49 protein-coding genes and 1 riboswitch (1 of these 50 running past the window's edge) are annotated in these 57047 nt (G+C 74.8%); of the genes, 24 read left to right on the top strand and 25 right to left on the bottom strand.

Features of this window, described 5'->3' with window-relative positions; translation table 11 throughout:
* The 4 genes in view from AB0O09_RS14750 to AB0O09_RS14735 are tightly spaced (at most 14 nt apart) and all read right to left on the bottom strand, a layout consistent with a single transcriptional unit that may run on beyond the window.
* Positions 1-773: the 5' portion of an ABC transporter ATP-binding protein gene (locus AB0O09_RS14750; protein WP_363542018.1), read on the bottom strand. The gene continues 328 nt to the left of window position 1, outside the view; only the first 773 of its 1101 coding nucleotides appear in the window; its start codon is at positions 771-773; the stop codon falls past the left edge of the window.
* A gap of 14 nt (positions 774-787) precedes the next feature.
* Positions 788-1633 carry an ABC transporter permease subunit gene (locus AB0O09_RS14745; protein ID WP_363542017.1) on the bottom strand — a complete coding sequence of 282 codons (846 nt, stop codon included), beginning with the start codon at positions 1631-1633 and terminating at the stop codon, positions 788-790.
* The gene (locus AB0O09_RS14740) at positions 1621-2577 is read right to left on the bottom strand and encodes an ABC transporter permease subunit (protein ID WP_363542016.1); all 957 of its coding nucleotides are present in this window, start codon (positions 2575-2577) and stop codon (positions 1621-1623) included. The genes AB0O09_RS14745 and AB0O09_RS14740 overlap by 13 nt, the downstream gene beginning before the upstream one ends.
* An 8-nt stretch (positions 2578-2585) precedes the next feature.
* Complete coding sequence (locus AB0O09_RS14735) at positions 2586-3761, bottom strand: ABC transporter substrate-binding protein (protein ID WP_363542015.1); 1176 nt, start codon at positions 3759-3761, stop codon at positions 2586-2588.
* Between the two features lie 269 nt (positions 3762-4030).
* On the opposite strand from AB0O09_RS14735, the gene AB0O09_RS14730 reads away from it, so the two are divergent.
* The 11 genes from AB0O09_RS14730 (at position 4031) to AB0O09_RS14680 (ending at position 15022) form a co-directional block, all read left to right on the top strand.
* Positions 4031-4798 carry a GntR family transcriptional regulator gene (locus AB0O09_RS14730; RefSeq protein WP_363542014.1) on the top strand — a complete coding sequence of 256 codons (768 nt, stop codon included), beginning with the start codon at positions 4031-4033 and terminating at the stop codon, positions 4796-4798.
* Positions 4799-5028: 230 nt separating this feature from the next.
* Positions 5029-6240, top strand: coding sequence for a hypothetical protein (locus tag AB0O09_RS14725; protein WP_363542013.1), 1212 nt, complete (start codon positions 5029-5031; stop codon positions 6238-6240).
* A gap of 34 nt (positions 6241-6274) precedes the next feature.
* Complete coding sequence (locus AB0O09_RS14720; protein WP_363542012.1) at positions 6275-6667, top strand: hypothetical protein; 393 nt, start codon at positions 6275-6277, stop codon at positions 6665-6667.
* 50 nt (positions 6668-6717) lie between these two features.
* Positions 6718-7809 carry an amidohydrolase family protein gene (locus AB0O09_RS14715; protein ID WP_363542011.1) on the top strand — a complete coding sequence of 364 codons (1092 nt, stop codon included), beginning with the start codon at positions 6718-6720 and terminating at the stop codon, positions 7807-7809.
* 94 nt (positions 7810-7903) lie between these two features.
* Positions 7904-8581: a uracil-DNA glycosylase gene (locus AB0O09_RS14710; protein WP_363542010.1), complete on the top strand. Its 678-nt coding sequence runs from the start codon at positions 7904-7906 to the stop codon at positions 8579-8581.
* A 292-nt stretch (positions 8582-8873) separates the two neighbouring features.
* Positions 8874-9788, top strand: coding sequence for an SCO1860 family LAETG-anchored protein (locus AB0O09_RS14705; protein WP_363542009.1), 915 nt, complete (start codon positions 8874-8876; stop codon positions 9786-9788).
* A 183-nt stretch (positions 9789-9971) separates the two neighbouring features.
* Positions 9972-10994, top strand: a complete 1023-nt coding sequence (gene glnII / locus AB0O09_RS14700) for a glutamine synthetase GlnII (RefSeq protein ID WP_363542007.1) — start codon at positions 9972-9974, stop codon at positions 10992-10994.
* A 104-nt stretch (positions 10995-11098) separates the two neighbouring features.
* Positions 11099-12250, top strand: coding sequence for a M48 family metalloprotease (locus AB0O09_RS14695; protein ID WP_363542006.1), 1152 nt, complete (start codon positions 11099-11101; stop codon positions 12248-12250).
* Between the two features lie 96 nt (positions 12251-12346).
* Positions 12347-13081: a polyprenol monophosphomannose synthase gene (locus AB0O09_RS14690; RefSeq protein ID WP_359985144.1), complete on the top strand. Its 735-nt coding sequence runs from the start codon at positions 12347-12349 to the stop codon at positions 13079-13081.
* Between the two features lie 562 nt (positions 13082-13643).
* Positions 13644-14207: a hypothetical protein gene (locus AB0O09_RS14685; protein ID WP_363542005.1), complete on the top strand. Its 564-nt coding sequence runs from the start codon at positions 13644-13646 to the stop codon at positions 14205-14207.
* Positions 14208-14218: 11 nt separating this feature from the next.
* Positions 14219-15022, top strand: a complete 804-nt coding sequence (locus AB0O09_RS14680) for an MOSC domain-containing protein (protein WP_363542004.1) — start codon at positions 14219-14221, stop codon at positions 15020-15022.
* Here the strand turns inward: AB0O09_RS14680 and cobC are convergent.
* The gene (gene cobC / locus AB0O09_RS14675; protein WP_363542003.1) at positions 15009-16529 is read right to left on the bottom strand and encodes an Rv2231c family pyridoxal phosphate-dependent protein CobC; all 1521 of its coding nucleotides are present in this window, start codon (positions 16527-16529) and stop codon (positions 15009-15011) included. The genes AB0O09_RS14680 and cobC overlap by 14 nt on opposite strands.
* Positions 16530-16763: 234 nt before the next feature.
* Between cobC and AB0O09_RS14670 the strand changes: the two genes are divergently transcribed.
* The 3 genes from AB0O09_RS14670 (at position 16764) to AB0O09_RS14660 (ending at position 20046) form a co-directional block, all read left to right on the top strand.
* Positions 16764-17660: an alkaline phosphatase family protein gene (locus tag AB0O09_RS14670; protein ID WP_363542002.1), complete on the top strand. Its 897-nt coding sequence runs from the start codon at positions 16764-16766 to the stop codon at positions 17658-17660.
* 128 nt (positions 17661-17788) lie between these two features.
* Positions 17789-19027 (top strand): MFS transporter, encoded by a 1239-nt coding sequence (locus AB0O09_RS14665; RefSeq protein ID WP_363542111.1) that lies wholly within the window; start codon positions 17789-17791, stop codon positions 19025-19027.
* Positions 19024-20046, top strand: coding sequence for a TolB-like translocation protein (locus tag AB0O09_RS14660; RefSeq protein WP_363542001.1), 1023 nt, complete (start codon positions 19024-19026; stop codon positions 20044-20046). Before AB0O09_RS14665 ends, AB0O09_RS14660 begins: the two co-directional genes overlap by 4 nt.
* Here the strand turns inward: AB0O09_RS14660 and AB0O09_RS14655 are convergent.
* Complete coding sequence (locus AB0O09_RS14655) at positions 20034-21230, bottom strand: FAD-dependent monooxygenase (protein WP_363542000.1); 1197 nt, start codon at positions 21228-21230, stop codon at positions 20034-20036. The genes AB0O09_RS14660 and AB0O09_RS14655 overlap by 13 nt on opposite strands.
* Positions 21231-21324: 94 nt before the next feature.
* On the opposite strand from AB0O09_RS14655, the gene AB0O09_RS14650 reads away from it, so the two are divergent.
* Positions 21325-21903 carry a TetR/AcrR family transcriptional regulator gene (locus tag AB0O09_RS14650; protein ID WP_363541999.1) on the top strand — a complete coding sequence of 193 codons (579 nt, stop codon included), beginning with the start codon at positions 21325-21327 and terminating at the stop codon, positions 21901-21903.
* Positions 21904-21910: 7 nt separating this feature from the next.
* Here AB0O09_RS14650 and AB0O09_RS14645 read toward each other — a convergent pair whose 3' ends face one another.
* Positions 21911-22363 carry a MarR family transcriptional regulator gene (locus AB0O09_RS14645; protein ID WP_363542110.1) on the bottom strand — a complete coding sequence of 151 codons (453 nt, stop codon included), beginning with the start codon at positions 22361-22363 and terminating at the stop codon, positions 21911-21913.
* Positions 22364-22536: 173 nt separating this feature from the next.
* Here AB0O09_RS14645 and AB0O09_RS14640 point away from each other — a divergent pair, with 173 nt between their 5' ends.
* From AB0O09_RS14640 to AB0O09_RS14630, 3 genes are all read left to right on the top strand, one after another.
* A complete protein-coding gene (locus AB0O09_RS14640) occupies positions 22537-23460 on the top strand; it encodes an ABC transporter ATP-binding protein (RefSeq protein ID WP_363541998.1) in 924 nt (307 codons plus the stop codon).
* Entirely contained in the window at positions 23457-25046 is a 1590-nt protein-coding gene (locus AB0O09_RS14635; protein WP_363541997.1) for an ABC transporter permease, read from the top strand. Before AB0O09_RS14640 ends, AB0O09_RS14635 begins: the two co-directional genes overlap by 4 nt.
* 159 nt (positions 25047-25205) lie before the next feature.
* Positions 25206-26690, top strand: a complete 1485-nt coding sequence (locus AB0O09_RS14630) for a DUF4190 domain-containing protein (RefSeq protein WP_363541996.1) — start codon at positions 25206-25208, stop codon at positions 26688-26690.
* 28 nt (positions 26691-26718) lie between these two features.
* On the opposite strand, the gene AB0O09_RS14625 is transcribed toward AB0O09_RS14630, so the two are convergent.
* A complete protein-coding gene (locus tag AB0O09_RS14625; RefSeq protein ID WP_363541995.1) occupies positions 26719-27417 on the bottom strand; it encodes a TetR/AcrR family transcriptional regulator in 699 nt (232 codons plus the stop codon).
* Positions 27418-27588: 171 nt separating this feature from the next.
* On the opposite strand from AB0O09_RS14625, the gene AB0O09_RS14620 reads away from it, so the two are divergent.
* Positions 27589-28029 carry a nitroreductase family deazaflavin-dependent oxidoreductase gene (locus tag AB0O09_RS14620; RefSeq protein ID WP_363542109.1) on the top strand — a complete coding sequence of 147 codons (441 nt, stop codon included), beginning with the start codon at positions 27589-27591 and terminating at the stop codon, positions 28027-28029.
* 19 nt (positions 28030-28048) lie between these two features.
* On the opposite strand, the gene AB0O09_RS14615 is transcribed toward AB0O09_RS14620, so the two are convergent.
* From AB0O09_RS14615 to AB0O09_RS14595, 5 genes are read right to left on the bottom strand one after another with little or no spacing between them, the layout of a single operon-like run.
* Positions 28049-29398, bottom strand: coding sequence for a cobyrinate a,c-diamide synthase (locus AB0O09_RS14615; RefSeq protein ID WP_363541994.1), 1350 nt, complete (start codon positions 29396-29398; stop codon positions 28049-28051).
* 4 nt (positions 29399-29402) lie between these two features.
* Positions 29403-29999 carry a cob(I)yrinic acid a,c-diamide adenosyltransferase gene (gene cobO / locus AB0O09_RS14610; RefSeq protein ID WP_030266664.1) on the bottom strand — a complete coding sequence of 199 codons (597 nt, stop codon included), beginning with the start codon at positions 29997-29999 and terminating at the stop codon, positions 29403-29405.
* Positions 30000-30002: 3 nt separating this feature from the next.
* On the bottom strand, positions 30003-32060 hold the full coding sequence (locus AB0O09_RS14605) for a putative cobaltochelatase (protein WP_363541993.1): 2058 nt from the start codon (positions 32058-32060) through the stop codon (positions 30003-30005).
* 26 nt (positions 32061-32086) lie between these two features.
* Positions 32087-33583, bottom strand: coding sequence for a cobyric acid synthase (locus tag AB0O09_RS14600; RefSeq protein WP_363541992.1), 1497 nt, complete (start codon positions 33581-33583; stop codon positions 32087-32089).
* On the bottom strand, positions 33580-34635 hold the full coding sequence (locus tag AB0O09_RS14595) for a cobalamin biosynthesis protein (protein ID WP_363542107.1): 1056 nt from the start codon (positions 34633-34635) through the stop codon (positions 33580-33582). Before AB0O09_RS14595 ends, AB0O09_RS14600 begins: the two co-directional genes overlap by 4 nt.
* Positions 34636-34766: 131 nt before the next feature.
* Positions 34767-34902, bottom strand: a riboswitch (cobalamin riboswitch).
* 206 nt (positions 34903-35108) lie between these two features.
* Between AB0O09_RS14595 and AB0O09_RS14590 the strand changes: the two genes are divergently transcribed.
* The 3 genes from AB0O09_RS14590 (at position 35109) to AB0O09_RS14580 (ending at position 38723) form a co-directional block, all read left to right on the top strand.
* Entirely contained in the window at positions 35109-35798 is a 690-nt protein-coding gene (locus tag AB0O09_RS14590; protein ID WP_363541991.1) for a transcriptional regulator, read from the top strand.
* 118 nt (positions 35799-35916) lie between these two features.
* Positions 35917-37050 carry an alpha/beta fold hydrolase gene (locus AB0O09_RS14585; RefSeq protein WP_363541990.1) on the top strand — a complete coding sequence of 378 codons (1134 nt, stop codon included), beginning with the start codon at positions 35917-35919 and terminating at the stop codon, positions 37048-37050.
* A 167-nt stretch (positions 37051-37217) separates the two neighbouring features.
* Complete coding sequence (locus AB0O09_RS14580; RefSeq protein ID WP_363541989.1) at positions 37218-38723, top strand: hypothetical protein; 1506 nt, start codon at positions 37218-37220, stop codon at positions 38721-38723.
* 93 nt (positions 38724-38816) lie between these two features.
* Here the strand turns inward: AB0O09_RS14580 and AB0O09_RS14575 are convergent, their stop codons facing one another.
* From AB0O09_RS14575 to AB0O09_RS14525, 11 genes are all read right to left on the bottom strand, one after another.
* Positions 38817-39641: a CDP-alcohol phosphatidyltransferase family protein gene (locus tag AB0O09_RS14575; protein ID WP_363542106.1), complete on the bottom strand. Its 825-nt coding sequence runs from the start codon at positions 39639-39641 to the stop codon at positions 38817-38819.
* A gap of 43 nt (positions 39642-39684) precedes the next feature.
* Complete coding sequence (locus AB0O09_RS14570) at positions 39685-40377, bottom strand: phosphatidylserine decarboxylase (protein WP_363541987.1); 693 nt, start codon at positions 40375-40377, stop codon at positions 39685-39687.
* A gap of 463 nt (positions 40378-40840) precedes the next feature.
* The gene (locus tag AB0O09_RS14565) at positions 40841-42043 is read right to left on the bottom strand and encodes an acyl-CoA dehydrogenase family protein (protein ID WP_030266688.1); all 1203 of its coding nucleotides are present in this window, start codon (positions 42041-42043) and stop codon (positions 40841-40843) included.
* Between the two features lie 162 nt (positions 42044-42205).
* Positions 42206-42709, bottom strand: a complete 504-nt coding sequence (locus tag AB0O09_RS14560; RefSeq protein WP_363541986.1) for a MaoC family dehydratase — start codon at positions 42707-42709, stop codon at positions 42206-42208.
* Between the two features lie 38 nt (positions 42710-42747).
* Entirely contained in the window at positions 42748-43722 is a 975-nt protein-coding gene (locus AB0O09_RS14555) for a CoA ester lyase (RefSeq protein ID WP_344622039.1), read from the bottom strand.
* 10 nt (positions 43723-43732) lie between these two features.
* Positions 43733-45772, bottom strand: a complete 2040-nt coding sequence (locus AB0O09_RS14550; RefSeq protein WP_363541984.1) for a protein meaA — start codon at positions 45770-45772, stop codon at positions 43733-43735.
* Positions 45772-47109: a crotonyl-CoA carboxylase/reductase gene (gene ccrA / locus AB0O09_RS14545; protein WP_363541983.1), complete on the bottom strand. Its 1338-nt coding sequence runs from the start codon at positions 47107-47109 to the stop codon at positions 45772-45774. The genes AB0O09_RS14550 and ccrA overlap by 1 nt, the downstream gene beginning before the upstream one ends.
* A 373-nt stretch (positions 47110-47482) precedes the next feature.
* Positions 47483-48388 carry a TetR family transcriptional regulator gene (locus AB0O09_RS14540; protein ID WP_363541981.1) on the bottom strand — a complete coding sequence of 302 codons (906 nt, stop codon included), beginning with the start codon at positions 48386-48388 and terminating at the stop codon, positions 47483-47485.
* A 302-nt stretch (positions 48389-48690) separates the two neighbouring features.
* Positions 48691-50466, bottom strand: a complete 1776-nt coding sequence (locus AB0O09_RS14535; RefSeq protein ID WP_363541980.1) for a 3-hydroxybutyryl-CoA dehydrogenase — start codon at positions 50464-50466, stop codon at positions 48691-48693.
* Between the two features lie 449 nt (positions 50467-50915).
* A complete protein-coding gene (locus AB0O09_RS14530) occupies positions 50916-52415 on the bottom strand; it encodes an MFS transporter (RefSeq protein ID WP_363541979.1) in 1500 nt (499 codons plus the stop codon).
* 40 nt (positions 52416-52455) lie between these two features.
* On the bottom strand, positions 52456-53097 hold the full coding sequence (locus AB0O09_RS14525) for a helix-turn-helix domain-containing protein (RefSeq protein ID WP_363541978.1): 642 nt from the start codon (positions 53095-53097) through the stop codon (positions 52456-52458).
* Positions 53098-53292: 195 nt separating this feature from the next.
* Here AB0O09_RS14525 and AB0O09_RS14520 point away from each other — a divergent pair, with 195 nt between their 5' ends.
* Both AB0O09_RS14520 and AB0O09_RS14515 read left to right on the top strand, forming a co-directional pair.
* The gene (locus AB0O09_RS14520; protein ID WP_363541977.1) at positions 53293-54618 is read left to right on the top strand and encodes a glutamine synthetase family protein; all 1326 of its coding nucleotides are present in this window, start codon (positions 53293-53295) and stop codon (positions 54616-54618) included.
* Between the two features lie 2 nt (positions 54619-54620).
* Positions 54621-55697 (top strand): amidohydrolase family protein, encoded by a 1077-nt coding sequence (locus AB0O09_RS14515; protein ID WP_363541976.1) that lies wholly within the window; start codon positions 54621-54623, stop codon positions 55695-55697.
* Positions 55698-55817: 120 nt separating this feature from the next.
* Here the strand turns inward: AB0O09_RS14515 and AB0O09_RS14510 are convergent.
* The coding region (locus AB0O09_RS14510; RefSeq protein ID WP_363541975.1) for a cellulase family glycosylhydrolase at positions 55818-57047 on the bottom strand (1230 nt) is incomplete at its 5' end.

Raw genomic sequence — 57047 nt, 5'->3', positions numbered from 1 at the left:
CAGGGGATGCGGCTCATGGTGCCGACGAACTCGGCGACGAAGGCGGTGGCCGGACGGGCGTACAGCTCGGCGGGTGCCGCGCACTGCTCCAGGCGGCCGGCCCGCAGCACCGCGACCCGGTCGGCCATGGAGAGGGCCTCCTCCTGGTCGTGGGTCACGAAGAGGGTGGTGATGCCGAGTTCGCGCTGGAGGCGGCGGATCTCCTCGCGCAGGGTGAGCCGGACCTTCGCGTCCAGGGCGGACAGCGGCTCGTCGAGCAGCAGCACGCGCGGGGTGAGGGCGAGGGCGCGGGCGAGGGCGATCCGCTGCTGCTGGCCGCCGGAGAGCTGGTGCGGGTAGCGGGCGGCGTGCTGCGGCAGGCCGACGAGTTCCAGCAGTTCCTGGGCGCGGGCGCGGCGTTCGGCCTTGCCGGTGCCGCGCATCCGCATCCCGAAGGCGACGTTGTCGAGTGCGGTCAGGTGCGGGAAGAGGCTGTACGACTGGAAGACCATGCCGGCGTCGCGGCGGTGCGCGGGGATGCCGGTGACGGGCTCGCCGTCGACGAGGACCTCGCCGGAGTCGTGGGTCTCGAAGCCGGCCAGGATGCGCAGCGCGGTGGTCTTGCCGCAGCCGGACGGGCCGAGCAAGGCGAGGAGTTCGCCGGGGCGGACGTCCAGGTCGAGGCCGTCCAGGGCGGTGGCGGCGCCGAACGCGCGGCGCAGGCCGCGGAACTCGACGGTGGCACCGCCCGCGGCGGTCGCGGTGGGCAGGGTGTGCGGGGCGGCGGTGCTCATGCGGGGTCTCCGGGTCAGGAACGGGCGGGTGCGGGGCGGCGCTCGCGGCCGGCGGCGGCGAGCAGGAGCAGCAGCACCCAGGTGATCAGCAGGCTGAGCACGGACACCGCGACGGACATCTGGCCCTGGCTGTTGCCCACCGAGTACACCCAGACCGCGAAGGGCTGGTAGCCGAGGATGGAGGCGGCGGTGAACTCGCCGAGCACCAGGGCCAGGGTGAGGAAGGCGGCGTTCAGCAGGGCGCCGCGCAGGTTCGGCAGGACGACGGTGACGACGGCGCGCGGCCAGCTCGCGCCGCAGCTGCGGGCCGCCTCGACCAGGGTGCGGACGTCGACGGCGCGCAGGCCCGCGTCCAGGGCGCGGTAGGCGAGCGGCAGCGACATCAGCACGTAGGCGATCACCAGGACGAGCGGGAACTCGGGCTGCTGGACGAACACGATCGTCTGGAAGAAGGGCGTGTCCATCAGGTGGTCGGGGCCCCAGCGCAGCACGCCGATCAGGCCGGCGGTGAAGGCGACCGGCGGCACCACCAGCGGCAGGGTGCAGACCACCTCGAGCACGGCCCGCATCCGGGCGGTGCCGAGCCGGGCGGCGATCAGCGCCGGGACGAGCAGCACCAGCAGCACCACCACGGTGGCGGCCGCGAGTTCGAGGGTGAGCAGCAGGGCGTCGGTGAAGCCGGGGGCGCTCAGCAGGCCGGTGTAGGCGTCGAACTGCACGCCGCCGTTGGGGTCGTCGACCGAGAACCAGACCGAGGCGGCCATCGGGACGAGGAAGTACAGGCCGGCGACGAGCAGCACGGCCCCGCGCCACGGGCGCGGGCGCCGGCCGCCGACGGCCTTCGGGGTCAGCTGAGCCATCGGGCGCTCCGGCGCTGGAGGGGCAGGTAGACGGCCATCACCAGCACGGCGACGACGATCATGTCGAGGCTGAGGGCGAGGGCGAGGTTGCCCTGGCCGACCAGGACGTTGCCGGAGAGCGCGTCGGCGATCGACCGGCTGATCAGGGGCACCGTCGCGCCGACCATCGCGGCGGCGGTGGCGTACGCGGCGAAGGCGCTGCCGAACAGCAGCACGTAGCCGCCGAGCAGCGAGGGCAGCAGGATCGGCAGCGCGACGTGCCGCCAGTACTGCAGGACGGTGGCCCGGTTGTTGGCGGCGGCCTCGCGCCACTGCCGGCGCAGTCCGTCCAGGGCGGGGGTGATGGTGAGCACCATCAGCGGCACCAGGAAGTACAGGTAGGCGACGGTGAGGCCGGTGAAGCCGTACAGCGTCCAGCCGTGCTCGGTGAGGTGGAACAGCTTGGTGACCTCGCCGGCGTTGCCGAGGGTGGCGACGAAGGCGAAGGCCAGCGGCAGGCCGCCGAAGTTGGCGAGCACGCCGGAGGCGGTCAGCACCGCCTCGCGGACGGCGCGGAAGCGCGAGGTCACCACGGCCTGGGCCAGCGGCAGGCCGACCGCGGTGCCGATCAGGGCGGTGAGCGCGGAGAGCTTGACGCTGCTCAGCAGGGCCGTCCAGTAGGCGCCCTGCACCGAGTCGGTGACGTTGGCGGTGGTGAACGAGCCGGCGCCGGTCCCGGCGTCGGAGGAGAGCGTGAACGCGCCGGTGGCGATGGCGATCGCGGGCAGGCCGAAGCCGATCGCGAAGAACGCCAGGAGCGGCAGCGCGGCCGGCCAGGATCCGCCGCGCAGGCGGCGGGCCCGGGGGGCGGGCGGGGGAGTCGCGGGCCCGGCGGCCACGGCACCCGGGCCGCCGCTGGGGTCAGCGGCGGCCGGGGCCGGCACCGGGGTGGGAGCCGTGGTCATGGTGTCGATCAGCCCGCGATCGCCTTGGTCCAGTTCTCGGTCACGACCTTCTTCGCGGCCGTGATCTGGTCCTGGGTCGGGAAGGTGGTGAAGGGCTTCTCGACGGTCGGCAGCTTGGCGGCCGCGGCGGTGTCGAGGGTGCCGTCCTTCTTCATGGCGTCGAACAGCGCCGGGGTGGCGTAGCCGCCCAGGTAGAGGTTCTGGCCCTCGGCGCTGAACAGGTACTCCTGCCACAGGCGGGCGGCCGCCGGGTGCGGCGCGAACTTGTTGACGCCCTGGTTGTAGTACTGGGCGTAGGAGCCGTCCGAGGGGACGGAGACCTGCCAGTCGATGCCCTTGCCCTTGAACTCGTCGGTGTAGCCGGCGTTCAGGTAGGACCAGTCGATCGAGATCGGGGTCTCGCCCTTCTCGACGGTGGCCGGGGTCGACTCGACCGGGTTGAAGTTGCCGGACTGCTTCAGCTTGGCGAAGAAGTCGATGCCGGGCTGGATGTCGTCCAGCGTGCCGCCGTTGGCGAGCGCGGCCGCGTACACGCCGCCGAAGGCCGAACCCGACTTGGTGGGGTTGCCGTTCAGTGCGACCTTGCCCTTGTACTCGGGCTTCAGCAGGTCGGCGAAGGTCTTCGGGCAGGTGCCGACGCGCTTGGCGTCGCAGCCGATCGAGATGTAGCCGCCGTAGTCGTTGACCCGCAGGCCGGCCGGGTCCTTCATGGTGTCGGCGATCTTGTCGAAGCCGGCGACCTTGTACGGGGCGAGCAGCCCGTCCCTGGCGGCCTGCAGCGCGAAGGCGCTGCCCAGGTCGACCACGTCGGGGGCGCGGTCCTGGCCCTTGCGGGAGGTGATCGCGTTGATCTCGTCCTGGCTGGAGCCGTCCGGGTTCTCCTCCTCGACCTCGATGCCGTACTTGGCCTTGAAGCCCTCGAGGATCTTGCCGTAGTTCGCCCAGTCGTGGGGCAGCGTGATGACGTGCAGCTTCCCCTCCTTCTTGGCGGCGGCGACCAGGGCGTCCATGCCGCCGAGGTCGGCGGCGGAGGCGGCGTCCTTGGCGGCCTTGGCACCCGCCGCGGGCTTGCCGGCGTCGCCGGAGGCCGCGGAGGAGCCCGCGGAGCCGCAGGCGGACAGGGAGAGCGCGGCGGCGGTCAGCACGGCCGCGAAGGCGGCGGCACGGGCGCGGTGCACGGTCACGGATGGTTCTCCAGGGTGAGGGGCGCTGCTGCGGGATTCGCTCGGGGAGGCGCCGGCCGGACGGGCCAAGTTGGCCAGCCAACTTTCGGCGACGCCGGTAAGTACGCCGGAGAGCGGTGACGGGAAGGTGAACGGACGCCCCAGGACAGGGGGCGGCTGCGGGAACGGTGGAGACCGGCCCGCCGATCGGTGATCGAAAACGGTTACAGTCGGTGCCGTCCGCCCCGCGCCGAATGCGGCGGACACCTGCCAGGAAGGACCACACCGCCGTGCCAGCAGACCCGGACCGCGCAACCGGCGCCCTCTACCGCACGGTGGCCGCCGACCTCCGCGAGGCGATCACCACCGGCCGCTACGGCGAGGCCGGCCGCCTCCCCGCCGAGGGCGCCCTCGCCGAGCGGTACGGCGTCTCCCGCGGCACCGTCCGGCAGGCCCTCGCCCTGCTGCGCGCCGACGGTCTCGTCACCTCCCGCCGCGGCACCCGCCGCGTCGTGCTCGGCACCGCCCGCGTGCAGAGCTTCTCCGAACTGCTCAGCTTCACCCACTGGGCCCGCTCCATGGGCGAGGAGCCCGGCGGCCGGCTGGAGTCGCTCGTCCGCCGCCCCGCCGACGCCGCCGAGTGCGAGCTGCTCCGTCTGGAGCCCGGCTCGGAGGTGTACGTGACCCTCCGTCTGCGCACCCTCTCCGGGACGCCGGTGATGGTCGAACGGACCGTCTACCCGCCCCGGGTCGGCGAGATCGTCGCCCAACTCCCCGCCGACGCCGTCTCGCACACCGAGCCGCTGCGCGAGCACGGCATCCTCTTCACCGACGCCGACCACACCATCGACGTGGTCGCCGCCAACACCGAGGACGCCCGCCTGCTCGGCTGCCGCCGCGGCAGCCCGCTGCTCCGCGAGAAGCGCCGCACCACCGACCCCACCGGCACGCCCGTCGAGTGGTCCCAGGACCGCTACCTGCCCGGCACGGTCGCCTTCTCCATCCACAACTCCCTGGCCTCCTCGGCCCTCTCGCGCCACGCCCGCGACGGCGACTGACCCGGCCGCACCGTCCGCACCGCACCGCACCGCACCGCACCGCACCGCACCGCACCGCACTGTCCGCGATCGGCCGGGCGTGCGAGAGGCGGGTTGAAACCTCGTCAGGTGTCACCCGATCGGGTCGAGTGTGCGGCGAGTCGGGTGCTGCGGCTCGCCCGGACGGCCGCGGGTTGGTGCACTCGTGCTGCACGGTCCGTCGGGGCCGGTGCGCGAGGGAGGGGAACCCCATGGCACGGACCGGACCGACCGGGCGGGTGGAGCGGCTGCTCCGGCGGGCGGTCACCCTGGCGCTCGCCTGTGCGGCGGCCACCGCGGCGGCCCCGCCCGTCCCGGTCGCCGACCCGGACGGCCCGGCCGACCGCGTCGCCCCCCGGGCCGCCGGCTGGCACGCCGTCCGGCTGCCGCCCGCCCCGCGCAACCAGGAGCTCCGTTCGGTCGCCGCGCTCGGGCCGGACGCGGCGTGGGCGGTCGGCTACGAGGAGAGCCAGGCCGGCGGCGCCCCGCTGGTGGAGCGGTACGACGGGCGGGTCTGGCGCCGGCTGAAGGTGCCCGGCCACCGCGGTGCGGGCAGTCTGGAGGCCGTCCTGCCGTTCGGGCCGGGCGACGTCTGGGCGGTCGGCAGCCGCAGCGACCCGGCGGCCGGCGAGGACCGCGGTCTCGCCCTGCACTGGGACGGCCGCGCCTGGCGCGAGGTCCCGCTGCCCGCCGGGCCGGCCGACCGGTCCGTCCACCCGCTGGCCCTCGCCGCCGCCGGCCCGCGCGACCTGTGGGCGGTCGGCGCCACCGCGCAGGACCGCACCACCGCCCCCCGCCCGCTGGCCCTGCACTGGGACGGTTCGGCCTGGCGCACCGTCCCCACCCCGGGGACGGAGGGCGACGCCGCGCTGCTCGGCGCCGCCGCCGACCGTGCGGGCGGCCTCTGGGCCGTGGGCGTCGCCTACGACCCGGACGGCACCGGCCGGCCGCTGACCGAGCACTGGGACGGCCGGGCCTGGCGCATCGTCGACGCCCCCGGTGAGGACGGCCGCAGCACCACCCTGGAGTCGGTCGCCGTGCTCGCTCCCGACGACGTGTGGGCGGTCGGCTCCAGCACCGACGAGGACGGCCCGGCCCGGCCCCACCTGCTGCACTGGGACGGCGGCGACTGGCGGCCCGCCGACCCGCCCGCCGAGGTGGAGGGCCAGCTCCATGCGGTGGCCGTCGCCCCCGACGGCACCCTCTGGGCGGCCGGCGAGCAGCCCGGCGCCGCCGTCCCGGCCTTCACCCTCCGGTACCGCGACGGCGTCTGGACGCACCACCCGGCCGACCCGGCCGCGGCCGGCGCCTCCTTCTTCTCGGTCGCCCCCGTTCCCGGCACCGGCGCGCTCTGGGCCGTCGGCTCCACCCAGCCGCAGCTCCAGGACGCCTGGCACCCCGTCGTGGAGTCGTACACCCCGTGACGGCCGCGCCGGGCCGCCGTGGCACGGTGACCGGATGCTGCTGCCCCCCGAGAACGCCCGCTTCGTGACGGGTCCGGTGCCCCCGCTGCTGCTGCTCGGTGCGGCGCCCGTCCACAGCGTCCTGCCGGCGCTGGGCGAAGGCCCCGACGGGCGATTGCCCGTCTGCGAGGGGTGGACGCTGATACCGAGTCTGATCATGTGCGTGGTCGACGGACCCGGAGAGGCCGGCTGCGTGATCCCGACGCTCACCTCTCCCGGCGACCCGGAGGAGGCCGCGTACGTCGACGCCTGGTGCGCCGAGGTGGCGGAGGCCGGCGGCGCCGTGGTGGTCTCCCTCGACGCGATGCCCGAGCACGTGGACCGGGCCGAGGTGTTCGGCGGGGACGCCGCCCGGGGCGGGTTCGTCGCGCTCGCGGCGCTCGCCTGACACCTGCTTCGCCGCCCTGCCCGTGGCGGCCCGTGGGTAGAGTGCGGGACATGAGCGATGGCGCGGTGCTGCACATCAAGGGGCGGGTGCTGGTCGGGCCCGAGGACGTCCGGGACGAGCTGTGGGTGGTGGACGGGCGGGTCACCTTCGACCGCCCCGCGCACGCCGCCGACGTCCGCACCGTCGCCGGCTGGGCGATGCCGGGCCTGGTCGACGCGCACTGCCACGTCGGCCTGGACGCGCACGGCGCCGTCGACGAGGCCACCAGCGAGAAGCAGGCGCTCACCGACCGGGACGCGGGCACCCTGCTGATCCGCGACGCCGGTTCGGCCGCCGACACCCGGTGGATCGACGACCGCGAGGACCTGCCGCGGATCGTCCGGGCCGGGCGGCACATCGCCCGGACCCGCCGCTACATCCGCAACTACGCGCACGAGATCGAGCCCGGCGACCTGGCCGCGTTCGTCCGGCACGAGGCCCGCCGCGGCGACGGCTGGGTCAAGCTGGTCGGCGACTGGATCGACCGCGAGGAGGGCGACCTCACGGCCTGCTGGCCCGGGGACGCGCTGCGCGAGGCGATCGCCGCCGCGCACGAGGAGGGCGCCCGGGTCACCGCGCACTGCTTCGCCGCCGCGTCGCTGCCGGACCTGATCGCGGCCGGCATCGACTGCATCGAGCACGCGACGGGGCTCACCGAGGAGTTGATCCCGCAGTTCGCCGAGCGCGGGGTGGCCATCGTGCCGACCCTGGTGAACATCGCCACCTTCCCGAAGCTGGCGGCGGGCGGCGAGGAGAAGTTCCCGGCCTGGTCGGCGCACATGCGGCGGCTGCACGAGCGCCGGTACGACACGGTGGGCGCCGCGCACGACGCGGGCATCCCGGTGTACGTCGGCACCGACGCGGGCGGCTCGCTCGCGCACGGCCTGGTCGCCGAGGAGGTGGCCGAGCTGGTGAAGGCCGGCCTGTCGGCCACCGAGGCGCTGTCGGCGGCGAGTTGGGCGGCCCGCGCGTGGCTGGGCCGGGACGGCCTGACCGAGGGCGCCCCGGCCGACCTGGTGGTGTACGCCGAGGACCCGCGGGCGGACGTCCGGGTGCTGGCCGATCCGCGGGCCGTGGTGCTGCGCGGCCGGGTGGTGGCCTGAGCGGGACGGCGCCGGCGCCGTCCGTGAGTAGGGGCGGGGCGCGGACGTCAAGCTCCTCGATGGCGTGTCGGCGGGGGCCGCTAGGGTGATCACCATGGCACCCCGTCCCCTGCACGAGATCGTCGAACCCGGCTGGGCCCGCGCCCTGGAGCCCGTGGCGCCGCGCGTCGCCGCCATGGGCGACTTCCTGCGCGCCGAAATCGCGGCCGGCCGCACCTACCTGCCCTCCGGCCCGAACGTGCTGCGCGCCTTCCAGCAGCCCTTCGACCAGGTCCGCGTCCTGATCGTCGGTCAGGACCCGTACCCGACCCCGGGCCACGCGGTGGGCCTCAGCTTCTCCGTGGCTCCGGAGGTCCGGCCGATCCCGGCGAGCCTGGTGAACATCTACCGGGAGTACGGGACGGACCTCGGCTTCCCGCCGCCGTCCAACGGCGATCTCACTCCGTGGACGCAGCAGGGCGTGCTGCTGCTCAACCGCGTGCTCACGGTGGCGCCGCGCACGCCCAACGCGCACAAGGGCAGGGGCTGGGAGGAGGTCACCGAGCAGGCGATCCGCTCGCTGGCCGCCCGGGGCGGCCCGCTGGTGGCGATCCTCTGGGGCTCGGCCGCGCGCAACCTCCGTCCGCTGCTGGGCGGGATCCCGTCGATCGAGTCGGCGCACCCCAGCCCGATGTCCGCGGACCGCGGCTTCTTCGGCTCCCGCCCGTTCAGCCGGGCCAACGAGCAGCTCGTGCAGCAGGGCGCGCAGCCGGTGGACTGGCGCCTGGCGTAACGGAGTTGGCGTCAGTCTCGGACGCCGCGGCCGGCGGGTGTCAGGCCGCGGCGTCAACCTCACCCGAAGGAGTGAACTGACGCTCCGTGGTGCTCGGGTGACGCACGGTTCGAGTGAGACTGATTGTCAGTCCAGAGCACGAGCCCCGTCCCCGGACCGGTGCGCGCCCCGTTTTCTCCGCGCCCGCGCCAGGGATGTCTCCGCGCCCCGCGCGGGGTGACGTCCCCGCGCCCGGCGCAGGGCGACGTCGGTGGCGCGCTCCTCCTCGTCCATGTGTGGGGGTCACTCCGTCATGCCGTCCCGTTCTTCCGTCCGCGCCGTCGCCGCCTCGCTCGTCGCCTCCGCGCTCGCCGTCCCGCTGCCGGCCGCCGCCGCGCAGGCCGCCACGCCCAAGGGGTCGGCGGGCAGCGCCCGGGCGGTCACCGCCGAGGTCGACCTGGAGGTGTCGCTGCTCGACAAGGCGGTGCGCGTCCCCGTCGACGCGACCCTCAACAAGGTGCAGACACCCGCCGAGCGGGACGCCTCGATGCTCACCGCGGCGGTGGACGGCGTCGACCGCGGCCGCCCGGTCACCCTGGTCAAGGCGGACGTCGGCCGCTCGGTCACGCACGCCGACGACCGGGGCACCTCGGCCTCCGTGACGCTCGCCGACGCGAACGTGCACGCCCCCGGCCTGCCCGGCACCACCCTGCTCGGCCTGCAGGCGCTCTCCGCCGAGGTCACCTGCCCGGTGGACGGGCGGCCCACCGCCAAGGTGACCTCCCCGCTGAAGCTGACCGTGCTGGGCCGTCCGGTCAGCGTCGGCCTGAACAGCCCGAGCCGGGTCGCCGTGCCCGCCGTCGGCACGGTGGAGGTGGAGTTCTCCAAGAAGACGGTCACCACGACGACCGCCGCGGCCTCCGCCCTGGAGGTGTCGGTCGACCTCAACCCGCTCAACCTCAACGTCGCCCGGGTGACGGGCAAGGTGACGGTCGCCTCCGTTTCGTGCGAGAAGCCCACCGCGGCGCCCGTGGTCCAGACCTCATCGCCCGCGCCGAAGCCCACGAAGGCCAACGCCGCCGCCCCCGCCGAGCAGCCCGCGGCGCTCGCCTCCACCGGCAGCAGCGGCACCGGCACGCTGGTCGGCGGAGCGGCGACGCTGCTGGTCACGGGCGGTGCGGCGCTCTGGGCCACCCGCCGTCGGCGGGCCCACGCACGCCGCCGCTGACCGCCCCGGGTGAACCAGCCGTCCCACCGGTGCGCCCACATCCCGAGACGTGCACTGTCCGAGGGTGAGCGTGCCGCCGCGGACGGTTGGTTCACATGGGCGTTACATAGGAGGAACAACCGGGAAACGGCGGCTTGCAACGCTACGCGGGCACCCACCACCCAAGCAGTGAGGTTCACCGCAATGGCAATCAAGGCCGAGTACATCTGGATCGACGGCACCCAGCCGACCGCCAAGCTCCGTTCCAAGACTCGGGTGCTGCCGAACGCGGACAAGATCCCCACCTGGGGCTTCGACGGCTCGTCGACCAACCAGGCCGAGGGCCACGCCTCGGACCGTGTGCTCGAGCCGGTGAAGGTCGTCAAGGACCCGATCCGCGGCGGTGACAACATCCTGGTGCTGTGCGAGGTCTTCGAGATCGACGGCACGCCGCACGTGTCCAACACCCGTGCGAAGCTCCGCCCGATCGCCGAGCAGTACGCCGCCCAGGAGTCGATCTTCGGCATCGAGCAGGAGTACACCTTCTTCAAGGGCTCCCGCCCGCTCGGCTTCCCCGAGGGCGGCTACCCGGCCCCGCAGGGCGGCTACTACTGCGGCGTGGGTGCCGAGGAGGTCTTCGGCCGCGAGATCGTCGAGCTGCACCTCGACCGCTGCCTGGACGCGGGCCTCGCGATCTGCGGCATCAACGCCGAGGTCATGCCCGGCCAGTGGGAGTTCCAGATCGGCCCGGTCGACGCGCTGACCGTCTCGGACGACATGTGGATCGCCCGCTACCTGCTCTACCGCACCGCCGAGGAGTTCGGCATCGACGCCACCCTGGACGCCAAGCCGGCCCGTGGCGACTGGAACGGCGCGGGTGCGCACACCAACTTCTCCACCAAGGCGATGCGCGAGGGCTACGACGCGATCATCACCGCCTGCGAGTCGCTCGGCGCCTCCCAGGAGAAGGTCATGGAGCACGTCAGCCAGTACGGTGACGACATCCAGTCCCGCCTCACCGGCAAGCACGAGACCGCCCCGTGGAACGTCTACTCCTACGGCGTCTCGAACCGCGGTGCCTCCGTCCGCATCCCGTGGCAGGTCGAGGTGGAGCAGAAGGGCTACATCGAGGACCGCCGCCCGAACGCGAACGTCGACCCCTACGTCGTCACCCGCCTCCTGATCAACACCTGCTGCGAGGCGCTGGAGAAGGCCGGCCAGGTCTGATCCGCGCTCCCCGGAGCCTTCGCCCGCCGCTCCCTCCGCACCGCGGAGGCGAGCGGCGGGCGCTTTCCGTACCCGCCGCGCACGGCCTTCCGTAGGGTGGTTCCATGGCGGACGACCCCGACTCCACGCCCGACTTCACGCCCGAGCAGACGGCCCGCGGCCGGGCCCTGCGGCGCGCCCAGGTGCCGTGGCTGCTCGGCGGTGCGCTCGCCGCGCTCGCCCTCACGCTGGTGCTCGGCCTCACCCCGGCCGGTGCCGGGCTGGTGACGTGGGCGGGCGGCCTGTTCGGCGGCTCGCGGACCGCCGAGGTGCTGGGCGGTGCGGCGGCGCTGGCGGTGCTCGGCCAGGCCGTCCGGATGCCGTTCGGGGCCCGGACCAGGGCCGTCCGCGCCCGCTACGGCCTGGTCACCCAGGGCTGGGGCGGCTGGGCGCTCGACGCGCTGCGCGGCCTCGGCCTCGGGCTGGTGCTGCTCCTGCCCGTCACGCTCGGCCTGTACGCCCTCACCGCACGCTCCCCGGACCGCTGGTGGATCCCCGGCGCGGTGCTCGCCGCGCTGCTGGTGACGGCGCTGTCCTTCCTGCACCCGCTGCTGATCGAACCGGTCTTCAACCGCTTCTCGCCGATGCCGGCCGGCCCACTGCGGGATGCCCTGCTGGGCCTCGCGGACCGGGACGGCGTCCGGGTGCGGGACGTCCTCGTCGCGGACGCCTCGCGCCGCACCACCGCGCTCAACGCCTACGTCTCGGGCCTCGGTTCGACCCGCCGCATCGTGGCCTACGACACCCTGCTGAACACGGCCGAGCCGCGCGAGGTGGAGCTCGTCGTCGCCCACGAACTCGGCCACGTGAAGCACCGGGACGTGCTGACCGGCACCCTGCTCGGCGCGGCCGGGGCCGCCGCGGCCACCGTGCTGATCGGGCTGGCGGCGAACTGGCAGCCGCTGCTGGACGCGGCCGGCGCCGACAGCGCCGCCGACCCCCGCTCGCTGCCGCTGCTGGCCGCCCTGGCCGCGCTGATCGGGTCCGCGACCGGCCCGCTGCAGGCCGCCGCCAGCCGCCGCATCGAGGCCCGCGCGGACCGGCACGCCCTCGAACTCACCGACGACCCGGAGCAGTTCATCGCGATGCAGCGCCGCCTCGCGGTGGCCAACGTGTCCGACGTCGACCCGCCGCGCCTGCTGGTGCTGCTCTTCGGCACCCACCCCAGCGCCACCCGCAGGATCGCCGCCGCCCGCGCCTGGCGCCCGGCCGGCTGAGGCCCGGGCGCCGCCGACCGTCGTGCCGGCGTCCACGGCCGCGGCCGTAGACTCGCGGGAGTCGTCACGGAACGTATCGAACAAGGACTCTGATTCATGGTGGACCCTTCCCCCAAGGTCGTCGTCGTCGTGCCCACGTACAACGAACGGGAGAACCTGCCGGTCATCGTCGGCCTGCTCGCCGACCTGGGGATGCCCGACCTGCACGTGCTGGTCGTCGACGACAACTCGCCGGACGGCACCGGTGAGGTCGCCGACAAGCTGGCCGCCGGGTCGCCGGACACCGTCGGCGTGCTGCACCGCACCGACAAGGACGGTCTCGGCCGTGCCTACGTCGCCGGCATGAGCCGGGCGCTCGACGAGGGCGCCGACGTGGTCGTGCAGATGGACGCCGACCTGTCGCACCCCGCCGCCGTCCTCCCGGTCATGGTCGAGACCCTGCTCTCCGGCGACGCCGCGGTGGTGCTCGGCTCCCGCTACGTGCCGGGCGGCTCGACCGCCGCCGAGTGGCCGTGGCACCGCAAGGCGCTCTCCGCCTGGGCCAACTTCTACGTCAACGCGATCCTGCGGCTGCACGTCAAGGACGCCACCGCCGGCTTCAAGGCGTGGAAGGCGGACACCCTGCGGGCGATCGACCTGCAGTCGGTGCACAGCAACGGCTACTCCTTCCAGGTCGAGATGAACCACCGCACCGTCCGCCGCGGCCTGCGGATCGCGGAGGTGCCGATCCGGTTCGAGGAGCGGGTCAAGGGCGCCTCCAAGATGAGCTTCGGCGTCCAGGTCGAGTCGGCGCTCGCGCCGTGGAAGCTGCTGTTCGCCGGGCGCCGCTGACCGGCTCCCGCAGCGGCGGCCGGCCGGCCCCGTCCGGCCGCCGCGCGGGTGACCTCGGCAGTACACCCGGCTCATCCTCAAGGTCAGCCACGACCTCGGCGCCGACCCGGGGATCTGCCTGATGGCCGTCTCCGCCGGCAGCCACGACTGCCTGGACGGCTTCCCCGTGCTGCGGGCCTTCCTGGAGCGGGCCGGCGTCGACCTCACCCAGGCCAGCTCGCCGACGGCCGCGGCGGCGACCCCGTCGACCGGGTCACGCCCGTCGCGATCAACCCGATCCTCGCGTACCGGCTGCGCACCCCCGAGGCGGGCACCTTCCGCAACGCCCTGCCGATCCTCGGCGTCGACAACACCCGGGCCGCCGACGTCGACGACGTCACGAACGTCGCCGCGCTTCTCCGGCAGCAGGCCGCCCGCCACCCGCACCACTGACGGGCCGCCACCACCGCGGCGCGGACGGCACGGTCGTCCGCGCCCCGCGGCGTGCCCGCCGAAACCCGGTGGCCCGGCGGCACCGCCCCCGACGACAATGCGGCGGACACCGCGGTACGGGGGAGGGGTCGTGGAACGACCGGACGACGACGGGCGGCCGTTGCTGTTGCTGGACGTGGACGGGCCGCTCAACCCGTACCGGGCGAAGCCGCAGCGACGGCCCGAGGGCTACCTCACCCACCGGGTGAAGCCCGCCTCCTGGCTGGAACGGCACCGCGACACACCGCCGGCCCGGGTGAAGCCGCTGCGGTTGTGGCTGCACCCCGGGCACGGACCGGCCCTGCTCGCCCTGCCGTACCGGCTCGTCTGGTGCACCACCTGGCAGGACGAGGCCAACGAGTGGATCGGGCCGCCGATCGGCCTGCCCCGGCTGCCCTTCGTCCGCTGGCCGCGGATGCACCACGGCGATCCCGACGGACTGCACTGGAAGACCCGGCACCTGACCGAGTGGGCCGCCGGCCGCCCGTTCGCCTGGGTGGACGACGAGATCGGACCGCAGGACACCGCCTGGATCGCCGCCCACCACCCCGCCCCGGCGCTGACCCTGCCGATCGACCACCGGCACGGCCTGCGGGCCGCGGACTTCGCGGCCCTCGCCCATTGGGCCGAGCAGCTCCCGGCGGCCGGCCGGTGATCGCCGGGACGGTGCGCAGCCTGCACCGCCACCCCCTGAAGTCCGCGCTCGGCGAGGAGATCGCCCACGCGCGGATCACCGGGCGCGGCCTCGACGGCGACCGGGTCCGCGCCCTGCTCGACACCGCCACCGGCCGCGTGGTCAGCGCCAAGAACCCGCGGCTGTGGCGCGCCCTGCTGACCGTCACCGCCCGCACCACCCCGCACGGGATCCGCCTGCTCACCGTCGACGGAAGGGAGTTGGACGAGGCGGGGCTCACCGCACTGCTCGGCCGGGAGGTACGGGCCGTCGACGTGCCGCCGCCCGGCGCCGAGCTGGAGCGCAGCGTCCCCGAGGAGGTGCTCGACCGCGGCGCGGACGCCGAGGTGCCGTCCACCGTCCACGCCCTCGGCAGTGCGGCGCCGCCCGGGACGTTCTTCGACTTCGCGCCCGTCCACCTGGTCAGCACCGCGGCCCTGGCGGCCCTCGGCGAGGGCACCGGGACGGGTGGGCCCGTCGCGGCGGCCCGCTACCGGCCCAACCTGGTGGTCGACACCCCGGGGCGGAGCGGCTTCCCGGAGAACGGCTGGGTCGGCCGCGAGCTGCGGATCGGCGACGGCGTGCGGCTGGAGGTGCTGGCGGCGACCCCGCGCTGCGCCGTCCCGACCCTGGCGCACGGCGCGCTGCCGCGCGACCTCGGGGCGCTGCGCGCGGCCGCCCGGCTCAACCGGGTGGAGCCGCTGCCCGGCGCGGGCCCGATGCCCTGCGCCGGGGTGTACGCGCGGGTGCTGGCGGGTGGCACCGTCCGCCGCGGGGACGCCGTCAGCCTGCGGTGACCGGGCGGGCGGGCGGGGCGCCGACGGCGGCGGCCAGCGCGGCGAGGAAGCGGTCGCCGGTGGCCGGGTCGCGGACGGCGATCCGCAGCCAGTCCGGCCCCAGACCGGGGAAGGTGTCGCCGCGCCGCACCGCGAACCCGGCCTCCCGCAGCCGCTCCCGCACCGCGGCCGCACCGTCCAGCTCCACCAGCAGGAACGAGGACGCCGGGGTGCCGTGCACCCGCACGCCGGGGACGCCGCGCAGGCCCGCCAGCAGGTGCGCCCGGTGCGCGGCCAGCTCGTGGGCGGCCTCCTCGGCCTCGGCGAGCGCGGCCGGTGCCGAGCAGACCTCGGCGGCCGCCAGCGCCGGGGTGGAGACCGGCCAGAGCGGCTGGGCGGCGGCGAGTTCGGCGATCAGCTCCGCGGGGCCGAGCACGTAGCCGATCCGCAGCCCGGCCAGGCCCCAGGTCTTGGTGAGGCTGCGCAGCACGACCACCCGGCCCGGCAGGCCGCGCACGTCGGCGAGGGCGGCGCTCTCGCCCGGGACGGTGTCCATGAAGGCCTCGTCGACCACCAGGGTGCGGCCGGGGCGGGCGAGCGCGGCGACGTCCGCGGCGGGGTGCAGCACGGAGGTCGGGTTGGTGGGGTTGCCGATCACCACCAGGTCGGCCTCCTCGGGCACCGCGCCGGGCGTCAGCCGGAAGCCGTCCTCGGCGCGCAGCACCGCCCGGTGCACGGTGTGCCCGGCGTCCCGCAGCGCGGCCTCCGGTTCGGTGAACTGCGGGTGCACCACGCAGACGTGACGGGCCGCCACGACCCGGGCGAGCAGCACGAAGGCCTCGGCGGCGCCGGCGGTGAGCAGCACCTCGCCGGCCGGCCGGCCGTGCCGGGCGGCGACGGCGGCGCGGGCGGCGGCCGGGTCCGGGTAGGCGGCGAGGTCGCCGAGGGTGGCGGCGAGCCGGTCGCGCAGCCAGCGGGGCGGGGTTCCGGTGCGGACGTTGACGGCGAGGTCGACCAGACCGGCGGCGCGGACCTCCGCGTCGCCGTGGTGCCGGAGGTCGAAGTCGGTGCTCATCGCGGTGGTCTCCCGAGGGGTCGCGGGGCGGTCGGGGCTGCCCGGGCGCAGCGGCTCGTCCGGGGCGGGGGCGCGGCGGGCGATCGCGACCGTGGCCGTCCGGGAGGCCGTCTTGGGCACCACCAGGCGCCCGCCGGGGGCCTCTGCCAGGGCGGCGGCCTCGGCGACGCCGGGGGTGCCGAGGGCGGCGCGGACGGCCGCGGAGGGGTTCGGTACGGGCACCGCGGCGAGCACGGCCGCCGGGTGTGCGGTCAGCGGGACGCCGAGGATCCGGGCGGCTCCGCGCAGGCCGGGTTCGGCGGCCCTCGCGTCGACGGTGGTGAGCAGCACGAGCTCCGTGCGGTCGAGGCCGGCGGTGGCCAGTACCTCGTCGAGCAGGCGCAGGACCTCGTCCGCGGGGGTGCCGGGGCGGGCGCCGACGCCGGCGACCAGCGGGCCGTGCAGCTCCACCACCGTGCCTCCGCAACCCCCGTGACCTGCCGGAAATCCCACCACGGGCGCGACGGGCGGGTCAATCGTGGCGGGTGTGAGATGGAACGTACCGGCGTCGGGTGCTGTTCTTCCGTTCTTCACTTCCGCGGCGCGGCCCCGGCCACCGGCCCCCGCCTAGGGTTTGGCCGCTCGACCGGTCGCAGCCAGCACTGCCTCGCACCACCCTCAACCGCCGCCCCTCGTACGGAGGACAGCATGACCGCCGCTCGGACCCCGAAGCGCAACCGGCGCACCTTCACCGCCCTCGCCGGAGCCGTCGCGATGGCCGCCGGATCGCTCGGCATCTGGGCCGCCACCGGCGCCACCGCCCAGGCCGCCACCCTCCCGACCCCCGACCACGTCGTGGTCGTGGTGATGGAGAACCACGCCTACTCGCAGGTCATCGGCAGCTCCAGCGCGCCGTACCTGAACAACACGCTGAAGGCGGGCGGGGCCAACCTGACCCAGTCCTACGGCCTCACCCACCCCAGCGAGCCCAACTACTACCAGCTGTTCTCCGGCTCCAACCAGGGCCGCACCGACGACAGCTGCGTCACCGTCGGCTCGATCTCGGCGCCGAACCTCGCCTCCGAGCTGATCGCCGCCGGCAAGACCTGGGCGAGCTACAACGAGGGCCTGCCCAGCCAGGGTTCGACCGTCTGCTCCAGCAGCTCGGGCAAGTACGCCCAGAAGCACAACCCGTGGTTCGGCTTCTCCAACGTGCCGACCTCGACGGCGAAGACGATGACCCAGTTCCCGACCGACTACACCACCCTGCCCAAGGTGTCGTTCGTGGTGCCGAACCTGTGCAACGACATGCACGACTGCTCGGTCTCCACCGGCGACACCTGGATCCAGAACAACCTGAGCGCCTACGCGACCTGGGCGAAGACCCACAACAGCATGCTCGTGGTGACCTTCGACGAGGACAACAAGCTCTCCGGCAACCGCATCCCGACGATCTTCTACGGCGAGCACGTCGCCGCGGGCAGCTCCACCGCCACCACCTACAACCACTACAACACGCTGCGCACCCTGGAGGACCTGGCCGGCCTGACCAGCCACGCGGGCAACGCCGCGACCGCCTCCGACATCACCGGCATCTGGAACTGACGCCCGTGTACCTCGCGGACTCCCGCAGCACCAAGGCCACCGCCACCGGGGCCGGCCGCACCGCGGCCGGCAGCGGCGACGCCGACAGCGCCGCGAGCCGCAGCACCGATCCGGCCGCCGTCCCGGGCATCCGCCCGGGGCGGCGCGCCGCCGCCGTGCCCGGCACCGTCCTGGCCCTCGGCGCGGTCAGCCTGATCACCGACGTCTCCTCGGAGATGGTCAGCGCGGTGCTGCCGCTGTACGTGGTCGCCGGACTCGGGCTCTCCCCGCTCGGCTTCGGCCTGCTCGACGGCATCAACAACGGTGTCGGCGCCCTCGTCCGGCTGGTCGGCGGGCACGCCGCGGACGGCGGCCGGGGCCGGCACAAGGCCGTCGCCGCGATCGGCTACGGCCTGTCCGCGGTCTGCAAGCCGCTGCTGCTGCTCGCCCACACCCTGCCGCTGATCAGCGCGGTGCTGGCGGTCGACCGCACCGGCAAGGGACTGCGCACCGCCCCGCGCGACGCCCTGATCTCGCTGTCCACCGCGCCCGAGCACCGCGGGCGGGCGTTCGGCGTGCACCGCGCCATGGACACCACCGGCGCGCTGCTCGGCCCACTGGTCGCCTTCGCCCTGCTCCGGTTCGCCGCCGACGGCTACGACGCGGTCTTCGCCGTCTCCGCGTGCGTCGCCGCTCTCGGCGTGCTGGTGCTGCTGCTCTTCGTCCCGGGCCGCACCGCCACCGCCGCCCCCGCCGACGGGCCGCGCCCCGCCCTGCGCGACTCGCTGGCCCTGCTGCGGCTGCCCGCGCTGCGGCGGCTCACCCTGGCCGCCGTCCTGCTCGGTCTGACCACCGTCAGCGACTCCTTCCTGTACCTGCTGCTGCAGCGCCGGCTCGACCTGCCGGCGCACCTCTTCCCGCTGCTGCCGCTCGGCACCGCGGCCGCCTTCCTGCTGCTGGCCGTGCCCTTCGGCGCGGCCGCGGACCGGATCGGTCGCCGCAGGCTCTTCCTGCTCGGCCACCTGGTGCTGCTCGCCGGGTACGGGCTGCTGCTCGCCCCGTTGCACGCCTGGTGGGCGGCGCCGGTCGTGTTGCTGCTGCACGGTTCGTTCTACGCGGCGACCGACGGCGTACTGGCCGCGGCCGCCTCCGCGACCGTGCCCGCCGAGCAGCAGGGCGCCGGGCTCGCCCTGGTGGGCACCGGGCAGGCGCTGGCCCGCTTCGGCTGCTCGCTGGCGTTCGGCGCCGGCTGGACCCTCTGGGGCGGGCAGACGGTGCTGGCGGTCGCCGCCGCGGCGCTGGCCGTGGCCGCCGGTGCCGCCTTCCTGCTGATCCGCACCCCCGACTCCCCGCCCGACACCGGCACCACCGAGGAGCACCCTGCATGACGCGCACCGCCCGCCTGCTGACCCTGCTGGCCGCCGTCCTCCTGCTCGGGGCGGTCGGCACGGTGGCGGTGCTGCACGCCGCCGACCGCTCCGGCCGCAAGGACCAGGAGCAGGCGGGCGGTCCCGTGCTCACCCCCGGCCCCGTCCCGCTCGCCCCGGACGGGCCCCGCCGGCTGCTGTTCCGCTCCACCGCCTGGGGGCCGCACCGCGACGAGATCACCGCGGTGCCCGCGGACCGGCCGGACGGCCCGCGGACCGCCTCCGGCCTCAGGTGCCTGCGCTTCCACGCCGCCGCGGGCACCGGCATCTGCCTGCGGGGCGAGCAGGAGGGGCTGGGCGACCGCTACTGGGCGGTCGTCCTCGACGCGGGCCTGCACGAGCTCAAGCGGTACCCGGCGGCGGGCATCCCCACCCGCTCCCGGGTGTCGCCCTCCGGACACCTGGCCGCCTGGACGGTCTTCGTCAGCGGCGACTCGTACGCGGGCACCGACTTCTCCACCCGGACCTCGATCGTCGACACCCGCGGCTGGACCCTCCACGACAACCTGGAGACCTTCACCGTCCTGGACGGCGGCAAGCCGCTGAAGTCTCCCGACACCAACGTCTGGGGCGTCACCTTCGCCGACGACAACGGCTTCTACGCCACCGTCGCCACCGGCGGGAGGACCTACCTCGTGCGCGGCGACCTCGGCGCCCGGACGCTCACCACCCTGCACCAGAACGTCGAGTGCCCCTCGCTCTCGCCGGACGGCACCCGGGTCGCCTACAAGAAGCGGGTGGCCGGCGCCTCCCCGGACGCGCCGTGGCGGCTGTACGTGCTCGACCTCGCCACCATGACCGAGACCGCCACCGCCGAGCAGCGCAACATCGACGACCAGGCGCTGTGGGCCGACGGCCACACCCTGGTGTACGCCCTGGCCGGGGACTACGGGGCCGACCTCTGGACCGTCCCGGCCGACGGCTCCGGCAGCCCGGCCGTCCTCACCCGCTCCGCGGTGGCCCCGGCCTACCTCGGCTGACCGGCCGCCGGGCGGGCCGTCCGCTCCGCCGGCGGCCGCCAGTCCAGCAGCGACGCCGCGGCCCGGACGGCCGTCCGTTCGGGCAGCCGGCCGGCCGCCGCGAGGAGGGTGTCCCGCAGGGCGACCGCGGGGGCGGCCCGCAGCCCGACCAGCCGGCCGACCCGGCGCGAGCCGGCGGTGACGGCGGTGGTGCGGGGCAGCCGGGCCGCGGTGTAGGCGGCGAGGGCGCCGGTGACGTCCGCCCCGGCGAGTGCGTGCGCGAGGACGACGGCGTCCTCCAGGGCCTGGCAGGCGCCCTGCCCCTGGAAGGGCGTCATGGCGTGGGCGGCGTCGCCGAGCAGGGCGACCCGGCCGCCGTGCAGGGCGGGCAGCGGGTCGGCGAGCTCCCACACGTCGTGCCGCAGCACGGCGGCCGGGTCGGCGGAGTGCAGCAGGTCGACCAGCCCCCGGTGCCAACCGCCGTACCGGCGCAGCAGTTCGGCGCGTTCGTCGCCGTCCGCGGCCCGGCCGCCAGGCGGGGTGAGCGCGGCGGCGTAGAGGTAGACCCGGCCGCCGGTGAGCGGGATGACGCCGGTGAGCGCGCCGCGGCCCCAGGTCTCGCCGGCCGGCACCGGGCGGCCGGGATCGGGGACGACGGTGCGCCAGGTGGTGAAGCCGGAGTAGCGCGGGCCGGGGTGTCCGGGCAGCAGCAGCGCGCGGGCGGCGGAGCGCAGCCCGTCGGCGGCCACCACCAGGTCGGCCTCGCCCTCGGTGCCGCCGGCCGTGACCCGGGCGGGCCGACGGGCGTCGCCGGGGTCGGCGAGCGCGGCGGGGGAGCCGGTGCGGACGGTGCCGGGCGGCAGCCGCCGGTGCAGGGCGGCGACGAGGTCGGCGCGGTGCACGGCGACCACGGGGTCGCCGTAGGCGCGGGCGATCGCCTCCTGGCCGGCGGCGGCGAGCCGGCGGCCGGAGGGGCGGCGCAGGGCGGCCTCGCCGTGCAGGCCGGCCAGGGCGCGGACCTCGTCGCCGGCGCCGAGCACGTCGAGGGCGCGCAGGGCGTTCGGGGCGATGCCGAGGCCGGAGCCGACGGGGTCGAGCGAGGCGGCGCGCTCGTGCACCGCGACCTGCCAGCCGCGGAGGTGCAGGGCGAGCGCCGCGGCCAGCCCTCCGATGCCCGCACCGATGACGACGGCCTTCTGCTGCACGGCGGACCTCCCGGGGTTACTACGTCTGTAGTGTCACCGTACTCCACTCCTCACTACATCTGTAGTTCCGGTCGGACGCGGGATGATCGGTGTCATGAGTACGCCGCGCGCCGCCCTGATCGCCGACACCGCCATCGCCCTGATCGCCGAACGCGGGCTGCGCGGCCTCACCCACCGCGCCGTCGACGAGGCGGCCGGACTGCCGGCCGGCTCCACCTCCAACCACGCCCGCACCCGCGCGGCCCTGCTGGCGCTCGCCCTCACCCGGATCGCCGACCTGGAGGCCGCGGGGTACGGATCGGCGACCGTCGATCCGGGGCGGCCGCCGCGCGAGCTGCTGCTCGACGGGGTCGCCCTCGGGGTGCACGCCGCGCTGACCGTCGGCCTGCCGCTCACCCTGGCCCGGCTGGAACTCGCCCTGGAGGCCACCCGCCGCCCCGAACTGCGGGCCGTCTACGACCGCCTGGGCGCGGGCTTCGCGGAGACCGCCGCGGCCGTGCTGGCCGCCGCCGGCTCGCGCGACCCGGCGGGGGACGCCCGGCGGCTGGTCCGCTGGTGCGAGGGCGTCGTCTTCCACACCGCGGCCGGTGCGGGCCGCGCCCTCGGAGTGCCGGGGCCGCAGGAGCTGAGGGCCGAGGCCGCCCGCTACCTGGACGCGCTGCTGGCGTCCTGAGCCCGCGTCAGCGGGTGCCGGCGTCCTGGGGCCGCGTCGGTTCCGCGCGCAGCTGCTCGCGCCGGTCGTGCCAGCGGCCGAGCAGGGCGGGCAGCTCCTCGCGCATGAAGCCGAAGAAGGCCAGCGACTCGGCCAGCCGGGCCCCGGCCGGGGTGTCGGGGCCGAGCGCCTCGATGCCCTCGCGCAGGCTCGACTCCCAGCGGACGAGCTCGCGGTCGCGGTGGACGGAGGCCTCGTACCAGGCGTCGTCGTGCACCCGGTAGTGGTCCCGGCGGGAGCCCGCCTCGCGTTCCCGGGTGACCAGGTTGACCTGGCCGAGGAAGCGCACCGCGCCGGACACCGCGGCCGGGCTGATCCGCAGGGTGTCGGCGAGTTCGGCGGCCGTCAGCCGGCCGGAGTCGCTGGCGAGCAGGGCGGTGAAGACCCGGGCGGGCATCCGCGGGAAGCCGGCGTCGGCCATCACCGCGGCGAAGCGCTCCACGAAGGCCCCGACCGCCGTGCCGTCCCGTTCCACCACGCCTCCCGCCCCGTGCCACGACCGTCCGGACCATCATCGGGGACCGGTCGGCCCTTGCGGAAATCCACTGAATTCATGAACTTCACGAATCTGTGAATCGAGAGTACCGTCGAGCCATGACGACCGCCATCTCGGTGACCGGCCTGGTCAAGGACTTCGGCCGGACGCGCGCCCTGGACGGGCTGGACCTCACCGTCGCACGCGGCGAGGTGCACGGCTTCCTCGGCCCGAACGGCTCCGGCAAGTCGACGACGATCCGCGTCCTGCTCGGCCTGCTGCGCGCCGACGCCGGCACCGTCCGGCTGCTGGACGGCGACCCCTGGCGGGACGCCGTCGACCTGCACCGCCGCCTCGCCTACGTGCCCGGCGACGTCACCCTCTGGCGGAACCTCTCCGGCGGCGAGGCCATCGACCTGCTCGGCCGGCTCCGCGGCGGCCTCGACCCCGCCCGCCGCGCCGACCTGCTGGAACGCTTCGAACTCGACCCCACCAAGAAGGGCCGCACCTACTCCAAGGGCAACCGCCAGAAGGTCGCCCTGGTCGCCGCCCTCGCCTCCGACGCCGAACTGCTCGTCCTGGACGAGCCCACCTCCGGCCTCGACCCGCTCATGGAGGAGGTCTTCCGCACCTGCGTCGCCGAGGAGCGCGACCGCGGCCGCACCGTGCTGCTCTCCAGCCACATCCTGTCCGAGGTCGAGGCGCTCTGCGACCGCGTCAGCATCATCCGCGCCGGCCGCACCGTGGAGACCGGCACCCTGGCCGAGCTGCGGCACCTCACCCGCACCGCGATCGACGCCGAACTCGCCGGCCCGCCACCCGAGCTGACGGGTGTGCACGACCTCGTCACCGACGGCCGGCGGGTGCGCTGCCAGGTCGACGCGGACCGGCTCGACGAGGTGCTGCGCGCCCTCACCGCCGTCGGCGTGCGCAGCCTCACCAGCCGGCCGCCCACGCTGGAGGAACTGTTCCTGCGCCACTACGAACAGCCAGGCACCCCGGACGGCGGCGACCGGTCGCCCGACCCGGCGGTGACCCGGTGAACACCCTCGCCGGCACCCCCGTCCTGCTGCGCCTCGCCCTGCGCCGCGACCGCATCGTGCTGCCCGCCTGGGTGTACGTGCTCGCCGCCTCGGTCGTCTCCACCGCCGTGTCCTTCCGCTCGCTGTACGACACCGAGGACGCCCGGCTCCGCTTCGCCGCCGGCATCGCCGCCAACACCTCGCTGCGCGCCCTGTACGGCCCCCTGCACGACGCGTCCACCATCGGCGGTCTGACGGCCTGGCGGATGGGCGTCTTCGGCGCCGTCCTGGCCGGCCTGATGAGCACCCTGCTGGTCGTCCGGCACACCCGGGCCGAGGAGGAGGACGGCCGGCTCGAACTCGTCGGCGCAGGCGCGGTCGGCCGCCGCGCCCCGCTCACCGCCGCGCTGCTCGCCGCCGCCACCGCCAACCTGGTGCTCGCCGCGCTCGTCGCCGGCTGCCTCGCCGCCACCGGCGAGGCCCCCGCCGGCTCGCTCGCCTTCGGACTCGCCCTCGGCGGCTGCGGGATGCTCTTCGCCGGCACCGCCGCCCTCACCGCCCAGGTCGCCGGCACCGCCCGCGCCGCCAACGGCCTGGCCGGCGCCCTGCTCGGCACCGCCTTCGTGCTGCGCGCCGTCGGCGACGCGGGCCCGGCCTGGGTGGGCTGGCTCTCGCCGATCGGCTGGGCCGAGCAGGTCCGCCCGTTCGCCGGGGACCGCTGGTGGGCACTGCTGCTCCCGGCCGCGGGCACCGCGCTCGCCGTCGCGGCCGCCTACGCCCTGGTCGCCCGGCGCGACCTCGGCGCCGGCCTGCTGCCGCAGCGCCCCGGCCCCGCGGTCGGCGCCCCCGGGCTGCGCACCGCCGCCGCGCTCGCCGTCCGGCTGCACCGCGGCACCCTGATCGGCTGGGCGGGCGGCCTCGCCACGGCCGGACTGGTCTTCGGCGGGGTCTCCCGCGGCGTCGTCGACCTGGTCGGCGACAACGCCCGGGTCGCCGACGTGATCGCCCGGCTGGGCGGCCGCCAGGGCGTCCTGGACGCCTACTTCGGCACCATGACCAACCTCTTCGGCATGGTCGTCGCCGGCTACGCGGTGCAGGCGGTGCTGCGGCTGCGCGCCGAGGAGACCTCCGGCCGGGCCGAGCCCGTCCTCGCGACCGCCGTCTCCCGGCTCCGCTGGGCCGGCGGGCACCTGCTCTTCCCACTGGCCGGCAGTGCGGTGCTGCTGGCCGTCGCCGGGGTCTTCACCGGTCTCGGCCAGGGCGCCGCGATGGGCGGCACCGGACGGGCCGTCGCCCGGCTGGTGCCCGCCGCGCTCGCCCAACTGCCCGCGGTGTGGCTGGTCGCGGCGGTCGCGCTCGCCGTGGTCGGACTGGCGCCCCGGTGGAGCACGGCGGCGTGGGGCGCGCTGGCGTTCTTCCTGCTGATCGGCTGGCTCGGCCCCGTGCTGCGCCTGCCGCAGTGGGCCCTGGACCTCTCCCCGTTCACCCACACCCCGCACCTGCCGGGCGGCGCCTTCACCGCCGTCCCGCTGTTCTGGCTGACCGCGCTCGCCGCCGTGCCGGCCGCCGTCGGCCTGGCCGCGCTGGACCGCCGCGACCTGGGCTGAGCCGCGCCGCCGGGCGGACGGCCCGGCGGCGGAGGGGGAGTTCACGGGCCGGCCCGTCCGGGGCCGAATACGGTCGGACGGGCGTCCTAGTGATCCGCTATATTCGCGCCGCCGTCGAACGACCAGTGTCCGGCGCGCACCAGCGCACAGGGAGCCCGCATGCCGTCCGACCCCTACAGCCCCCAGCCGGACGACCGGGCGGCCCGGGACGACGCCTTCGCCCGGGCCTTCGCCCCGCCGAAGGACCCCCGGCAGGACCCGCAGCGGACCCCGCCGCCGCCCTACGGCGCGCCCGTGCCGAACCCGTACGCCGCGCCGGCCCAGGACGAGGCACTGGCGCGGGCGTTCGCCCCGCCGCCGCAGACCCCGCCGCCCGGCGACCTCCCGCCCGGTGCCGTCCCGCCCGGCGCGATGCCGCCCGGCGCCGTGCCGCCCGCGGCCCCGTGGGGCGGCGGCGCCTGGGGGGCCGGCGCGGGCCCGTACGGCTGGCAGCAGCCGCCGCTCGGCCCGCCGACCGCCTGGAACGGCTACGCGATCACCTCGTTCGTGCTGGGCGTCCTCGGCATCGCCTGCTGCATGTGGGTCGGCGCGATCGCCTTCGGCGTGGCCGCCCTGCGCACCGTCAGGGCGCGCAACGAGCGCGGCCGCGGGCTGGCGATCGCCGGTGTCGTGCTCGGCGGCTTCTGGGCCGTCGTGCTGGCCGTGCTGATGGTGCTGGGCGTGGTCTTCGACGACCGCGGCCCGCTGGGCACCGCACCCTTCCGGGACGAGAACGGCTCCGACCGGACGGCCACCACGGGGGTCTTCGACCTCACCGCCGGGGAGTGCTTCGTCAAGCTCGGCAGCGGCAAGGGCGAGGACCTCACGGACGTCGGGACGGTGGACTGCTCCGAGCCGCACTACGGCGAGGTGTACGCCACCCCGCGCTTCACCGCCGCCGCCTACCCCGGCAAGGACGGCGTCGTCGCCGACGCCAAGAAGGACTGTGCCGAGACGCTGTTCGACTACGCGCCGGACAGCTGGGCCGTCCCGGAGGACATGGAGATCCACTTCTTCTACCCGGACGCGGCGACCTGGGCGCTCGACGACGACCACTACGCCACCTGCTTCCTGACCGACGGCAGCCCGGTGGCCACGGGCACGGTGCGCCAGGGCCGCAACGCGCTGAACGACGAGCAGATGGCCTACCTCCGCGCCGAGCACCGGGTCGACCGGGCGTACGACGAGCAGCCGCAGGCGAAGCCCGCCGCCGACCCGGCCGCCTACCGGGAGTGGGCGAAGAAGCTCTCCACCGCGGTCGGCGGGGAGGTCGACGACCTGGGCCGGCGCAGCTGGGGCGGGCTGGCCGCCGCTCCGGTCGGCGCGCTCAAGGACGAGCTGAAGCAGGCGCTGCCGCACCTGCAGGCGGCCGGGACGGCCACCGACCCGAAGGTGCTGGAGCGCGAACTCGACGCGGCCGAGGGGCTGCTGGGCTTCGAGCGCCCGGCGGCCGTCCGGGCCGCGCTGGGCCTGGCGACCGGCGACGGCAAGCGCGACGGCGGGGGCGCGCCCGGCGGCGTGCGGACGGAGAGCCCGGCCCCGGTCGCCGATCTGGGCGGCCCCGGCCGTCCGTCGGCGGCCGGCGCCGCCCCGGCCCGGGTCTGACCCGGCGCCGGGCGCGGCCGGCGGGGCGTCAGCCCTCGGCGGGCAGGCCGACCAGGTCGGCCATCTCCTCGACGGCGTGCGCGAAGAAGGCGTCCGCGGGGTCGAAGGACCCGACCAGGTGCCCGAAGAGCTCGAACCCGATCATGCCGAAGAGCTGGGTCCAGGCGATCGCGGCCCGGGCCAGCACGGCCTCCGGCAGGCCGGGGGCGATCGCCGCGCGGAGCCGGGCGAGCTGCTCGCCTAGCGGCCCCGCGGGCATGGCCGGTCCGGTCGGTGCGGACGCGTCCGGGCGGCCCTCCCGGACCACCGTGATCAGCGCGATCGGGAGCCGGGCGGCCGGCTCGACCGTCTCCTGCGGGGCGCGGTAGCCGGGCACGGGCGTGCCGTAGACCAGCGCGTACTCGTGCGGGTGGGCGAGCGCCCAGTCCCGTACGGCGCCGCACAGGGCCCGCCAGCGGGCGCGGGGGGCGGCCGGTGCGGCGGCCAGGGCCGCGTCGGCGGTGTCGGCGAGGTCGGTGTAGGCGTCGACGATCAGCGCGGTGAGCAGCTCGTCGCGGCTGGGGAAGTACCGGTAGATCGCGGACGAGGCCATGCCGAGCTCGCGGGCGACGGCGCGCAGCGACAGACGCTGGGCGCCCTCGGAGGCGAGCTGCCTGCGGGCCTCCTGCTTGATCTCGCGGGTGAGCTCCTCGCGGGCCCGTTCGCGGGCGGTCCTGATGGCGGTCATGGGAACAGCCTGCCATATGCGGGAGCGCCGCACAGAAACGAGAGCACTGCTCTTGACCCTGGCCTGGGGCGGTGGCAGAGTCGTGTCCAGGAACGAGAGCGCTGCTCTCGGAAGAGTCCGCCGCTCACTGCCTCGGGAGTTCCCGTGTCCGACACCGCCAGCCGCTACGTGATGCCCACCGGCCGGATCGGCGCCGCCCTGCTGGGCCTGTCCAACCGCACCGTCGCCGCCCTCACCCGCGCCGGCCTCAGCCTCTGGGGCTCCCGCGTCCTCGCCGTGCGCGGCCGCAAGAGCGGCGAGTGGCGCACCACCCCGGTCAACCTGCTCACCCACGACGGGCAGCGCTACCTGGTCGCGCCGCGCGGCCACACCCAGTGGGTGCGCAACCTGCGCGCCGCCGGCACCGGCGAACTCCGGCTCGGCCGCCGCGCCGAGGCCTTCCGCGCCGCCGAACTCCCCGACGCCGAGAAGCCCGCGGTGCTCCGCGCCTACCTCAAGCGCTGGAAGTTCGAGGTCGGCGTCTTCTTCGACGGCGTCGACGCGGACGCCTCCGACGCCGAGCTGCTGCGGATCGCCCCCGGCTACCCGGTCTTCCGGCTCGCCCCGAACTGACGGCGGCGCGGCCCCGGCGTCAGAGCGCCGCGCGGACGAGGCGCTCCGCGAGCTGCGGCGCCCCCGCCCAGTGCAGGTGCAGGTACGAGCCGTGCACCGCGCCCTGCACGAACCCCTCGACGGCCGGCCCGGCCGGGCCGCGCCAGCCCCAGGCGGGCTGCTCCCCGGCGCCCGGCTCGCAGACCGTGCGGTGGAACTCGTGCCCGCGCACCCGGGTGCCCGCCACCGCCAGCGGACCGTCCGTCAGCGCGACCGCCTCCCGGTAGCCCAGCGTGAGCCGCTCGGTCATCCGGGCCGTGTGCGGCAGCACCCCGCACATCTCCTTGCCGTCCAACTCCCGCCCCAGGTAGAGCAGGCCGGCGCACTCCGCGGCGATCGGCGCGCCGCCCGCGGCCAGCGCGGCGATCTCCGCCCGGAGCGCCGCGTTGGCGCTCAGCTCACCCACGTACATCTCCGGGAAGCCGCCGCCGACCACCAGCGCGCGGGTGCCGGCGGGCAGACGCTCGTCCCGCAGCGGGTCGAACGGCACGACCTCGGCGCCCGCCGCGGCCAGCAGTTCGGCGTTCTCCGCGTACGAGAAGGAGAACGCCGCCCCGCCCGCCAGCGCGATCCGCGGCCGGCCCGCGACGGGGGAGACCTCCGCGGCCGCGGACCACGGCCCGGCGTCCAGCGGCGGGGCGCTGCGGGCCAGCGCCAGCAGCGCGTCCAGGTCCACCGAGGCGGCGACCAGCTCGCCCATGTCCCGCACCGCCCGCAGGGCGTCCGCGGAGCGCTCCACGGCCGGCACCAGGCCCAGGTGGCGCGAGGGCGTCGCCACCGAGGCGGTGCGCCGCACGCAGCCGAGCACCGGCACCCCGGAGCCCTCCTCCAGGGCCTCGCGCAGCAGCTGCTCGTGCCGGTCGGAGGCGACCCGGTTGAGGATCACCCCGGCCAGGCGCACCTGCGGGTCCCAGGAGGCGAAGCCGTGCACCAGCGCCGCCACCGAACGGGACTGCGAGGAGGCGTCCACCACCAGCACCACCGGCGCCTTCAGCAGCTTGGCGACCTGCGCGGTGGAGGCCAGCTCGCCGCGGCCCGCCGCCCCGTCGAACAGCCCCATCACGCCCTCGACCACCGCGACGTCGGCCCCGGCCGCGCCGTGCAGGAAGAGCGGCGCGACCCGGTCCTCCCCGCACATGAACGCGTCCAGGTTGCGGCCCGGGCGGCCGGCGGCCAGCGCGTGGTAGCCCGGGTCGATGTAGTCCGGGCCGACCTTGTGCGGGGAGACCGCGAGGCCCCGCGCGGCGAGCGCGGCGATCAGCCCGGTGGCGACGGTGGTCTTGCCCGCGCCCGAGGAGGGTGCGGCGACGACGAGACGGGGGATGTTCAACGGACTACCACTCGATGCCGCGCTGGCCCTTGCGGCCGGCGTCCATGGGGTGCTTGACCTTGGTCATCTCGGTGACCAGGTCGGCGAAGTCGGTCAGCGGCTCCTTGGCGTACCGGCCGGTGATCACCACGTGCTGGCTGCCCGGGCGGTCCTTCAGCACCGACACCACCTCGTCCACGTCCACCCAGCCCCAGTGCATCGGGTAGGTGAACTCGTCCAGCACGTAGAAGCGGTAGGTCTCGGCGGCGAGGTCGCGCTTGACCTGCTCCCAGCCCTCCTTGGCCGCCTCCTCGCTGGACTCCATGCCGCGCTGCACCCAGGACCAGCCCTCGCCCATCTTGTGCCAGGCCACCGTGCCGCCCTCGCCGGAGGCGCCGAGCACGCGCAGCGCGTTCTCCTCGCCGACCTTCCACTTGGCGGACTTGACGAACTGGAACACCCCGATCGGCCAGCCCTGGTTCCAGGCGCGCAGCGCCATGCCGAACGCGGCGGTCGACTTGCCCTTGCCCGGACCGGTGTGCACCGCGGTGATCGGCAGGGTACGGCGCTGACGGGTCGTCAGTCCGTCGTCGGGGACACTCTCGGGCACTCCCTTGGGCACGGCTCAGGCCGCCTTTCGCTGGGTGGAGACGGAACGGTGGTCGCGGACGAGCGCCGCCACGCCCTCGGCGCGCAGCTCGTCCAGGGTGACGGCGGGGCCGCCGAGGCGGGCCGCCAGGGTGCGGGCCAGGCCGAGGCGGACGTGGCCGGACTCGCAGTCCAGCACCACGCTCGCCACGCCCTGCCCGGCCAGCAGGCCCGCGGCCCGCTCGGCCTGCGCCAGGGCGTCCCGGCCGCCGGTGGCCCGGCCGTCGGTGACGACGACCAGCAGCGGACGGCGGTCCGGGTCGCGCATCCGCTCGACCCGCAGCACCTCGTGGGCGCGCAGCAGTCCGGCGGCCAGCGGCGTCCGGCCGCCGGTCGGCAGCTGCTCCAGCCGGGCCGCCCCGACCTCCACCGAGGAGGTCGGCGGCAGGGCCAGCTCGGCGCCGGTGCCGCGGAAGGTGATCATGCCGATCTTGTCACGCCGCTGGTAGGCGTCCATCAGCAGCGACAGCACCGCGCCCTTGACGGCGCCCATCCGCTGCCGGGCCGCCATCGAACCGGAGGCGTCCACCACGAACAGCACCAGGTTGGACTCCCGGCCGCGGCGCACCTGCTCCCGCAGGTCGTCCTTGGCCAGCACCAGCGCCCGCCCGGACCGCCCGCGGGCGGCCTGGTGCGGGGCGGCGGCCTGCAGCGTCGCGGTCAGGTGCAGCCGGGCCAGGCGGCCCTGCGGGCGGCGCGCCCGCACGGTGTGCCCGCCGTCGGTCTCCGCGGCCGAACGCCGTCCCCGGGCGCCCCGGCCGGTGCCCGGCACCTCGAACAGCCGGGTCCGGTACGGGTCGGCGCCGGCGACCGGCGCCTTCTCGCGGCCGGCGCCGGGCGCGGGGCGGGGCGGCGGGGCCTGCTCGGGAGCGCCGGCCGGATCCGGGGCGGGGTCGGCGACCGTCGAGCCGTCCGGGCCGCCGTCCGGGCCCTCGTCCTGCGGGCCGCCGCCGGGGCCGTCCGGGCCGCCGCCGTCGGGGTCGGTGTCCGGGTCGGTGTCGTCCGGGCCGTCCTCCTCGGCGCCCGCGTGCTCCTCCAGCGTGCGGTCCAGCTGCTCCTCGTCCAGGCCGGGCGCGTCGAAGGGGTTGCGGCGCCGCCGGTGCGGCAGCGCCAGCTGCGCGGCCTTGCGGACGTCCTCCTCCAGCACCTCGGTGCGCCCCGCCCAGGCCGCCAGCGCCACGGCCGTGCGGGCCATCACGATGTCCGCCCGCAGGCCGTCCACCTCGAAGGCCGCGCAGACCGCGGTGATCTGACGGAGCGCCGTGTCCGTCAGCTCCACCTGCGGCAGCAGCTCCCGGGCGGCGGTGATCCGCATCGCGAGTGCCCGCTCGTCCTCGGCGAACCGCGCGGCGAAGCCGGCCGGGTCGGCGTCGTAGGCCAGCCGGCGGCGCACCACCTCGGCCCGCTCCTGCGGGTCCCGGGTCGCCGAGATCTCCACCGTCAGGCCGAACCGGTCGAGCAGCTGCGGCCGCAGCTCGCCCTCCTCCGGGTTCATCGTGCCCACCAGCAGGAAGCGCGCGGCGTGCCGCACCGACACGCCCTCCCGCTCCACGTACGAGCGGCCCATCGCCGCGGCGTCCAGCAGCAGGTCGACCAGGTGGTCCTGCAGCAGGTTGACCTCGTCGATGTACAGCACGCCGCGGTGCGCCCTGGCCAGCAGGCCCGGCTCGTACGCCTTGACGCCCTCGGCGAGCGCCCGCTCCAGGTCCAGCGAGCCGACGATCCGGTCCTCGGAGACGCCGACCGGCAGCTCCACCAGGTGCGCGGGCCGCTCCAGCGAACCTGCGCCGCCGTGCGCGCCGTCCGGGCACTGCGGGTCCGGCGCCGCCGGGTCGCAGGCGAACCGGCAGTCGGCGACCGTGCCGATCGACGGCAGCAACCCCGCCAGGGCGCGCACCATGGTCGACTTGGCGGTGCCCTTCTCGCCGCGCACCAGCACACCGCCGACGGCCGGCGAGACCGCGTTCAACAGCAGCCCGAGCCGCAGGTCGGCCATGCCGACGACCGCGGTGAACGGATAACGGGCGTCACTCATCTGCTCTCCCATGTTCACGGCCCCGCTCACGGCGCACCCGGCGGCACGAACGGCAGCCCCTGCGGTGCCCCGCCCTCGATCAGCTTCCACAGCGCGTCGGTGTCCGCATGCTCCTCGATCAGGTCGCCCAGCCGGTCCAGCCGCTCCTCGCGCGCCGCGGCGAACGAGGTGTCCGGCGCCGGGACGAAGGCCCGCCCGGCCGCCGCCGCCACCTCGCGCAGCAGCGCCCGGCGGAAGCCGTCGTTCTCCAGCGCGCCGTGCCAGGTCGTCCCCCACACCGCGCCGACCCGGCAGCCGTCCAAGAAGGCTTCCCCGCCCTCGACGGCCACCACGCCGTGGTGGATCTCGTACCCCTCGACCCGCTCCCCGTACGCCTCGCCGACCGGCCGGCCGAGCACCTTCTCCACACCGAACTCCACCCGGGTCGGCAGCAGCCCGAGGCCCTCGACGGCGCCCGCCTTCGACTCCACCGCGTCGACGATCTCCCGGGAGAGCATCTGGTAGCCGCCGCACACGCCGAGGACGGGCAGCCCGGCCGCCGCCCGCGCCTGCAATGCGGTGTCCAGTCCGCGGCCGCGCAGCCAGTCCAGGTCGGCCACGGTCGCCCGGGTGCCGGGCAGCACCACCAGGTCGGCGTCGGCCAGCTCCTCCGGCCGGGTCGCCCAGCGGACCAGCACGCCCGGTTCCTGGGCCAGCGCGTCCACGTCGGTGAAGTTCGACAGGCGCGGCAGCCGCACCACGGCCACCCGCAGCACCTCCGCGCCGTGCGGGGCCGCGGTCGGACGGTTCTCCACCGCCGTCGACAGGTCCAGCGAGTCCTCGGCGTCCAGCCACAGGCCGGACAGCATCGGCAGCGTGCCCAGCACCGGACGGCCCGTCAGCTCACGCAGCATCTCCAGCCCCGGCGCCAGCAGCCGGGCGTCCCCGCGGAACTTGTTCACGAACCAGCCCGCCACCAGCGCCTGGTCCTGCGCGGACAGCAGCGCCAGGGTGCCGTACATCGCCGCGAACACCCCGCCGCGGTCGATGTCGCCGACCACCACCACCGGCAGGTTCGCCGCCGTGGCCAGGCCCATGTTGGCGATGTCCCGGTCCCGCAGGTTGATCTCCGCGGGCGAGCCGGCGCCCTCGCAGACCACCACCTCGTACCGGCTGCGCAGGTCCGCCAGGCACTCCAGCGCCCGCTCCAGCAGGACGGGCTTGCGCTCGCGGTAGTCCAGCGCCCCGACCTCGGCGACCGGCCGGCCGAGCAGCACCACCTGGCTGCGGCCGTCCGCCCCCGGCTTCAGCAGCACCGGGTTCATCGCCGCCTCCGGCGCCACCCCGGCGGCCTGCGCCTGCATCGCCTGGGCGCGGCCGATCTCGGCGCCGTCCGCGGTGACGAAGGAGTTCAGCGACATGTTCTGCGCCTTGAACGGCGCCACCCGCACCCCCTGCCGGGCCAGCCACCGGCAGATCCCCGCCGTGACCACGCTCTTGCCCGCGTCCGAGGTCGTCCCTGCCACCAGCAGAGCCTTCGTCACGTGACACTCCCTTGCTTGCGTGTGGCGCCGGCGGTGAGGACGGCCGTCCCGGCCGCGACGGTGGGCGGATCTGCGCGGAACGGAAGGTGCGGCGCCGTCACTTCCGCCGCGCGCGGTTCCCCGCGCCCCCGGGATGCCCCGATCAGGCCGGTGAGGCCGCGGGCGGCCGTGGTGACGGCCAGGGCCAGGATGCCGACGCGGCGGGAGAGGCGGCAGGCGCGTTCGATGTCCGCGACGGCGACCGGGCGGAGTTCGGCGCCGAGGACGGGGCGGTGCTCGACACGCTCGCCGTACCGCAGGGTGCCGCCGAGGCGGACGCCGAGGCCGCCGGCGAAGGCCGACTCGGCCTGTCCGGCGTTGGGGCTGGGGTGTGACGACCCGTCGCGCCGCCAGACCTTCCAGGCGGCCCGCGGGTGCTCCGCCGCGGCGACGGTCAGCAGCGCGGTGAGCCGGGCGCCCGGCCAGCCCGCCACGTCGTCGAGCCGGGCGGAGGCCCAGCCGAAGCGCAGGTGGCGGGGCGAGCGGTGGCCCACCATCGCGTCCAGGGTGTTGACGGCCCGGAAGGCCAGCAGTCCGGGGGTGCCCGCCAGCGCGCCCCAGGTGAGGGCGTTGACGACCGCGTCGGCGGTGTTCTCGGCGACGGACTCGACGACGGCGCGGGCGATCTGCTGCTCGTCCAGGGCGCTCGGGTCGCGCCCGCACAGGTGGGGGAGCCGCCCGCGGGCGGCGGCGAGGTCGCCGGCCTCCAGGGAGCGGCCGATCGCGCGGGCCTCCCGGGTGAGCGAGGTGCCGCCGAGGACCGTCCAGGCGGCGGCCGCGGCGAGCGCGGCGCGGGCCGCGGGACGGCGCCGCAGCGCGTGGTCGGCGAGGGCGGCCCCGGCTGCGACGGCGCCCACGCTCAGCGCGGTGAAGGCGGCGCCGGCGCCCCGGTGGTCGCGCCAGAGCCGGCGCTCCAGGCGTCCGGCGGCGCTGCCGAAGAGGGCGACCGGGTGGCCGCGGCGGGGATCGGCGAAGGCGGTGTCGGCGAGGTGGCCGGCCACGGCGCCCAGCAGGTAGGGGGCGGAGCTCAGCCGGGCCACGGCCCGGCTCCCCGGTCGGGGCGCAGCGGTGACCGCTGGGCAGCCTGCATGGCGTGCGTGTCCTCACTCAGGGTCCGCGCCCTGGATCGACGAACCGGCGGCGAGAGTCTCCTGGCTTCCGGGTCCGGCGCGCGCTCGGGCCTTCCAGCGGCCCTGTGGCGGACCGCCGTGACCGTGCAGGTCGAGCGTGCTCCCCGGTGACAGTGGCGGGACCGCGCCGGATTCGCACCGGCTTCCTCTGCATGCCTCCGTATGGCCCCGAGATCCCATCACGCGCTCCGACCACCAGTCAACAAAGCCTCCGGAGGGCTTGGTCACACTCCGTCGCCGGATTCCGTCGCCGCCCGCCCCGTACGATCCTCCAGCGGCGGGCGGTCCCGCCGGGGCCGGGTTCGTGCGTTCGGCGTGTGGGTGGTGCCGCGCGGGCGCCCGTACGTTCTTGTCGCATGCGACGCAGACCGTCCGCACCGCCTCCGGTGCCGTTCTCCCCGCCGGCCGCGCGGGCGCACCGCGCCGGGCTCGGCCTGAGCCCGGAGCAGGTCGCCGAGGCCATGGCCGCGCACGGTGTCCGGCTGCTGCCCTCGCACGTGGCGGCCTGGGAGGCCGGTGAGTTCCTCCCGTCGGAGGAGGAGTTCATCGCGCTCTCCCGGGCGCTGTGGTGCCCGCCCGCCCGGCTGATGGGCGTCGCGCCGGCGACCCTGCGGGACTTCCGGCTGGCCCGGGAGCTCACCCGGGAGCAGGCCGCGCACCGGATCGGGGTGGGTGCGGAGACCTACGCGAGGGCCGAGGCCACCGGACGCTGGGACGCGGACGGTGAGCAGGGCCTGGCGCTGGCGCACGTGCTCGGGCTACCGCTGCGGGTGCTGGTCCGGGTGACCGGGCGTCAGGACGACCTGGACCGGCGGCTGCGCCAGGTGGTGGACGGCCGCTGGCAGGCGCAGCTGCGGGAGGTGGGCCGGATCGTGCCCGTCCCGTACGACCTGCTGGGCGGGGTGCTGGCCGACTTGCAGGACGAGTACCTCGTCCCCGGGCACTGGGGCTCGTCGGTGCCGGACGCCGCCCGCCCGCCGGCCCGGCCGCTCGCGGAGCGGTTCTGGGAGCTGCTGGCCCGCCGGGGCACCGACGTGCCGGTCTGAGCCGCCCGGTCCGGTCCGTCCGGACGGACCCGCCCGGACGGACCCGCCCGGGTGGCCCGCTCCCGGGCCGGGGCGTGGACTGGGATCGCCATGTCCGTGCCGCCACACCGGGAGCGCCATGCGTTGGGGAACCGCCGCGATCGTCGCGGCCGCCGCCGTCGGGACGGGTGCCGCGGCACTGCTGATCGGCCGCCGGGTGTCCGAACGGGCCGTCCGGCCCGGGTTCGCGGGAGCCTTCGCGGCCGCCGGGCAGGCGGGCGGACCGGGCATCCGGGTGCAGGAGCTGGCCGCGGACCGCGTCATGCTCACCCGCAGCGTGGAGACCGAGCGCCCCGGCCGCTACGCCCTGGAGTGGGCCGGGGGCGGGCACGCGGTGGTCGGCGACGTGCTGGCCACCGGGCCGCAGAGCGTCACCCGCCGGCTGCTCGCCACCGGCGCCGGCTCGCTGTACAGCGGGACGGAGGTCCGGGTGACCGCCCGGGTGCATCTCGGCGACCCGGCCTCCGCGCTCGGCCTGGACTTCACCCCGAGCGACGTCGAGGGCGAGCTCGGCCCGATGCCGGCCTGGTACCTGCCGGGCATCCGCGGGCTGTGGGCGGTCCTGGTGCACGGTCCGGGCGCCGACCGGCAGCAGGCCCTCCCGGTGCTGCCGCTGCTGCACGCGCTGCGGATGCCCGTGCTGGTGGTCACCCACCGCGGCGACGCGGGCGCCCCGCCCTCGCCGGACGGCCTGGGGCACTTCGGCGAGACCGAGTGGCGGGACGTCGACGCCGCCGTCCGCCTCGCGCAGGCGAACGGCGCCGGCCGGATCGTGCTCTTCGGCTGGTCGCTCGGCGCGACGATGGCGCTGCACACCGCGGCCCGCTCGGCCTGGCGGGAGTCGATCGCCGGCCTGGTGCTGGACTCGCCGGTGCTGGACTGGCCGACGACCGTCCGCCAGGAGGCCGCCCGGGCCGGGGTGCCCGCCCCGCTCGCCGAGCTCGGCGCGCTGGCCGCCGAGGGCCGCACCAAGGTCGACCTGGCCGGCTTCGCCCGGCTGGCCGACGGCACCGACCTGAACGTGCCGGCCCTGCTGCTGCACAGCCCCGTGGACGCGGTGGCGCCCTTCGCGGCGGCCGAGCGCCTCGCCCGGCGGCGCGACGACCTGGTGAGCCTGCACCCCGTCCCGGACGGCGCGCACGCGGCCCTGTGGAACGCCGACCCGGACGGCTACGGCGAGGCGCTGCGCCGCTGGCTCACCCCGCTGCTGTGAGCCCGGCGGGCCCGCCCGCGAGGGGTGTGCTCATGCCAGGTTTCCCGCTCGGAGGACCCGGTTTGGTGGCTGTTGCCCGATCTCATCCCCCGTCCGCGGACCGGACCTACGATCGCGCGTAGAACTCGATGTGACAGAAGGCCGGTACACGGGGAAGACTGCTCGGCGTGACGTCTCGGAACCCGCGCGACCGTGATGCCCCGCTCCAGCCCGCGATCCGCACCGGAGCGACGGTCACCCGTCTGCCAGGAGCAGCCCGCCGGCCCGAGAGCACGCCTCCGGGCGGGCCGGTCCGTCGCCGCACCCCCGCACCCAAGCCGGGCCGCGGCCGGGTGCCGGTGCCGGACGGCTTCCCCGCTCCCGCCGAGCTGGCCCCGCTCGCCCGCCGGATGCTCGCCGACGCGGTGCGCATCTCCCGCTGGGCCGGCGAGCTCGGCGAGGTCGACAAGCGCGGCGAGCTGCTGCCCGACGACGCCCGGGCCGCCGGGCGCGCCCTCGCCATGACCGTCGGTGCCGCCGCCAAGGCCTGGGGCCAGGCCCTGCTGGTCGGCCTGGTCGAGCTGCGCGACGGCGGCGCCGGGCCCGGCTGGCGGCTGAACGCCTGGGAGCACGACGACGAGGCGGTGGTCCGCGGCTGGTCCGCGCTGTTCGACGCCTGGACGCTGCTCGCGCCCGTGCCGCCCGCGGCCATGCGCGGCGTCTTCGCCCTGCTGGCCGGCCAGGCCGTCGACCAGGCGCCGCACCTGCTGTCCTTCCTGCACCTGGTGGACGGGCCCGTCCCGGACAACGAGCTGCTGGAGCTGCTGCGCCGCGGCCTGGACGAGCGCCGGCACGGCGCCGGCACCGGCTCGTTCGGCCCCTCGCCGGTGCCGCACGCCGCCTCCGCGATGTCCGCCGTCCGCGGCACCTGCCGGGAGCCGCAGATCGACACCCCGACCTCCGCGGCCGACGTCGCCGCGGTCCTCGACTGGATGCTGGACGGCCTGGCCGCCGTCGGCGCCCTGGAGCGCCGCGACGACGCCGCCGAGCTCTCCCCGCTCGGGCACTGGGCGGTCCGCGCCAAGCTGGAGGAGATCTGCACCGTCGCGCAGACCGCCGCCGGCCACATCGAGCAGGACGCGCTGGAGCTGCTCGCCGCCTGCGCCGACTACACCCCGGGGCCGGCCCGCGCCGAGTACCGGGCCTGGGTCGCCGCCCGGCCGGCCGACCGCGCGGTCGCCGAGCTGCTGGACGCCGCCCGCGGCGAGGACGCCCTGCTGCGCGGCCTCGCCTTCGAGGCCCTGCGGGTCGCCGGCGGCCCCGCCGAGCAGGCCGTCCGGGCCGCCGTGGACGAGCAGGTCCTGCGGCCGTACGCGCTGCTCTGGCTGGCCGAGCGCTCCGACGACGGCCCGGTGTCCCCGGCCGACGTGCTGGGCGCGGAGGACGCCGCCTGGCTGTGGGTGGACACCGCCGCGGCCGTCCTCGACCACGGCGACACGGCGCTGCTGGTGCCGCACGTCGAGGGCGCCTCGGCGGGCGAGCCGGTGCGGCTGTTCAACCGGGCCCGGCAGTCCGGCCACCCGCGGGCGGCCTCGGTGCTGACCGCCGTCTCCGGCGTGCACCCGGACCCGTCGGTGGCCCGGGCGGCCCGCCGCTCCGCCTTCAGCGTCCACGACGGCGGTGCCGGCCGGTAACCGCCCGCACCCGCCTCCCGGGCACGCGAGAGGGGCCCGCATCCGGTTCGGATGCGGGCCCCTCTCGTCGGGTCTGCGGGGACTCCCGCCGGCTCAGCAGCCGCGGGACTCCGCGCGGCGGGCGCGGACGTCGCCCACCTTCTGGCCGACCTTGCGGCGGATCACCAGCAGCGGCGCCATCGCGGCGAGCGTGATCTGGGCGACGGCACCGATGTGCATCAGCAGGTCGCCGCCGGGCAGACCGGCCGCCCAGGCCGCCAGGCAGCCGATCGAGACCACGATCCAGCAGAGCGTCGCGGTGGCGAGCAGGCCCTGCGGCTTCGGGTACTCGATGCGGCTGACCATCAGGTACGCCACACCGAAGATCATCAGCAGGCCCGGCACGAACGGCGGGTCGAGGAGCACGATGGCGATCACCGTCATCGCGCCCATCGGGCACGGCATGCCCTGGAAGATCCCCGGCCGCATCTTGACGGCCGAGAACCGGGCGAGCCTCAGCACCACCGCCAGCAGGACCGTCAGCGCGATGAACGCCGAGAGCTGCTGGTTGCTGTCCGGCGACACGATGCCCCAGACCGCCACGAAGTACGCCGGGGCGATGCCGAAGCTGATCAGGTCGGCCAGGTTGTCCAGCTCCGCGCCCAGCGCCGAGGAGCGCAGCTTGCGGGCCACCAGGCCGTCGAACAGGTCGCACATCGAGCCGATCAGCAGCAGCGTGACCGCGGTGGCGGCGCTGTTGCGGTTCGGCGCGGTGGTCTCACCGGTGAGGTGCGGCATCAGGACCCCGGTGGTGATCGAGTAGATCGCCAGGAAGCCGCAGACGGCGTTCCCCAGGGTCAGGAAGTCGGCGGTGGACAGGTGCTGCGGCGAACGGGGCGCCCGCAGCTCGCGGTCGCGCGCCCAGCGGCGGCGCCGCAGCTCCGTCTCCTCCTCGTCTCCGAGGCCGACGAGAGTCTCAGGATCAGTCACGGTCAAGGCGCGTCACCCCGGCGGTGGTCTTCTGGCCGACCTCGACGCCAACCTCGACGCCTGCCGGCAGGTACGTGTCGACGCGGGAGCCGAAGCGGATCAGACCGATCCTCTCGCCCTGCTCGACCTTGGTGCCGGCGCTCACGTACGGCACGATGCGGCGGGCCACGGCCCCCGCGATCTGGACCATCTCGATGTCGCCGAGTTCGGTGTCGAAGTGCCAGACGACCCGCTCGTTCTGGTCGCTGTCCTTGTTGAACGCCGGGACGAAGCCGCCGGCGACGTGCTCGACGGACGTCACGGTGCCGGGCAGCGGGGCCCGGTTGACGTGCACGTTGAGCGGGCTCATGAAGATGGCCACCCGGGTCCGGCCGTCCGGCCAGGCGTCGATCGACTGCACCACGCCGTCCGCGGGGGAGATGACTCTGCCGGTGCCGATCTCACGCTCCGGGTCGCGGAAGAACCACAGCATGCCCGCACCGAGGGCGCAGGCCGGGACAGCCGCCAGGGCCCACTTGCCGGAGCGCCGGGTGAGGGCGGTCGTCACGGCGGCGGTGGCCAGGGTCGGGGCGAACCAGGGGGTCGCGCCGCGCGCGATCGTCACGCGCGGACGCCGACCGGCCGTCGGTGCGGCGAAGGGGTCGCCGTCCGGGACGGAGGTGTGAGGGGACGGGCTGATGGGCATCGAAGACCTTAGTCGCGGGGGATCATGGCCGCTGGACGGGGGCCACCGCGGGGATCGGGTACATGGGGACGCTGTCCCGGTGGATGCTATCGGGACCAGGCGGTAGGTGGGCAAGCCGCCTGTTCGTGGATATGCCGGGCATGGTGCCGAACCATGCCTGCTATGTATACGACCGTAGCCGAGGCGGGGTGGTTCCCCAAGGGCTCGGGCGTGGCGCGTGACCCACCTCTCATCGCACGCCGGGCGCCCTCCGCGGAGGGTCGACACGCCGGGGGACGCCGGCGCCGCCACGGTGTGCAGAGGCGGCCGCAGGGCGCATACCAGCAGGTACGCGCCCTGCGGCCGCCTCCGGGCCCGCCGCACCGCCCCCCACGGCTGACCAGGCCGTACCGGTGCGGCAGGGGGCCGGGCACGGGCCCGCACGCCCGTGCCCGACCATGCGGAAAGTCGGGGACGTGCCTGATCAGTCGGCCAGGCGGTACTCCTCGAGCAGCCGCCGACCGACGATCATCTTCTGGATCTCCGCAGTACCTTCACCGATGAGCAGCATCGGGGCCTCGCGGTAGAGGCGCTCGATCTCGTACTCCTTGGAGAAGCCGTAGCCGCCGTGGATGCGGAAGGCGTCCTCGACGACCTCCTTGCAGTACTCGGAGGCGAGGTACTTGGCCATGCCGGCCTCGAGGTCGTTGCGCTCGCCGCTGTCCTTCTTGCGGGCGGCCATCACCATCATCTGGTGCGCGGCCTCGACCTTGGTGGCCATCTCGGCGAGCTTGAACTGGATCGCCTGGTGCTCGGCGATCTTCTTGCCGAAGGTGGTGCGCTGCTGGGCGTAGGAGATGCCCAGCTCGAAGGCGCGGCGGGCGACGCCGCAGCCGCGGGCGGCGACGTTGACGCGGCCGACCTCGACGCCGTCCATCATCTGGTAGAAGCCCTTGCCGGGGACGCCGCCCAGGATGCGGTCGGCCGGGATGCGGACGTCCTGCAGCACCAGCTCGGTGGTGTCGACGCCCTTGTAGCCCATCTTCTCGATCTTGCCGGGCACGGTCAGGCCGGGAACCTTCGGGTTCGGGCCGAAACCGGGCTCCTTCTCGATCAGGAAGGTGGTCATGTTCTTGTACGGGGTGGAGCCGCCCTCGTCGGTCTTGCAGAGCACCGCGACCAGGGTGGAGGTGCCGCCGTTGGTCAGCCACATCTTCTGGCCGTTGAGGACGTAGAACTCGCCGTCCTTGACGCCCTTGGTGGAGATCGCCGCGACGTCGGAGCCGAGGCCCGGCTCGGACATCGAGAAGGCACCGCGGATCTCGCCGGCCGCCATCCGCGGCAGGAAGTACTCCTTCTGCTCCTGGGTGCCGTGCGCGTTGATCATGTGCGCCACGATGAAGTGGGTGTTGACGATGCCGGAGACGGACATCCAGCCGCGGGCGATCTCCTCGACCACCAGGGCGTAGGTCAGCAGGGACTCGCCCAGGCCGCCGAACTCCTCGGGGATGGTCAGGCCGAACAGGCCGAGCTGCTTCATCCCCTCGACGATCGCGGTCGGGTACTCGTCCTTGTGCTCCAGCTCGGTCGCGACCGGAATGATCTCCTTGTCGACGAAGTCCCGCACGGTGGCGAGGATGTCCCGCTGGATCTCGGTGAGGCCGTCGGTCTGTGCGAGGCGTCCCATCGTGCGGCTCCCTATCTGAAGGCGTGAGGGTGGGGGAGGGAAGAGCGGCTCGTGCCGGAGCACGGAAGTCGTTGTCGGGGGCCCTGCCGGCGTGGCTGCGGCAGCAGGGCCCCCGGGCCGGGTCGGGTGAGGCCGATGACGGCGGCCCACCCGTCCGGGGTCTCAGGAGGCGGGGGTCGGGCGGCCGGGCTGCTCGCCGCCGCGCTCCTTGATGTACGTCGCGGTCGGCACCATCACCTTGCGGCGGAAGATGCAGACGACCGTGCCGTCCTGCTTGTAGCCCTTGGTCTCGACGTACACGATGCCGCGGTCGTCCTTGGACTTGGACGGCCACTTGTCGAGGACGGTCGTCTCGCCGTAGATCGTGTCGCCGTGGAAGGTCGGGGCGACGTGGCGCAGCGACTCGATCTCCAGGTTGGCGATCGCCTTGCCGGAGACGTCCGGGACGGACATGCCGAGCAGCAGGGAGTAGATGTAGTTGCCCACGACGACGTTCTTGCCGAAGTCCGTCGTGTTCTCCGCATAGTTGACGTCCATGTGGAGCGGGTGGTGGTTCATGGTGAGCAGGCAGAAGAGGTGGTCGTCGTACTCGGTGACCGTCTTGCCGGGCCAGTGCTTGTAGACCGCGCCGACCTCGAACTCTTCGTAGGTGCGTCCGAACTGCATGGGGTGTCCTTAGGAGGCCTGGGGAGGGGGCGGGCGGGTCAGGCCTGCGGGGGCTCGAACTTGCTGGTGCGCTCCATGCCGGCGGCGCGGCCCTTGCCGGCGATGACCAGGGCCATCTTGCGGCTGGCCTCGTCGATCATCTCGTCGCCGAGCATCGCGGAGCCCTTGGCGCCGCCCGCCTCGGAGGTGCACCAGTCGTAGGCGTCGAGGATCAGCTCGGCGTGGTCGTAGTCCTCCTGCGAGGGCGAGAAGATCTCGTTCGCGGCGGCGACCTGGTCCGGGTGGAGGACCCACTTGCCGTCGAAGCCGAGGGCGGCGGCGCGGCGGGCGACCGCCTTGTAGCCGTCGGCGTTGCGGATCTGCAGGTAGGGCCCGTCGATGGCCTGCAGGTCGTTGGCGCGGGCGGCCATCAGGATGCGCATCAGGATGTAGTGGTAGGCGTCCGCGTCGTAGCCGGGCGGCTGCTCGCCGACGACCAGGGACTTCATGTTGATCGAGGCCATGAAGTCGGCCGGGCCGAAGATGATGGTCTCCAGCCGGGGCGAGGCGGTCGCGATCGAGTCGACGTTGATCAGGCCCTTGGCGTTCTCGATCTGCGCCTCGATGCCGATCTTGCCGACCTCGAAGCCCATGGTCTTCTCGATCTGGGTGAGCAGCAGGTCGAGCGCCTTCACCTGCTCGGCGTCCTGGACCTTCGGCAGCATGATGCAGTCGAGGTTCGGGCCGGCGCCCTCGACGACCGTGATGACGTCGCGGTACGTCCAGTGCGTCGTCCAGTCGTTGACCCGGACGACCTTGGTCTTGTTGCCCCAGTCGCCGTTGTTGAGGGCGTCGACGATGTTGTGCCGGGCGCTCTCCTTGACCAGCGGGGCGCAGGCGTCCTCGAGGTCGAGGAAGACCTGGTCGGCCGGCAGGCCCTGGGCCTTCTCCAGGAAGCGCGGGTTGCTGCCGGGCACGGCCAGGCAGGAGCGGCGCGGCCGGAGGCGGTTGACGGTGGTCATGGGGGTGGTGATTCCTTCCCGGTCAGCTGGTCGCGGTCGAGTGCGGCGCCGCGGCCCACGGCTGGAGCCTGTTGGCCAGCCGGATCTCGTCCACGATCCGGCCGATGATGGTGGTGATGCCGAAGTCCTTCGGGGTGAAGACCGCGGCGACACCGGCGGCCTTGAGGGCCTCGGCGTCCGCAGCGGGGATGATGCCACCGACGATCACGGGCACATCCTCCACCCCGGTGCGGCGCAGCCGCTGCAGGACGTCCGGCACCAGCTCGGGGTGGGCACCCGAGAGGATGGACAGGCCGACGCAGTGGACGTCCTCGGCGACGGCCGCCGAGACGATCTGCTCCGGGGTGAGCCGGATGCCCTGGTAGACCACCTCGAAGCCGGCGTCGCGGGCCCGGACGGCGATCTGCTCGGCGCCGTTGGAGTGGCCGTCGAGGCCCGGCTTGCCGACCAGCAGGCGGAGCTTGCCGGTGCCGAGCTCGGCGGCCGTCGCGGCGACCGCCTCGCGGACGGCGGCGAGTTCGCCGCCGGGCTCGGCCGCCACGGCGACCGGGGCGCCGCCCACGCCGGTGGGCGCGCGGTACTCGCCGAAGACCTCGCGCAGGGCGAAGGCCCACTCGCCGGTGGTCACGCCGGCGCGGGCGCAGGCGAGGGTGGCCTGCATGAGGTTGTCGGTGGTCGCCGCGGTGGCCTTGAGCTGCTCCAGGGCGGTCTGCGCGGCCGCCTCGTCGCGCCCGGCGCGCCACTGCTCCAGGCCGGCGAGCACGGAGCGCTCGGAGGCCGGGTCCACCACCATGATCGCGGTGTCGAGGTCCGCGGTGAGCGGGCTCTCCTCGGTGGTGTCGAAGCAGTTCACCCCGACGATCTTGTCCTCGCCGGCCTCGATCCGGGCGCGGCGGGCCGCGTGCGAGGCGACCAGGTTGGACTTGAGGTAGCCGGACTCGACCGCCGGGATCACGCCGCCCATCTCCAGCACCTTGGCGATCTCGGCCTCGGCGCCGGCGAGCAGCTCGTCGGTCTTGGCCTCGACCACCGTGGATCCGTTGAAGATGTCGCCGTACTCCAGCAGGTCGGACTCGTAGGCGAGCACCTGCTGGATGCGCAGCGACCACTGCTGGTCCCACGGGCGGGGGAGGCCCAGGGCCTCGTTCCACGCGGGCAGCTGGACGGCGCGGGCGCGGGCGTCCTTGGAGAGGGTGACGGCGAGCATCTCCAGCACGATGCGCTGGACGTTGTTCTCCGGCTGGGCCTCGGTGAGGCCCAGCGAGTTCACCTGCACGCCGTAGCGGAACCGGCGCTGCTTGGCGTCCTCGATGCCGTAGCGCTCGCGGGTGACCTTCTCCCAGAGTCGGGAGAAGGCCCGCATCTTGCACATCTCCTCGACGAAGCGGACGCCCGCGTTCACGAAGAAGGAGATCCGGCCGACGACCTCGCCCATCCGCTCGGCCGGCACCTGGCCGGAGTCGCGGACGGCGTCGAGGACGGCGATCGCGGTGCACATCGAGTACGCGATCTCCTGGACGGGGGTCGCCCCGGCCTCCTGCAGGTGGTAGCTGCAGATGTTGATCGGGTTCCACTTGGGGATGTTGGCGACCGTGTAGGCGATCATGTCGGTGATCAGCCGGACGGACGGCCCGGGCGGGAAGACGTGCGTCCCCCGCGACAGGTACTCCTTGACGATGTCGTTCTGGGTGGTGCCGGTGAGCTTGGCGATGTCCGCGCCCTGCTCCTCGGCGACCACCTGGTAGAGCGCCAGCAGCCACATCGCGGTGGCGTTGATCGTCATGGAGGTGTTCGTCTGCTCGAGCGGGATGCCGTCGAACAGCGTGCGCATGTCGCCGACGTGACCCACCGGGACGCCGACCCGGCCGACCTCGCCGCGGGCGAGGACGTGGTCCGAGTCGTAGCCCGTCTGCGTGGGCAGGTCGAAGGCGACGGACAGGCCCGTCTGACCCTTCGCCAGGTTCCGCCGGTAGAGCGCGTTGGAGTCGCTCGCGGTGGAGTGTCCGGCGTAGGTCCGCATCAACCACGGACGGTCGCGCTGAACGCCTTCACGGTCTGCCATCAGATGTTCCGGAAGCGGTTGATCGCCGGCAGGTGCTTGGCACGCAGCTCGTGGTCGCGGACGCCCATGCCCTCCTCGGGGGCGAGGCAGAGCACGCCGACCTTGCCCTGGTGCTTGTTGTGGTGCACGTCGAGGGCGGCCTGGCCGGTCTCGTCCAGGGAGTACACCTTGGAGAGGGTCGGGTGGATCTTGCCCTTGGCGATCAGGCGGTTGGCCTCGAACGCCTCGCGGTAGTTGGCGAAGTGCGAGCCGACGATGCGCTTCAGCGACATCCACAGGTAGCGGTTGTCGTACTGGTGCATGTAGCCCGAGGTCGAGGCGCAGGTGACGATGGTGCCGCCCTTGCGGGTAACGTAGACCGAGGCGCCGAAGGTCTCGCGGCCCGGGTGCTCGAAGACGATGTCCACGTCCTCGCCGCCGGTGAACTCGCGGATCTTGCTGCCCAGGCGCTTCCACTCGCGCGGGTCCTGGGTGTGCTCGTCCTTCCAGAACTTGAAGCCCTCGGCGGAGCGGTCGATGATCGCCTCGGCGCCCATGGCGCGGCAGATCTCGGCCTTGGACTCGCTGGAGACCACGCAGATCGGGGTGGCGCCGCCGGCCAGGGCGTACTGGGTGGCGTAGGAGCCGAGGCCGCCGCTGGCGCCCCAGATCAGCACGTTGTCGCCCTGCTTCATGCCGGCGCCGTTCTGCGACACCAGCTGGCGGTAGGCGGTGGAGTTGACCAGGCCCGGGGAGGCGGCCTCCTCCCAGGTGAGGTGCTTCGGCTTGGGCAGCAGCTGGTTGGTCTTGACCAGGGCGATCTCGGCGAGGCCGCCGAAGTTGGTCTCGAAGCCCCAGATGCGCTGCTCCGGGTCCATCATCGTGTCGTTGTGGCCGTCCGGGGACTCCAGCTCGACCGAGAGGCAGTGCGCGACGACCTCGTCGCCGGGCTTCCAGGCGTTGACGCCGGCGCCGGTGCGCAGGACGACGCCCGCGAGGTCCGAACCGAGGATGTGGTACGGCAGGTCGTGGCGCTTGGTCAGCGGCGACAGGCGGCCGTAGCGCTCCAGGAAACCGAAGGTGGAGACCGGCTCGAAGATCGAGCTCCACACGGTGTTGTAGTTGACGGAGCTCGCCATGACGGCGACCAGGGCCTCGCCCGGGCCGAGCTCGGGGAGGGGGACCTCGTCCAGGTGGAGGGACTTGCGGGGGTCCTTGTCGCGGCTGGCGAGGCCGGCGAACATCTGCTCCTCGTCCTTGTGGAGCGTCACCGCCCGGTAGGACTCCGGCAGCTTGATCGCGGCGAAGTCCGCCGGGGTGCTGTCGGAGCTGAGGATCGCGTCGAGGATTTCGTTCATGGCTGCCTCCGAAGGCGTACCTGTGTGAGGGCACAGGGCGTCTGGGGGAGCCGGGAGCGGACACCGGCTTCGCTGAGGGTCTGTTGGTGGGTGGGTCGACGGTCTGCGACGGATGTGGTGTCGCCGAGGTCGTACGTGCCCCCGTGGTGCGGGGACGCCGGACGCGGCGCGCCGAGGTGGGGAGCCGCGGCGCCGCGACTGGTGGGTAACAAGGTAGTGGCACCCTGTGCCACTCGTAAAGACACCGGGTGTCATCAGTTCGAGTGATGTGGATCGCTGTTCGAGGCGCCCCGGTGCGGTATGGGCGAAGGCCCGCCCCGGATGTCCGGGACGGGCCTTCGAAATGCCTTCTGAACTGCAAAAACGCCGGGGATCAGGCCGACTTGGCGGCGCCCAGGGCGGACTTGATCGAGTCCAGCACGAGGTCCAGCGGGGCGTCGGTGCGGGCCACTGTGATGAGCACCTCACCGCCGGGGCTCGCACTCAGGGCGCTCACCGCCGCGCCCTCCAGGGCCGACCCGGTGTCACCACTGGCACCGGGTGCCACGAGAGTGCCACGGCGTCGCACGCCGCTCGGCGAGGTCGCCCAGAAGGTGCCCCGGATGACCTCGAAGGAGTGGTCCAGCTGCGCCTCCACGTCGCCGTGGCCGCCGGCCCGCAGCCAGCGCCGCAGCACGTGGTTGTGGGCCGCCACCACGGCCGCCGCCGACACCTCGGCCAGCATCGAGTCGTCGTCCCCGCCGCGCTGCCAGCCCGGCGGGATCTGCTCGGCCGCGTCGAAGCGCCCCAGCAGGTAGCGGGTGAACAGCCGCTCGTACCGGGCCACCACCGCGATCTCCCGCTCGCGCAGCGCCGGGACCTGCCGGATCAGCTGGTAGCGCGCCACCGAGACGCCCGGGGTGGAGGCGTACATCCGCAGCACCTCCTTGATGCCGCGGCACACCACGTCCAGCGGGTGCTCCTCCGACTCGGCGCTGGCCAGCAGGTCGGCCACCCGGACCAGGGTGTCGTCGTGGTCCGGGAAGATCGCCTCCTCCTTCGAGCGGAAGTAGCGGAAGAAGGTCCGCCGCGCCACGCCCGCCTCGGCGGCGATCTGATCGACCGTCGTCTCCTCGTACCCCTGGTTGGCGAACAGGTCCATCGCCGCCGACGCCAGCTCCTGGCGCATCTGCCGGCGCTGGGCCGCGGCCCGCCGGCCGCCGGTGCCGCCCTCGGGACGGGCGCCGTCCACCGGTTCGCGGGGCGGCTGCTGCTGCGCGGATGACTGTTCCCGATCCATGCCCGGAACGCTACACGCCCCGGGCGCCGCTCCGGTCGGCCGTGCCCGGCGGACCGGTGGCGCCGGCGGCAGCACGGCGGGCCGCGGCCAGCGGGGCGGCAGCGCACCCTCGTTCCAGGCCGGCCGTCCGGCCGGCGCGACGTTGCTCCGAGGCAGTCTGCCTCCGGGCTCGGTGTTCATGTCGACTCCTTGCTGCGAGGCGGCCGTTCGGTCCTTGGATGTGCCGTGCGGGCCGCCCCGCACCCCGCCCTTCCGCGGGTGGGGCCGCGGGGACGGGCGGGGCGGGGGCGGCCCGTGGTGCGTCAGCGCCGGGCGTGGTCGCGGAAGCCGCGGCCGGTCTTGCGGCCCAGGCAGCCCGCCGCGACCAGGTGCTCCAGCAGCGGGGCGGCCGCCAGGCCGGGCTCGCGGAACTCCTGGTGCAGGACCTGCTCGATGGTCAGCGAGACGTCCAGGCCGACCACGTCCAGCAGCTCGAACGGGCCCATCGGGTAGCCGCAGCCGAGCTTCATCGCGGTGTCGATGTCGTCCACCGTCGCGTAGTGCTCCTGCAGCATCCGCACCGCGTCGTTCAGGTACGGGAAGAGCAGTGCGTTGACGATGAAGCCGGCCCGGTCGCCGCACTCCACCGCGTGCTTCTTCACCTCGGCGCAGAGCTCCAGCACGGTGGCGGTGACGTCCGGCGCGGTGAGCACCGTGGAGACCACCTCGACCAGCTTCATGGCCGGCGCCGGGTTGAAGAAGTGCATGCCGATCACGTCCTGCGGCCGCGAGGTCGCGGTCGCGCAGCTGATCACCGGCAGGCTGGAGGTGGTGGTGGCCAGCACCGCACCCGGCTTGACGACCTTGTCCAGGGCGGCGAACAGCTCGCGCTTGACCTCCAGGTCCTCGGCGACCGCCTCGACGACCAGGTCCACCCCGGCCAGGTCGGCGTAGCTGCCGGTCGGGGTGACCAGCGCCAGCGCCGCGTCGCGGGCCTCGGCGGCGAGCCGGCCGCGGGAGACCGAGCGCTCCAGCGACTTGGCCAGCTGCGCCTTGGCGCGGTCCGCCTTCTCCTGGCTGCGGGCCGCCAGCAGCACGGGCAGGCCGGCCTTGGCGAACACCTCGACGATGCCGGTGGCCATGGTGCCCGAGCCGCAGACGCCGATGCTCGCGACCGTCCGGCCCGCGACCCGGGTGCCGGCCGCGGCGGCGGCCTCGGCGACCGCCTTCGAGGAGCCGGGCGCCTCGTAGGTGTAGAAGCCGCGGCCCGACTTGCGGCCGAGCAGGCCCGCCGAGGCGAGCTGGCCGAGGATCGGCGCCGGGGCGTGCAGCCGGTCCTTGGACTGCTCGTACATCGCCTCCAGCACGGTGCGGGCGGTGTCGATGCCGATCAGGTCGAGCAGGGCCAGCGGGCCCATCGGCAGGCCGCAGCCGAGCCGCATCGCGGCGTCGATGTCCTCGCGGGTGGCGTACCGCGACTCGAACATCGCGGCGGCCTGGTTGAGGTAGGCGAAGAGCAGGCCGTTGACGATGAAGCCGGCCCGGTCGCCGGCCGCGACCGGCTCCTTGCCCAGGTCACGGGCGAAGGCGGCGGCGTCCTCGGCGGCCTGCGGGGAGGTCAGCACGGTGCGCACCACCTCGACCAGCTTCATGGTGTGCACCGGGTTGAAGAAGTGCAGGCCGAGGACCCGCTCCGGGCGGGCGGTGGCGGCGGCGATCCGGGTCACCGACAGCGCGGTGGTACCGGTCGCGAGCACCGTCTCCGGCGGGCAGATCCGGTCCAGCTCGGCGAAGACCTCGCGCTTCAGCTCCAGCTGCTCGGGCAGCTCCTCGATCACCAGGTCGGCTCCGGCGGCGACGTCCAGCCGGTCGCCGACGGTGATCAGGGCGAGCAGTGCGGTGCGCTCCTCGGCGGTGAGCCGCTCGCGCTGCACCGCGTGCGCGGTGGCCTCCTCGATCCGGGCGAGGGCCCGGCCCGCCGCGTCGGCATCGGCCTCGATGCCGAGCACCCGGCGGCCGCTCTTCGCGACGGCCACGGCGACGCCGGCACCCATGGTGCCGAGGCCGACCACGGCGACGGTGGGGAAGGGACGCTCCATTGTCCTGACTCCTTGTCATGGGCCCGCGCAGCACTCGGGCGCGGCCGGCCGCTCGACGGCGAGCGGCGGCCGGGGCACGCCGGAGGAGGGTGTGGCGACGCGGGTGTGCGGGAAGACGGGGCGGCCCCGCGGAGCACGGACCGGTCCGCTCCGGCCGTGCCGCGGGTGTGCCGAGGTGCTCAGGCGCGCTGAGAGGAAGGACAGGCGGCGCTGAACTGCTGCAGGGAGAAGACGGCCGCGAGGGCCGGAGACACGCACCGGGGCGTCCGCGCGAATGCCGCGGCGCCGACCACGCCGGTGCGGCTCCCGAGGCCCGGCGCTGGTGCGTGCCGGTCACTGTAGCGGAGTTACCGCCCAGTAGGAAGAGTGCCGCGCGGGTCGGGGAGGAGCGGGGAACGCGCAGCGGCCCGCCGGGAGAACCCGGCGGGCCGCTGCGGTGAGGGGTGGCGTCAGTGCGCCATCACGGGGACGGCGTCCTCCGCGGCCGCGCCCTCGGCGGTCGCGTGGACGTCGGGACGGCCGGTGTTGATCAGGACGGCGGCGGCCGCGGCGGCGAGCACCAGGATGCCGAAGGACCACCAGATCGCGGTCGAGAAGCCGTGCACCATGCCCTGCAGCTGGAGCAGCTGCTGCGGCGCGCCGTCCTTGGCGTGCGAGGTCAGGTACGCGGTGGTGGCGCTGGCCGCGATGGTGTTCAGCAGCGCGGTGCCGATGGCGCCGCCGACCTGCTGGGAGGTGTTGACCATCGCCGAGGCGACACCGGCGTCGCGCGGCTCGACGCCGTGCGTGGCCAGGCTCATCGCCGGCATGAACGCGGTGCCCATGCCGAGGCCCATCAGGATCAGACCGGGCAGGATCAGCGCCGGGTAGGAGCTGTTCACGTCGATCTGGGTGAGGATCAGCATGCCCAGCGAGGCGACCAGGAAGCCGGGCACCATCAGGTAGCGCGGCGGGACGCGGGTCATCAGCCGGGCGCCGATCTGGGTGGAGCCGGTGATCATGCCCGCCACCATCGGCAGGAAGGCCAGGCCGCTGGTGACCGGGCTGTAGCCGAGGACCACCTGCAGGTAGTAGGTCAGGAAGAGGAACAGGCCGAACATGCCGATCACGGCGAGGCCGAGCGACAGGTAGACACCGCCGCGGTTGCGCTCGGTGACGACGCGCAGCGGCAGCAGCGGCGCGGAGACCTTGCTCTCCACCACGGCGAACGCGGCCAGCAGGACGGCGGCGGCGACGAACAGGCCGACGGTGATGCCGGCGCTCCAGCCGTCCGACTCGGCGCGGGTGAAGGCGTACACCAGGGAGACCAGGCCGGAGGTGACCAGCAGCACGCCGGGGATGTCCAGCTTGTTGCGGTTGCGGCTGCCGACGGGCTCGCGGATCACCATCACCGCGCCGAGGATCGCGACCACGGCGAACGGGATGTTGACGTAGAAGGTCCAGCGCCAGTTCAGGTACTCGGTGAGCAGGCCGCCGAGGATCAGGCCGATCGCACCGCCGCCACCGGCGATGGCGCCGTAGATGCCGAAGGCCTTGGCGCGCTCCTTGGCCTCGGTGAACATCACCGCGAGCAGCGAGAGCGCGGCCGGGGCGAGCAGGGCGCCGAAGACGCCCTGGAGGGCGCGGGCACCGAGCAGCATCGGGGTGTTGACGGCGGCGCCGCCGAGCGCGGAGGCCAGCGCGAAGCCGGTCAGACCGATGGTGAAGGTCCGCTTGCGGCCCCACAGGTCGGCGATCCGGCCACCGAACAGCAGCAGCCCGCCGAAGGCCAGCGCGTAGGCGGTGATCACCCACTGGCGGTTGCCGTCGGAGATGCCGAGGTCGTGCTGGGCGGAGGGCAGGGCGATGTTCACGACGGTCGCGTCGAGGACGACCATCAGCTGGGCCAGGCCGATGAAGGCGAGTGCCTTCCAGCGGCGCGGGTCGGCCTGGAGGCCGGATTCGGACATGGGGGTACCCACTAACGTGCGTTGCGTGCGGTCGGGTCGGTCAGTCGGCGCGCTTGAGGTCCTCGAAGGACGCGGCGCGGCCGGGAAGTGCGGAGGTCGCCGGTGCCCGCAGGCCGTCCAGGAAGACCTGCAGGTGGCGATGGACGAACTGGTCGAGGTCGAGGCATCCGGTGCCCGGGAGCGGGCGGGTGAGCTGGGTGACGCCGAGGAAGTAGTCGCCGACTCCGACGTCGGCGCGCAGCTTCCCGCTCGCGTGGGCGCGGGCGATGAGCTCGGCGGCGGCGGCCTTCAGCTGCAGCAGGGCCCGCTCCAGCTCGGGGTCGTCGTGGTCGATGTGGTCGGAGACCATCGGACAGAGCGCGCCGATGCGCTCGTCCGCGGCGGCGTGCGTGAACCGGGACAGGCCCTCGAAGGCGTCCGGCTCGGCGAGTCCGGCCTCCGCGTGCTCCAGCACCCTGGTCAGCACCGAGAGGGTGACGTGGTGCAGCAGCTCGCGCCGGTCGGAGAAGTTGCGGTAGAGCGTGGCGTTGCCGACCCCGGCCCGGCGGGCGATCTCGTCGAGCGGTGCCTCCGCGCCGTGCTCCACGATCGCCTCGCGGGCGGCGGTGATGATCCTCGCCCGGTTGCGTTCGGCGTCCGCACGGAGCCGCTGGCCCGCCGGCTTGGCGCTGACCGTGGTCATCGGACTCCCTTCCCTTCCGGGGACTCGTTCCCCGTTTGTGCGGACACCGGGTTAAACGGGGAGTCGGTCCCCGGAAATTCCCCGTCCGGTGTGACCTGCGGCACACCTGCCGGGTTGGCCGATTTCACCCTCCCGGGCAGCCCCCACCGCGGGGCGATCCCCCGCCCCGGCCGCTCCGGACGGCAGCATGGGCGCATGGGCAGCGCGCACACGAGGGACGAGACGGTGGAACGGGCCGAGCAGGCCGCCGCGGAACTCGCCGGGGCCGGGATCGACGCCGTCGCCCTCGGCTGGGTGGACAACGCCGGCATCACCAGGACCAAGGCGGTGCCGGTCGTCCGGCTGCCGCACGCCGTCCGGTACGGCATCGGCGCCTCCCCCTGCTTCGACTCCTTCCTCGCCGACGACTCCATGGCCCCCGGCGGCGGCCCCGTCGGCGACCTCCGCCTCGTCCCCGACCTCGACGCACTGGTGCCGCTCGCCGCCCAGCCCGGCTGGGCCTGGGCACCCGTCGACCGCCGCCGCCAGGACGGCGCGGCGCACCCCGGCTGCCAGCGCTGGTTCGCCCGCCGCACCGAACGGGCACTCGCCGCCCGCGGACTCGACGTGCGGGCCGGCTTCGAGATCGAATGGGTCGTCGACCGGGACGGCGCACCGGAGGGCGGCTCCGCCTACGGCATGGACCGGCTGGTCGAACGCTCCGACTACCTGCTCGACGTGCTCCGCGCCCTGGAGGCCCAGCAGCTCGCCGTGCTGCAGATCCACCCCGAGTACACACCCGGCCAGTTCGAGGTCTCCGTCGCCGCCGACACCCCCGTCCGCGCCGCCGACACCTCCCTGCTCGTCCGGCAGACCGTCCGCGCGGTCTCCACCCGGCACGGACTGCGCACCTCCTTCGCCCCCGTCGTCGCACCGGACGGCGTCGGCAACGGCTGCCACCTCCACCTCAGCCTCTGGCAGGACGGCCGCAACCTGCACGCCGGCGGCCCCGGCCCGTACGGCCTCACCGAGCAGGCCGCCGCCTTCCTCGCCGGAATCCTGGAGGAACTCCCCGCCCTCCTGGTGCTCGGCGCCCCGAGCCCGGCCAGCCACCTGCGGCTGGTGCCCGGCCGCTGGTCCGGCCCCTACCGCTGCTGGGGACTGGAGAACCGGGAGGCCGCCCTGCGACTGATCACCGGCTCCGCACCCGACCAGGCCAACGCCGAAGTGAAGTGCTTCGACGCGGCCGCCAACCCCTACCTCGCCCTCGGCGGCGCCCTCGCCGCCGGACTCGCCGGACTCGACGCCGGCCTGAAGCTGCCGCCCGAGGTGCCCGGCGACCCCGCCCGCGAACCCGGCGTCGAACGACTGCCGCACGGCCCCGCCGCCGCGCTCTCCGCCCTCCGCGCCTGCGCCCCGCTGCGCACCGCCCTGGGGGAGGAGCTCTACCACGCCGTGCTCGACGTCCGGGAGGCCGAGATCGCCCGCTACGGCGGGCTCGACGCACAGCACCTGGTCGCCGCCACCCGCTGGCGGTACTGACCGTGCTGGTCGACCACCACTGCCACAGCGTCGTCGCCGACGACCTCGACGAAGCCGCCCTCGGCGCCCTGATCACCGAGTCCGACCGGCCGCCCGCCCCCGGCACCTCCCCCTTCGACAGCGCGATCGGGCTCGCCGTCCGCCGCTGGTGCCCGCCACTGCTCGGACTGCCGGCCCTCGCCGAACCCGCCGACTACCTGGCGGCCCGCCGGGAGACCGGCGCCGCCGAGGCCACCGCCCGGATGCTCGCCGGCGCGGGTCTCGCCGACCTGCTGGTCGACACCGGCCTCACCGAAGCCGGCGGACGCCCGCTGCTGCCGCCCGCCGACCTCGCCGCACTCGCCGGAGCCCGGCTGCACGAAGTGGTGCGGCTGGAGGCGGTGGCCGCCGAGGTCCGGGCGCCCGCGGCGCAGTGGCCGGACGCCGTCGCCGAGGCACTGGCCGAAGCCTGCGCCGGGGCCGTGGCGGTGAAGTCGGTGCTCGCCTACCGCGCCGGCCTGGACATCCCGGGCGGGCCGCCCGCCCGCTCCGAGGTCGTCCGGGCCGCGGGGGCCCGGCCGCCCGGCCGGATCACCGACCCCGTCCTGCTGCGCCACCTGCTGTGGACGGCCGTCGGCCTCGCACTGCCGATCCAACTGCACACCGGTTTCGGCGACCCTGACCTGCGGCTGCACCGGGCCGACCCGGCCCTGCTGGTGGACTTCGTCCGCGCGGTCGAGCCGGACGGCGTCCCGCTCGTCCTGCTGCACGGCTACCCCTACCACCGGCAGGCCGCCTGGCTCGCCCAGGCCTACCCGCACGTGTACGCCGACGTCGGACTGACCCTCTCCTACACCGGACCGCGGGCCGCCGCCGTACTCGGCGAAGTGCTCGAACTGGCCCCCTTCGGCAAGGTCCTGGCCTCCACCGACGCCTACGGACTGCCCGAGCTGTACCCCGTCGGCGCGGCACAGTTCCGCCGGGCGCTCGCCACGGTCCTGGACGACTGGCACACCACCGGCGACTGCACCCCGGCGGACGTCCTGCGGATCACCGAGGCCCTGGGATCGACCAACGCCCGCCGCCTGTACGGAATCTGAAGCGACCCCAGGGGCGCGGGGAGGCCGGCCACCCAGGGGCACGGGGAGGTGCCCCCACGCGCCCCTACGGCTTCCGCTACCGGGCGGCTGGCGCCCCATGGGTGCACCCGGTGCCCGGCGTCAGCCGATCGCGCGGAAGTGGTCCCGCAGGCCCGCGCCGAAGTCGGTCGCGGTGCCGTCGTAGTTGCTGATCAGCGAGGGGCCGGAGCCGCAGTCCCAGGTGTTCCAGGTCCAGCCGAGGTAGCCGAGCTTCCGGGCGTCGAGCCAGGCCATCACCTGGTCGATGAAGCCGTGGCTGCAGGTGTTCTCGCCGATCTCCCCGGCGACCAGCGGGACCTCGGCCGCCACCGGGGCGAGGGTGGAGTCGAAGCAGGACGTGCTGGAGCAGGTGTTGAAGTTGTACACGTGCCAGGCCGCGGCGAGGTTGCCGGTCGGGTCGATCGGCTTGTGGGTGAGCCACTGGCCGAGGTCGTTGGAGTAGGCCAGGCCGCCGAGCATGATGACGTTCCTGGCGCCGGTCGCCCGGACGGTGTCCACCAGGGTCTGGAAGCCGCTGACCTGGTAGGGGATGCCGGGGCAGGCGCTGCCGCCGTCGCGCCAGCAGAGCCAGCCCTGGGCGGTCGAGGATTCCGAGCGGTCCGGGTAGGGCTCGTTGAACAGGTCGAAGACGACCTGGTCGGTGTCCTTGAAGGTGCCCGCGACGGAGCTCCAGAACGGCACCGCGTTGGCGCCGGGCATCGGCTTCTGGCAGGTGGCGTTGACGTCCGCGCAGCCGGAGGAGTTGCCGGTGTACTGGCCGCGGCTCCAGTGCATCTCGACGATCGGGGTGAGGCCGGCGTTGCGCAGTGCGTCCACCCAACCCTTGATCGCGGAGCGGTAGTTGGCGCCGGCGTACTCGGGCTTGACGTTGCCGGTGCCGATCCAGCAGTCCTCGTTGAGCGGGACGCGGACGGCGTTGGCGTGCCAGCTCTTGATCGCCGCGATGGCCGCGGCGTCGACCGGTCCGTCGAAGAAGCCGTAGCCCTGGACGCACATGAACTCGGTGCCCGAGCGGTTGACGCCGTGCAGGGTGACGGCCGTACCGGACTCGTTCACCAGGGAGGTGCCCGAGACGTGCAGGGCCGGGGCGCCGGTGCTGCCGGTGGGCGAGGAGGAACTGCTCGGCGAGGCCGAGCTGCTGGCGGAGGCGGAGGCGCTCGCGGAGGGCGAGGCCGATGCCGAGGCGCTGGCCGAGCCGGACGGGGTGGGGCCGGTGCCGGTGCAGGCGGTGCCGTTGACCGCGAACGAGGTCGGCGCCGCATTGCTGCCGCTGTAGGAGAAGTTGGCGCCCGCGGTCACCGACTGTCCGGC

This window comes from Kitasatospora sp. NPDC093679, from assembly GCF_040683455.1.
Classification (GTDB): Bacteria; Actinomycetota; Actinomycetes; order Streptomycetales; family Streptomycetaceae; genus Kitasatospora; species Kitasatospora arboriphila.
This window is presented reverse-complemented; position numbering and strand designations above follow the sequence as displayed.

Excerpts from the sequence above, each read along its gene's own strand:
- glnII (WP_363542007.1), top strand. The coding sequence starts at position 9,972 with ATGGCAATCAAGGCCGAGTACATCTGGATCGACGGCACCCAGCCGACC.
- AB0O09_RS14625 (WP_363541995.1), bottom strand. The coding sequence starts at position 27,417 with ATGACCGCCATCAGGACCGCCCGCGAACGGGCCCGCGAGGAGCTCACC.
- AB0O09_RS14745 (WP_363542017.1), bottom strand. The coding sequence starts at position 1,633 with ATGGCTCAGCTGACCCCGAAGGCCGTCGGCGGCCGGCGCCCGCGCCCG.
- ccrA (WP_363541983.1), bottom strand. The coding sequence starts at position 47,109 with ATGAACGAAATCCTCGACGCGATCCTCAGCTCCGACAGCACCCCGGCG.
- AB0O09_RS14645 (WP_363542110.1), bottom strand. The coding sequence starts at position 22,363 with ATGGCCGACGCCGGCTTCCCGCGGATGCCCGCCCGGGTCTTCACCGCC.
- AB0O09_RS14565 (WP_030266688.1), bottom strand. The coding sequence starts at position 42,043 with ATGGGACGCCTCGCACAGACCGACGGCCTCACCGAGATCCAGCGGGAC.
- AB0O09_RS14725 (WP_363542013.1), top strand. The coding sequence starts at position 5,029 with ATGGCACGGACCGGACCGACCGGGCGGGTGGAGCGGCTGCTCCGGCGG.
- AB0O09_RS14540 (WP_363541981.1), bottom strand. The coding sequence starts at position 48,388 with ATGGATCGGGAACAGTCATCCGCGCAGCAGCAGCCGCCCCGCGAACCG.
- AB0O09_RS14630 (WP_363541996.1), top strand. The coding sequence starts at position 25,206 with ATGCCGTCCGACCCCTACAGCCCCCAGCCGGACGACCGGGCGGCCCGG.
- AB0O09_RS14740 (WP_363542016.1), bottom strand. The coding sequence starts at position 2,577 with ATGACCACGGCTCCCACCCCGGTGCCGGCCCCGGCCGCCGCTGACCCC.
- AB0O09_RS14715 (WP_363542011.1), top strand. The coding sequence starts at position 6,718 with ATGAGCGATGGCGCGGTGCTGCACATCAAGGGGCGGGTGCTGGTCGGG.
- AB0O09_RS14670 (WP_363542002.1), top strand. The coding sequence starts at position 16,764 with ATGACCGCCGCTCGGACCCCGAAGCGCAACCGGCGCACCTTCACCGCC.
- AB0O09_RS14690 (WP_359985144.1), top strand. The coding sequence starts at position 12,347 with ATGGTGGACCCTTCCCCCAAGGTCGTCGTCGTCGTGCCCACGTACAAC.
- AB0O09_RS14660 (WP_363542001.1), top strand. The coding sequence starts at position 19,024 with ATGACGCGCACCGCCCGCCTGCTGACCCTGCTGGCCGCCGTCCTCCTG.
- AB0O09_RS14530 (WP_363541979.1), bottom strand. The coding sequence starts at position 52,415 with ATGTCCGAATCCGGCCTCCAGGCCGACCCGCGCCGCTGGAAGGCACTC.
- AB0O09_RS14560 (WP_363541986.1), bottom strand. The coding sequence starts at position 42,709 with ATGCAGTTCGGACGCACCTACGAAGAGTTCGAGGTCGGCGCGGTCTAC.
- AB0O09_RS14620 (WP_363542109.1), top strand. The coding sequence starts at position 27,589 with ATGCCCACCGGCCGGATCGGCGCCGCCCTGCTGGGCCTGTCCAACCGC.
- AB0O09_RS14590 (WP_363541991.1), top strand. The coding sequence starts at position 35,109 with ATGCGACGCAGACCGTCCGCACCGCCTCCGGTGCCGTTCTCCCCGCCG.
- AB0O09_RS14710 (WP_363542010.1), top strand. The coding sequence starts at position 7,904 with ATGGCACCCCGTCCCCTGCACGAGATCGTCGAACCCGGCTGGGCCCGC.
- AB0O09_RS14525 (WP_363541978.1), bottom strand. The coding sequence starts at position 53,097 with ATGACCACGGTCAGCGCCAAGCCGGCGGGCCAGCGGCTCCGTGCGGAC.
- AB0O09_RS14570 (WP_363541987.1), bottom strand. The coding sequence starts at position 40,377 with ATGCCCATCAGCCCGTCCCCTCACACCTCCGTCCCGGACGGCGACCCC.
- AB0O09_RS14535 (WP_363541980.1), bottom strand. The coding sequence starts at position 50,466 with ATGGAGCGTCCCTTCCCCACCGTCGCCGTGGTCGGCCTCGGCACCATG.
- AB0O09_RS14695 (WP_363542006.1), top strand. The coding sequence starts at position 11,099 with ATGGCGGACGACCCCGACTCCACGCCCGACTTCACGCCCGAGCAGACG.
- AB0O09_RS14650 (WP_363541999.1), top strand. The coding sequence starts at position 21,325 with ATGAGTACGCCGCGCGCCGCCCTGATCGCCGACACCGCCATCGCCCTG.
- AB0O09_RS14705 (WP_363542009.1), top strand. The coding sequence starts at position 8,874 with ATGCCGTCCCGTTCTTCCGTCCGCGCCGTCGCCGCCTCGCTCGTCGCC.
- AB0O09_RS14520 (WP_363541977.1), top strand. The coding sequence starts at position 53,293 with ATGGGCAGCGCGCACACGAGGGACGAGACGGTGGAACGGGCCGAGCAG.
- AB0O09_RS14605 (WP_363541993.1), bottom strand. The coding sequence starts at position 32,060 with ATGAGTGACGCCCGTTATCCGTTCACCGCGGTCGTCGGCATGGCCGAC.
- AB0O09_RS14640 (WP_363541998.1), top strand. The coding sequence starts at position 22,537 with ATGACGACCGCCATCTCGGTGACCGGCCTGGTCAAGGACTTCGGCCGG.
- AB0O09_RS14720 (WP_363542012.1), top strand. The coding sequence starts at position 6,275 with ATGCTGCTGCCCCCCGAGAACGCCCGCTTCGTGACGGGTCCGGTGCCC.
- AB0O09_RS14550 (WP_363541984.1), bottom strand. The coding sequence starts at position 45,772 with ATGGCAGACCGTGAAGGCGTTCAGCGCGACCGTCCGTGGTTGATGCGG.
- AB0O09_RS14585 (WP_363541990.1), top strand. The coding sequence starts at position 35,917 with ATGCGTTGGGGAACCGCCGCGATCGTCGCGGCCGCCGCCGTCGGGACG.